The organism is Vibrio sp. CJQ_6 (assembly GCF_043106745.1).
GTDB lineage: Bacteria > Pseudomonadota > Gammaproteobacteria > Enterobacterales > Vibrionaceae > Vibrio > Vibrio furnissii.
The window spans coordinates 460,402-518,072 of the sequence record NZ_JBICMV010000012.1 but is presented as its reverse complement, the minus strand read 5'-3'; the positions used below and the strand labels follow the sequence as shown (position 1 = coordinate 518,072).

At 48.4% G+C, this 57,671-nt stretch carries 51 protein-coding genes and 1 pseudogene (2 of these 52 only partly in view); 19 read left to right on the top strand and 33 right to left on the bottom strand.

The window, feature by feature from the left end; all coding sequences use genetic code 11:
- Nucleotides 1-7, bottom strand: the beginning of a protein-coding gene (locus ACF8PK_RS09420; protein ID WP_029831919.1) for a YafY family protein. It extends 968 nt beyond the left edge of the window; only the first 7 of its 975 coding nucleotides appear in the window; it begins with the start codon at nt 5-7; its stop codon lies beyond the left edge, outside the window.
- Between the two features lie 334 nt (nt 8-341).
- Here ACF8PK_RS09420 and ACF8PK_RS09415 point away from each other — a divergent pair, with 334 nt between their 5' ends.
- A complete protein-coding gene (locus ACF8PK_RS09415; protein WP_108693875.1) occupies nt 342-974 on the top strand; it encodes a GGDEF domain-containing protein in 633 nt (210 codons plus the stop codon).
- A 262-nt stretch (nt 975-1,236) separates the two neighbouring features.
- On the opposite strand, the gene ACF8PK_RS09410 is transcribed toward ACF8PK_RS09415, so the two are convergent.
- The 6 genes from ACF8PK_RS09410 to ACF8PK_RS09385 form a co-directional block, all read right to left on the bottom strand.
- Nucleotides 1,237-1,623 carry a transcriptional regulator gene (locus tag ACF8PK_RS09410; RefSeq protein WP_108693876.1) on the bottom strand — a complete coding sequence of 129 codons (387 nt, stop codon included), beginning with the start codon at nt 1,621-1,623 and terminating at the stop codon, nt 1,237-1,239.
- A gap of 124 nt (nt 1,624-1,747) precedes the next feature.
- Nucleotides 1,748-1,945, bottom strand: coding sequence for a hypothetical protein (locus ACF8PK_RS09405; protein ID WP_108693877.1), 198 nt, complete (start codon nt 1,943-1,945; stop codon nt 1,748-1,750).
- Between the two features lie 156 nt (nt 1,946-2,101).
- Nucleotides 2,102-2,869, bottom strand: coding sequence for a hypothetical protein (locus ACF8PK_RS09400; protein WP_069535808.1), 768 nt, complete (start codon nt 2,867-2,869; stop codon nt 2,102-2,104).
- Between the two features lie 295 nt (nt 2,870-3,164).
- Nucleotides 3,165-4,568, bottom strand: a complete 1,404-nt coding sequence (locus ACF8PK_RS09395; RefSeq protein WP_108693878.1) for a relaxase/mobilization nuclease domain-containing protein — start codon at nt 4,566-4,568, stop codon at nt 3,165-3,167.
- Nucleotides 4,565-5,104: a chromosome partitioning protein ParA gene (locus ACF8PK_RS09390; protein WP_065861136.1), complete on the bottom strand. Its 540-nt coding sequence runs from the start codon at nt 5,102-5,104 to the stop codon at nt 4,565-4,567. Before ACF8PK_RS09390 ends, ACF8PK_RS09395 begins: the two co-directional genes overlap by 4 nt.
- Nucleotides 5,105-5,810: 706 nt before the next feature.
- Nucleotides 5,811-7,409, bottom strand: coding sequence for a recombinase family protein (locus tag ACF8PK_RS09385; RefSeq protein WP_108693879.1), 1,599 nt, complete (start codon nt 7,407-7,409; stop codon nt 5,811-5,813).
- 59 nt (nt 7,410-7,468) lie between these two features.
- On the opposite strand from ACF8PK_RS09385, the pseudogene ACF8PK_RS09380 reads away from it, so the two are divergent.
- Nucleotides 7,469-7,735 (top strand): annotated as a pseudogene (locus tag ACF8PK_RS09380) (carboxypeptidase M32); the annotation flags it as partial.
- Nucleotides 7,736-8,109: 374 nt separating this feature from the next.
- A complete protein-coding gene (locus tag ACF8PK_RS09375) occupies nt 8,110-8,679 on the top strand; it encodes an MSMEG_1061 family FMN-dependent PPOX-type flavoprotein (RefSeq protein WP_275138704.1) in 570 nt (189 codons plus the stop codon).
- Between the two features lie 244 nt (nt 8,680-8,923).
- Here ACF8PK_RS09375 and ACF8PK_RS09370 read toward each other — a convergent pair whose 3' ends face one another.
- The gene (locus tag ACF8PK_RS09370) at nt 8,924-9,304 is read right to left on the bottom strand and encodes a hypothetical protein (RefSeq protein ID WP_004726036.1); all 381 of its coding nucleotides are present in this window, start codon (nt 9,302-9,304) and stop codon (nt 8,924-8,926) included.
- Nucleotides 9,305-9,542: 238 nt separating this feature from the next.
- On the opposite strand from ACF8PK_RS09370, the gene ACF8PK_RS09365 reads away from it, so the two are divergent.
- Complete coding sequence (locus ACF8PK_RS09365) at nt 9,543-10,361, top strand: DNA-binding transcriptional regulator (RefSeq protein WP_004726037.1); 819 nt, start codon at nt 9,543-9,545, stop codon at nt 10,359-10,361.
- A 28-nt stretch (nt 10,362-10,389) separates the two neighbouring features.
- Here ACF8PK_RS09365 and hcaR read toward each other — a convergent pair whose 3' ends face one another.
- Nucleotides 10,390-11,274: a DNA-binding transcriptional regulator HcaR gene (gene hcaR / locus ACF8PK_RS09360; protein ID WP_392440939.1), complete on the bottom strand. Its 885-nt coding sequence runs from the start codon at nt 11,272-11,274 to the stop codon at nt 10,390-10,392.
- Nucleotides 11,275-11,410: 136 nt separating this feature from the next.
- On the opposite strand from hcaR, the gene hcaE reads away from it, so the two are divergent.
- Genes hcaE through hcaD form a run of 5 tightly spaced genes read left to right on the top strand, consistent with a single transcriptional unit; the run spans nt 11,411 to nt 15,622 of the window.
- The gene (hcaE, locus tag ACF8PK_RS09355; protein WP_055466680.1) at nt 11,411-12,772 is read left to right on the top strand and encodes a 3-phenylpropionate/cinnamic acid dioxygenase subunit alpha; all 1,362 of its coding nucleotides are present in this window, start codon (nt 11,411-11,413) and stop codon (nt 12,770-12,772) included.
- Entirely contained in the window at nt 12,769-13,287 is a 519-nt protein-coding gene (gene hcaF, locus ACF8PK_RS09350) for a 3-phenylpropionate/cinnamic acid dioxygenase subunit beta (RefSeq protein ID WP_232658729.1), read from the top strand. The genes hcaE and hcaF overlap by 4 nt, the downstream gene beginning before the upstream one ends.
- A complete protein-coding gene (gene hcaC, locus ACF8PK_RS09345; protein ID WP_004726041.1) occupies nt 13,287-13,604 on the top strand; it encodes a 3-phenylpropionate/cinnamic acid dioxygenase ferredoxin subunit in 318 nt (105 codons plus the stop codon). Before hcaF ends, hcaC begins: the two co-directional genes overlap by 1 nt.
- Entirely contained in the window at nt 13,601-14,413 is an 813-nt protein-coding gene (gene hcaB / locus ACF8PK_RS09340; RefSeq protein ID WP_154181134.1) for a 3-phenylpropionate-dihydrodiol/cinnamic acid-dihydrodiol dehydrogenase, read from the top strand. The genes hcaC and hcaB overlap by 4 nt, the downstream gene beginning before the upstream one ends.
- Before the next feature lie 9 nt (nt 14,414-14,422).
- Entirely contained in the window at nt 14,423-15,622 is a 1,200-nt protein-coding gene (hcaD, locus tag ACF8PK_RS09335; protein ID WP_392440934.1) for a 3-phenylpropionate/cinnamic acid dioxygenase ferredoxin--NAD(+) reductase subunit, read from the top strand.
- A gap of 93 nt (nt 15,623-15,715) precedes the next feature.
- On the opposite strand, the gene ACF8PK_RS09330 is transcribed toward hcaD, so the two are convergent.
- The 9 genes from ACF8PK_RS09330 to hrpA form a co-directional block, all read right to left on the bottom strand.
- Complete coding sequence (locus ACF8PK_RS09330; protein ID WP_392440931.1) at nt 15,716-17,071, bottom strand: MFS transporter; 1,356 nt, start codon at nt 17,069-17,071, stop codon at nt 15,716-15,718.
- A 77-nt stretch (nt 17,072-17,148) separates the two neighbouring features.
- On the bottom strand, nt 17,149-18,162 hold the full coding sequence (gene dmpG / locus ACF8PK_RS09325; protein WP_014205129.1) for a 4-hydroxy-2-oxovalerate aldolase: 1,014 nt from the start codon (nt 18,160-18,162) through the stop codon (nt 17,149-17,151).
- Nucleotides 18,163-18,174: 12 nt separating this feature from the next.
- Nucleotides 18,175-19,113 carry an acetaldehyde dehydrogenase (acetylating) gene (locus ACF8PK_RS09320; RefSeq protein WP_392440975.1) on the bottom strand — a complete coding sequence of 313 codons (939 nt, stop codon included), beginning with the start codon at nt 19,111-19,113 and terminating at the stop codon, nt 18,175-18,177.
- Complete coding sequence (gene mhpD, locus ACF8PK_RS09315) at nt 19,110-19,907, bottom strand: 2-keto-4-pentenoate hydratase (protein WP_004726047.1); 798 nt, start codon at nt 19,905-19,907, stop codon at nt 19,110-19,112. Before mhpD ends, ACF8PK_RS09320 begins: the two co-directional genes overlap by 4 nt.
- A 10-nt stretch (nt 19,908-19,917) precedes the next feature.
- Nucleotides 19,918-20,781 (bottom strand): alpha/beta fold hydrolase, encoded by an 864-nt coding sequence (locus tag ACF8PK_RS09310; protein WP_004726048.1) that lies wholly within the window; start codon nt 20,779-20,781, stop codon nt 19,918-19,920.
- Between the two features lie 32 nt (nt 20,782-20,813).
- Complete coding sequence (gene mhpB / locus ACF8PK_RS09305) at nt 20,814-21,764, bottom strand: 3-carboxyethylcatechol 2,3-dioxygenase (protein WP_014205132.1); 951 nt, start codon at nt 21,762-21,764, stop codon at nt 20,814-20,816.
- A 1-nt stretch (nt 21,765) separates the two neighbouring features.
- Nucleotides 21,766-23,451, bottom strand: a complete 1,686-nt coding sequence (locus ACF8PK_RS09300) for a bifunctional 3-(3-hydroxy-phenyl)propionate/3-hydroxycinnamic acid hydroxylase (protein WP_392440926.1) — start codon at nt 23,449-23,451, stop codon at nt 21,766-21,768.
- 451 nt (nt 23,452-23,902) lie between these two features.
- A complete protein-coding gene (locus ACF8PK_RS09295) occupies nt 23,903-24,379 on the bottom strand; it encodes a porin family protein (protein WP_004726051.1) in 477 nt (158 codons plus the stop codon).
- Between the two features lie 132 nt (nt 24,380-24,511).
- A complete protein-coding gene (hrpA, locus tag ACF8PK_RS09290; RefSeq protein WP_158140808.1) occupies nt 24,512-28,435 on the bottom strand; it encodes an ATP-dependent RNA helicase HrpA in 3,924 nt (1,307 codons plus the stop codon).
- A 184-nt stretch (nt 28,436-28,619) separates the two neighbouring features.
- Between hrpA and ACF8PK_RS09285 the strand changes: the two genes are divergently transcribed.
- Nucleotides 28,620-29,207: an FMN-dependent NADH-azoreductase gene (locus tag ACF8PK_RS09285; RefSeq protein WP_392440922.1), complete on the top strand. Its 588-nt coding sequence runs from the start codon at nt 28,620-28,622 to the stop codon at nt 29,205-29,207.
- Nucleotides 29,208-29,488: 281 nt separating this feature from the next.
- Here the strand turns inward: ACF8PK_RS09285 and ACF8PK_RS09280 are convergent, their stop codons facing one another.
- Nucleotides 29,489-30,802 carry a MipA/OmpV family protein gene (locus ACF8PK_RS09280; protein ID WP_392440919.1) on the bottom strand — a complete coding sequence of 438 codons (1,314 nt, stop codon included), beginning with the start codon at nt 30,800-30,802 and terminating at the stop codon, nt 29,489-29,491.
- A 122-nt stretch (nt 30,803-30,924) separates the two neighbouring features.
- On the opposite strand from ACF8PK_RS09280, the gene ACF8PK_RS09275 reads away from it, so the two are divergent.
- The 3 genes from ACF8PK_RS09275 (at nt 30,925) to ACF8PK_RS09265 (ending at nt 33,738) form a co-directional block, all read left to right on the top strand.
- The gene (locus tag ACF8PK_RS09275; RefSeq protein ID WP_004726055.1) at nt 30,925-31,278 is read left to right on the top strand and encodes a hypothetical protein; all 354 of its coding nucleotides are present in this window, start codon (nt 30,925-30,927) and stop codon (nt 31,276-31,278) included.
- A 9-nt stretch (nt 31,279-31,287) separates the two neighbouring features.
- The gene (locus ACF8PK_RS09270; protein WP_392440917.1) at nt 31,288-33,216 is read left to right on the top strand and encodes an alkaline phosphatase D family protein; all 1,929 of its coding nucleotides are present in this window, start codon (nt 31,288-31,290) and stop codon (nt 33,214-33,216) included.
- Nucleotides 33,217-33,291: 75 nt separating this feature from the next.
- Nucleotides 33,292-33,738, top strand: a complete 447-nt coding sequence (locus ACF8PK_RS09265) for a TerB family tellurite resistance protein (RefSeq protein WP_004726057.1) — start codon at nt 33,292-33,294, stop codon at nt 33,736-33,738.
- 297 nt (nt 33,739-34,035) lie between these two features.
- Here the strand turns inward: ACF8PK_RS09265 and ACF8PK_RS09260 are convergent, their stop codons facing one another.
- Nucleotides 34,036-34,566 (bottom strand): 3'-5' exonuclease, encoded by a 531-nt coding sequence (locus tag ACF8PK_RS09260; RefSeq protein ID WP_038151184.1) that lies wholly within the window; start codon nt 34,564-34,566, stop codon nt 34,036-34,038.
- A gap of 84 nt (nt 34,567-34,650) precedes the next feature.
- On the bottom strand, nt 34,651-36,168 hold the full coding sequence (locus ACF8PK_RS09255; RefSeq protein ID WP_392440912.1) for a diguanylate cyclase: 1,518 nt from the start codon (nt 36,166-36,168) through the stop codon (nt 34,651-34,653).
- Nucleotides 36,169-36,510: 342 nt separating this feature from the next.
- Here ACF8PK_RS09255 and ACF8PK_RS09250 point away from each other — a divergent pair, with 342 nt between their 5' ends.
- The 3 genes from ACF8PK_RS09250 to ACF8PK_RS09240 are packed head-to-tail and all read left to right on the top strand — an operon-like array spanning nt 36,511 to nt 41,939.
- Nucleotides 36,511-37,143 (top strand): DUF2760 domain-containing protein, encoded by a 633-nt coding sequence (locus ACF8PK_RS09250; RefSeq protein WP_004726060.1) that lies wholly within the window; start codon nt 36,511-36,513, stop codon nt 37,141-37,143.
- A gap of 11 nt (nt 37,144-37,154) precedes the next feature.
- Nucleotides 37,155-39,062: an Hsp70 family protein gene (locus ACF8PK_RS09245; RefSeq protein ID WP_392440910.1), complete on the top strand. Its 1,908-nt coding sequence runs from the start codon at nt 37,155-37,157 to the stop codon at nt 39,060-39,062.
- A gap of 54 nt (nt 39,063-39,116) precedes the next feature.
- Entirely contained in the window at nt 39,117-41,939 is a 2,823-nt protein-coding gene (locus tag ACF8PK_RS09240; protein WP_392440908.1) for an Hsp70 family protein, read from the top strand.
- Between the two features lie 75 nt (nt 41,940-42,014).
- Here ACF8PK_RS09240 and ACF8PK_RS09235 read toward each other — a convergent pair whose 3' ends face one another.
- Nucleotides 42,015-43,157 carry a GGDEF domain-containing protein gene (locus tag ACF8PK_RS09235; protein ID WP_055466690.1) on the bottom strand — a complete coding sequence of 381 codons (1,143 nt, stop codon included), beginning with the start codon at nt 43,155-43,157 and terminating at the stop codon, nt 42,015-42,017.
- Nucleotides 43,158-43,575: 418 nt separating this feature from the next.
- On the opposite strand from ACF8PK_RS09235, the gene ACF8PK_RS09230 reads away from it, so the two are divergent.
- A complete protein-coding gene (locus tag ACF8PK_RS09230) occupies nt 43,576-44,124 on the top strand; it encodes a hypothetical protein (RefSeq protein ID WP_392440905.1) in 549 nt (182 codons plus the stop codon).
- Here the strand turns inward: ACF8PK_RS09230 and ACF8PK_RS09225 are convergent, their stop codons facing one another.
- The 10 genes from ACF8PK_RS09225 to queE form a co-directional block, all read right to left on the bottom strand.
- On the bottom strand, nt 44,125-45,459 hold the full coding sequence (locus ACF8PK_RS09225; RefSeq protein WP_014205143.1) for a diguanylate cyclase domain-containing protein: 1,335 nt from the start codon (nt 45,457-45,459) through the stop codon (nt 44,125-44,127).
- Nucleotides 45,456-46,442: an ABC transporter substrate-binding protein gene (locus tag ACF8PK_RS09220; protein ID WP_004726066.1), complete on the bottom strand. Its 987-nt coding sequence runs from the start codon at nt 46,440-46,442 to the stop codon at nt 45,456-45,458. Before ACF8PK_RS09220 ends, ACF8PK_RS09225 begins: the two co-directional genes overlap by 4 nt.
- A gap of 224 nt (nt 46,443-46,666) precedes the next feature.
- The gene (locus ACF8PK_RS09215) at nt 46,667-46,891 is read right to left on the bottom strand and encodes a hypothetical protein (RefSeq protein WP_004726068.1); all 225 of its coding nucleotides are present in this window, start codon (nt 46,889-46,891) and stop codon (nt 46,667-46,669) included.
- A gap of 170 nt (nt 46,892-47,061) precedes the next feature.
- Nucleotides 47,062-47,712, bottom strand: a complete 651-nt coding sequence (gene grxB / locus ACF8PK_RS09210) for a glutaredoxin 2 (protein WP_238770818.1) — start codon at nt 47,710-47,712, stop codon at nt 47,062-47,064.
- A gap of 194 nt (nt 47,713-47,906) precedes the next feature.
- A complete protein-coding gene (locus ACF8PK_RS09205) occupies nt 47,907-48,827 on the bottom strand; it encodes an alpha/beta hydrolase (protein ID WP_392440900.1) in 921 nt (306 codons plus the stop codon).
- Nucleotides 48,828-49,019: 192 nt separating this feature from the next.
- Complete coding sequence (locus ACF8PK_RS09200) at nt 49,020-49,628, bottom strand: HAD family phosphatase (RefSeq protein WP_158140817.1); 609 nt, start codon at nt 49,626-49,628, stop codon at nt 49,020-49,022.
- A 129-nt stretch (nt 49,629-49,757) separates the two neighbouring features.
- Complete coding sequence (locus ACF8PK_RS09195) at nt 49,758-52,205, bottom strand: molybdopterin guanine dinucleotide-containing S/N-oxide reductase (RefSeq protein ID WP_004726073.1); 2,448 nt, start codon at nt 52,203-52,205, stop codon at nt 49,758-49,760.
- Nucleotides 52,206-52,224: 19 nt separating this feature from the next.
- The gene (locus tag ACF8PK_RS09190; RefSeq protein ID WP_055466697.1) at nt 52,225-53,316 is read right to left on the bottom strand and encodes a NapC/NirT family cytochrome c; all 1,092 of its coding nucleotides are present in this window, start codon (nt 53,314-53,316) and stop codon (nt 52,225-52,227) included.
- 368 nt (nt 53,317-53,684) lie between these two features.
- Nucleotides 53,685-54,374 carry a 7-cyano-7-deazaguanine synthase QueC gene (gene queC / locus ACF8PK_RS09185; RefSeq protein ID WP_143679042.1) on the bottom strand — a complete coding sequence of 230 codons (690 nt, stop codon included), beginning with the start codon at nt 54,372-54,374 and terminating at the stop codon, nt 53,685-53,687.
- A gap of 12 nt (nt 54,375-54,386) precedes the next feature.
- Entirely contained in the window at nt 54,387-55,037 is a 651-nt protein-coding gene (queE, locus tag ACF8PK_RS09180; protein ID WP_232658715.1) for a 7-carboxy-7-deazaguanine synthase QueE, read from the bottom strand.
- A 273-nt stretch (nt 55,038-55,310) separates the two neighbouring features.
- On the opposite strand from queE, the gene yidA reads away from it, so the two are divergent.
- Nucleotides 55,311-56,135 carry a sugar-phosphatase gene (gene yidA / locus ACF8PK_RS09175; RefSeq protein WP_392440894.1) on the top strand — a complete coding sequence of 275 codons (825 nt, stop codon included), beginning with the start codon at nt 55,311-55,313 and terminating at the stop codon, nt 56,133-56,135.
- 92 nt (nt 56,136-56,227) lie between these two features.
- On the opposite strand, the gene ACF8PK_RS09170 is transcribed toward yidA, so the two are convergent.
- A complete protein-coding gene (locus ACF8PK_RS09170; protein WP_392440891.1) occupies nt 56,228-57,166 on the bottom strand; it encodes an NAD(P)-dependent oxidoreductase in 939 nt (312 codons plus the stop codon).
- 460 nt (nt 57,167-57,626) lie between these two features.
- On the opposite strand from ACF8PK_RS09170, the gene ACF8PK_RS09165 reads away from it, so the two are divergent.
- A protein-coding gene (locus ACF8PK_RS09165) for an amino acid ABC transporter substrate-binding protein (RefSeq protein WP_004726079.1) crosses the window boundary here: on the top strand, nt 57,627-57,671 show its 5' end (the start). It continues 984 nt past the right edge of the window; 45 of the gene's 1,029 nt are visible here — the first part of the coding sequence; it begins with the start codon at nt 57,627-57,629; the stop codon falls past the right edge of the window.

Genomic DNA, 57,671 nt, shown 5'->3' with positions numbered 1-57,671 from the left:
TAGCCATACTTGTTTTTGCCCAACTGCTCAAAATTAATTGCTTATTTAAAACACAACAAAGGTTTTAGAAATACATTATTGCCGTGTCATTCTTTTTAATGAATTACTTATACATCAATATGCAACTTATGGGTAAGCACTAAGTAACACACATATCTAATAAGTTCACTATAACGTGCGATTAGTCAAATTGTGTCGCACCAAATCGTATACAAAACAACCACCTTGAGTAATAGAGCAAATTCAACGCACAGCAAATCTCTTGTCCTATGTGACACATAATGTCGTACTTGGGTTTAAGATCACCTCTATTAAGGACACTTTTAACATCGGAGTGCACAATGTCTGTTAACACGTATGATAAAAATCTCTCTGCTGAAACCGCTGATATCAGCCCAATTACTAAGGTGACATGGCAGGATCTCATCAACCAGATTCGTTTCTTAGAAGATGAGAATAAGAGCCTCAGAGAAAAGGTGTACTCCTTAGAAACTCAGGTTCGAATAGACAGCCTAACTAAAGTTGAAACTCGTGAATATGGGATGTCATACCTAGAAATGTCTTTAAAAAATGAACAATTGAACTCACTAGGGCTGGTCTTCATAGATGTCGATCATCTTAAAATAATCAACGATACAGAAGGACATGTGGTTGGGGATGATGTTTTGTCTTATGTGGGTAGTGCACTAAAAAAATTCAAGAAACCTTACGAATCTATCTCACGATATGGCGGCGACGAGTTCCTTGCAATATTGCCAAATGTATCACGTCAAGAATTAGATGATTGGTGTACACGAGTTCACGAAACCCTAGAACGACAACAGGGGACATATACACGCCCATCGCCTCCCATTACAGTCTCTACTGGATGTCATGTATACAACATGAAAGGGCCAGAGAAACTTACATCGAAACAACTACTCAATCTAGTGGACCTAGATATGTATCAAAAGAAAAATCTTCGTTTTCGTTAACGAACCACACAAAAACCAGGAACTCTTTAGGTAAACGTTGAATGTGGACCAGGAAGCAAACATTGGCAATGCACTGCGAGAGCTGTGCTGATTGGAAGTGGCTTTAGACCCTATGACTGCCCCTAGTTAAAAGTCGATACGCAACGCTCAATGTGAACAACGGAGAGTTCAGCGCAATCAAGTGGCAGGAATTTTTCTTAGAACTAACTTGCTATACCGATATCAATTGTTCGTTATAAGCAAAAAGCATTGACTACTTGTTTTAAAAATTAAAGGATCTGTGAAGTTGTGCTTCCAGCTCCTTGCCCATTAGGATCTCAAAAGAGGTATACATTGCAGTAAGACGCACTTCGTTTCTACATATCTCAATACGAGAAAAACCTTTAGATGTAAGTTTCTCAATAGAAACCTCAAGCTCTTCGACACTGCGACCTGTTATCTCAGATAACTTCCCTACACTATTTGGCCTCTCATAAGCCATCATATTCAAGAGCTTAATATTATCGTTAGTTAAAACCTGTGACAGCTCTGTTAAAGATGCAAACCAGAATTGAGGCATATATTCCACATGGTTTAATTTACCAGCTGCAACATCCAATATATACTTGCGAACGAGTTCTTCCGAGGCGATTCCGATTCTAGCTTTCATAAATTATCCATGTTAAAAAAATATAATAACTTCCTTTAACTGAGAGGAAAAACAGTGATAATTATGATAAATTACAGTAGATTTATCAAACCTCAATATCAAATTTCTTTAAACCACGCTCTCATCATTCGCTACTTTGATGAAGCGCAATAATCTTAAAAACATCAGCAGTAATATTAATTGCTTTAGTGCCTGATGGTATATCCATCTTATCTTGATATTGTACCCAAACTTCACCGTTTTTTGAAACTCGGATCATTGCAAATGTTTCAGCAAGAAAGGACTTATTGACGCCAAGCTGCTCATGAATATCATCCTTCATAATCATCCCTATTACATGTCGGTAGAAAATATGATTGAATACTAATCCATGATGTTCAGGAAAACAATAGTATTCATCCGTTAGATTACAAAATGTACACTTGCATATAATATGAAAAGCCAGATCGTTGATCTGGCAGATATCAATGAGGTTTTATTAAAGACTGGAACACAAAGACTCTAATATCTTTCTTTCAGTGCTTAATTTTTTAACTCTATTACCAGTTTCAAAACCGTCTATTTTACTCATGTGTTTAACAAAACGATCAGCATTTGCTTTACTTGAAATTTTAAAGTTAGATAAATTATTGTAGTTTTTAATTTTATCAGTCAATTTTTTATCATAGAAAAGCATATTCTGAAAAAGAATATCAGGCATAACGTATGCGTCTAATACTTGTTTAATTCTGTACATTGATTGATACAGATCTTGTGCTTCTACTGCAGTCAAAATACCATCTAAAGCAAGCTTTTCAACAATATCTGCTACGTCATGCACTGGCTTTGATATCTTTGCCGCCTCTTTCTTAATTCCCGCTCTGTCAATCTCGAAGTAACCACGGCATTCATTCACTTTTGCTTTTTGATATATTCCGTAATAGTATTTATGCTTAGCTAAAAATTTCTCATATGCACCTCGAGTAATCTCGAACTCCCCCGACTTCACACATTCAGAAGCATTGTTAGTTACAAATTCTTCAAATGTATACTTGGGGTACTCATCAATACGTTTTTGAGCAACATTAATCACCATTGTCATTGGAGGTCTATTTCTAGAATCTTCATTATTTATCTTTATATTTAATCGAAGATAAAGAGTCATACCTTTTCTATGTCGGTATGGCGTATAATACATACCATCATTATTTTTGTTATATCTTTCTTTATCGACTGCTACATTAATTGCATCTGCGTTGTTGGCCATAATTAAAACCTTATCATTTATTTTTATCTTTTAATATAAGATACCAGTTGAATTAATATAAGTAAAGAAACTAAAATTTGCCAAAAATATAATTTTAAAAGATTGATTTTCAATCTCTATCTAATACAAACTAACTGACATTCCATTATTATTGACAGAAAAATTTGATAAAAAATTTATTAACTAAGACGAATCATTGATTTTTAAAAATCACCGAGGCATTAAAAAATAATGACTAGGGAATTATATATAGAAAGTAATATCATTGCATTTAAATACAACTATAAATATTAGGTTACTTCTTTATACCTTTGTGATCCTGGCTAATGATACTTTCTAATAGTTTGTTCACCAAACTTTGTTGTGGTTTATCATTCTTGTGTAAGATCTCAACATGAGCGGTAGTAATAAAAGTCTTATAGTCACTCTCAGAAATCTGTTTTGTGCTTAAATTTTCAAATAAATTTTCCATTGCTTTTCGCTTAGTGATGCATCTAAATGCTTTATCAATAGTATCCAAAAATAGCGCTTCAATGACAGTTTCAAAACCCATTTCAACATCTTTAAGCGTAGAAATCATCTCAACGACATACACAACATCAGAAGCGCCTTTTAATCTTTTACGTGCTCTCAAGTTCCACTTCATATCATCTATTAATTGTTCCACTTCTCTGCGATATCTAACATTCACAGAAAGCATGACAAGATAAGTCCTCATATCTTGGTCTTGCTTATTCTCATAAACTCTAATCGCATTATCTGATTGTTCTTGAGCGTGCGCAGCCGCTCTTTCAAGTTCTTCTTCATAGTTACTAAGGTCTTTACAGGCGTCATGTAGAATACCGTTTCTAATTAGCTTTCCTAGTGTATATTTTCGATTTCCGCCCAGCTGAGAAGCAGACATTCGAACCCCGTCGAGATTAAATACGATACCCACCGCCATCCCCTTCTTTGTTTGTAGCTCTACTTTGAGCCTTGAATGTGTTGACTCAACAGCAGTGACAAACTCTGCAAGATTAGAGCCTGGCTTTAACTTATTAATACCTGTTTTTACCAGCCGAGCGATTTGAGCCTTTTTGTTAAATTTTTTAGCGTCATTAATATCAGCATAGGTATCGTAACCAATCTCATTACTACTTACTAATTGTCGCAGACCAAACTCTATCTCTAGCTCCCTCATTACTTCTTGTGCTCGTATCTTGCTATAAGAGTCTTTGATGCGCTTTCTTGTCACTATATCGATGGTAGACGTGACTACGTGTATATGTTCTTCGTCGGTATCATTATGTTTAAAGACAATATATCTACAATTTGCATAACCCAAGCGGCTCATCAAATTTTTAGCTGTTTTACACCATTGTGCATTAGTTAAGCTTTCATTTGTATCGAGGCTAACTATCATGTGCTTAAACTGATGTTTAGCACTTGGGTTAAGCCTTATAGATTCTTGCATCTCCCTTATCGCAAGTGACATATCTAACATATCCCCTGGTGCGTTTTTAGCATTTACAGGGATATTTATAATATTATTTGCATAAATAAATTCTGTTAATGCACCAGCGACTTTAGTGGCTCCTGCACCATAATTTACTAAATATTTAGCCACTCGTTCATCGTCACCAGCAACATACTTTATGAGAGCATCTGCGGTTTGCTCTGTGTGTTTACCGCCTTTTTGTTCAGGTTCCTTATAGATCATGACTTGAACCCATTAATTTCTTTCAGTAGCTGAAAAAGCTTGTCTTCATTTAAATGCTGTTTTGCTATTTCATAAGCCACTTCTTGAGTAAAGCTATTCACTAGCAAGTGACGAGTAGCTTGAAACTCTCTTAATAACCCTGCTAGTACAACAAGAGTACTTTCTATTTCATCTCTTGTGAGAGATTTACTATTATCAATATCGTTGGCAATTGTTTTAATGTGTTCAGTGAGTTCTGAAGTTTCTGTGAAGAACTCTTTAGATGCCTCTAGAATGATGGGTTTGACTTTTACAGCATTATTGATGATGTCACGAGTAAATGCTGAAAGCTTTGAATAACCAGCTATGCATTGCTTGTTAACTAGCTCTTGATATTCTTTTTCAGTGAGATTTGTCTTTACTGATTTAATCTGCAAATCAGCAGGTTCTTTACGAGCTTTGTATTTCTCTTTTTTTACTGTCTTTATGGCAGTTTCAATAGCTCTAAAATCCTCTGCCCCTACATCCCTTAGAAGATCTAATATATCGTTTTTCATAATTATTACCTTTTGTTGTATTTATACTCACCTCTCAAATAATTAGATATGGTTATTACGAACTAAGACTTACAGCATATGATAAACCAGCGCTAACACCGAAGGGGGTTAGTGCAACCAACCTGAATGGGCGGAGTATTTGTCGGAGTTTAATTTGGAACAAATAAACGCGCAGACACAGCTTGCTTAAAATTCATTTCTTATATTATATCTTTATAATAATATTAGTTTCAACTTATTTTCCACATATTAATATACGTAGGGTTAATAAAAAACACACAGCAATAGTACGAATAATTATCCAAAGAAAATAATCTATTAAAAATCAATGATATTGAAAGATCATGGTAATAACTTACTTAACGAGTAAGTAAAACAACAAATAAAATCCTTAAAATTAAGTAGCCATACAACAGATTATTCTTATGATATAATTAGTTAGTAATTATTAGAAGTTGAATATTAAGTACGCATTATTAACCATAAATTAATTGCTAATTTATGGTTAATTAAATACGATTTGATTTAATCTTTATATAATTAATGAATAATATCAATTTATTCACTATTAGATATGGACAATGCCAATCCAAAACTTGAATATGACATTGTCTCAAGGAGTGATTTACTTCAAATGAAGTTTAGATTATGCCTTAGACAAATATGTAGCTAAAATCTTTTAACACAAATATTAAAGAAAAATAATTTATTTTTTCCTTCTGATAATCTTAGATCGAAATAGAGACGTACAATATGATTTACTTTTTTCATCAAAATAGACATTCATTACGTTTCCATTAGTAAATTTTATAGATAATGACTTAGTCTCAAAATCAATCACAATCTTATCTAAAACTTGCATAATTATATTTTTTAGCTTTTTTCTTTCTACACTATTTTTTACGTCTAAACATTTCAATGCTAATGTTTTCAGCTCTTTTAAATCACCCTCATTCTTTGTGTCATTTGTTTGATTCAACTCATTACTAAGTTTTATCTTCTTCTCATTCAAATCACTAAGCTTTTCCTGAAAAACAGTCGTAAGATCAGCATTATTAAGCTCAATCATTGAACTCACTAATACTTTTATCTGACGGTCAATTTCAGATATTTCTGCTTTTAATCCTTCTTTATTAACTTTTTTACTTTTGTACTTCATTAAAAATTCAGGATCTAGTTCATGATAGATTGAATAAATAAAGTGTTTCTCTAATTCAGCACATTTAAAACTTTTACAACAGTCTCCAGACTCACTATGTTTCTTACAATGCAAACGCATTACGCTCTGCATGTATTTTCCTTTACGGTTTATTTGTTTCTGAGTTTGAGTCCCTGTTGCATATCCACATTTGGCGCAAACAGATTTTCCTTTTCCATAACTTGACAACAAGTAAGTAACTTCACCATATGATTCTCGACTATTTGACCTCGCATTCTTTTTTTCCTGAATGACGAGGTAATCAACTTTTGAAATTAAAGATGGATAAAAACTCTCTAATTCAAAGTTTTCTTTCACTTTTCTTCCATTAACTAAATAACTAATTTCGAACTCTTTGAATCCATAGAGTGCTTTGTTGTCAAGTATCGTACGTATCGTAGTGATACCCCATCGATCTTTGCCTGTTGGCGATTTTATACCTTTCTCTGCAAGCTTCCTTGAAATTGATTTTAATCCTTCATTATTTAGGTACATATCGATGATCAACTTAACATTTTCAGCTCTAGAATTTAAAACGTAACTACCATCTATATAATCCAGCCAATGTGGAACTGTACCTATTGACTTAACGTTCCCACTCTCGCGGAACTCCTTTACTTTTCCTTTGATGCTCTCAATAGCCCTTTTCTGCTTGGTCAAAGACTCTTCGTGTGCTCTGAGCATTGTACCAATCATCATAAACAGTCGAGATGGCTCTCTAGCTAGTGTTTCCTTGTTATATTCTAGTCCGTCATTCTCAGTAATTATTGTGATATCATTATCAATCAGCTTATCAAATAACTTATGAGCATCTCTCGGTGCGTCTCTACTCAGTCGGTCGAAAGACTCTACAATTAGTATAGAATCTTTTTCAATTTCGCCTTGCTCAACCGATTTGAGAAAACCTGCGAGATTACCCTTTTTGGCATTGTTGCCATAAAAAGCGGATACACCTCGATCCGTGATCACTGATTCTTCATCTATTTCCAACTTATATTTGTCTGCAACTCTCTGTGCACACTCTCGCTGTCTACGAATAGAGTCTCCGTTTTCTTGCTTCATGTCTGAGTATCGAAAATAGAGATAAATTTTTGCTCCTGCCTTCATAAGTTTCTCCCAATTCTTCAAATAGCCTAATGATAAACAATGCAGTTAAGATTGTAAATTGGTGTGACGGTAGTTTCGGCTATTTCCCAAGCTACACCTTGGGTGCGATGTACGCGGCGCAATTTATGGCCACCATGAAACAGAGTGTTGATGTGGATGCGGTGATTCGCAGCGGCGACTTATCTCCGATTTTTGCTTGGCTACACAGCAATATTTGGAGCAAAGGCAGCCTATTCACAACAGATGAACTCGTGAAACACGCGACGGGTGAAACACTCAACGCCAAGCATTTCAAAGTGCATCTAGAAGATCGTTATTTGAAATAAACGTGACATCATCACAACCGAAAAGAAAGAGCCGCGAATGCGGCTCTTTTTGTCAACGAGGATTACCACGAATACTGCAATGCGGCATTCAATGAACGCCCCGGGTTGTAGTAATTAGCCGTCCCAGAGCCAACGACCTATCGGGATAATCAGTCATCGATACAATCATCGTCAGTGCAAATATCAGGGTGGTGACGATCGCTTTAATCATAAACATCGGTTTGACTTCTATTTAATGAACTCAGGAATTGATTGCAGAAAAGGCTTTTCGCTCGGTATGATGACTTCGTTTATGATAATAGAAACCATTAACCGATAGAAGTAACTATCATTTACAAATAGTTCACGACCGATAACAAAAGAGAAAGCATGCGATGAGTCAAATCACGACACTGGAACAATTAAGAGCGTTATATCACCTACCGGCGCCTCTGGCTGTGGCCAAGGATCTGCACCACATCGATCAACACACGAAAACCTTTATTGAAAACAGCACGCTGTTTTTTCTGGCGACAAAAAGTGCCGATGGTTTGTTGGATGTATCACCGCGAGGTGGCGAAGCGGGATTCGTGAAAGTATTGGATGATCAAACACTTGGATTTCCGGACAGCCCCGGTAACAACCGGTTAGACACCCTCACCAACTTGCTAACCCATCCGGAAGTTGGCTTATTATTTGTGGTGCCCGGCATCGAAGATGTAGTGCGAATTAAAGGCACGGCTTCCATTCATGTGGATGACGCCATTCGCGAACATTGTTTAGATGGCAAAACCATCCCGAAATTAGTCATTAAAGTGGCCGTCGAGACCTTATTATTCCACTGCCCGAAAGCATTTATGAAATCGGCAATTTGGAAGGCTGAATCTCACCAAACCCGCGATCTATTACCGTCGCTGTTAAATATCATTAAAGATCAGCAAAAAGAAAAAGCGCAGCGAAGCTAACGATTATTTTGTGGCTTCATGTTGACCACTAAAAAAATGAAAAAATATAAATTCCACTGACCATGAATGGCTCATTTTCGTGTATTTGGGCGGCATTGAATACGCGATAAATATCGACCAACGTGAAGCTTCGGCTCCCCATACAAAAAAGAAAAGGCGTGGGTAGATTCGTTCTACTCACGCCTTCAATTGAACGGCGGTCATTCACAACAGCGCCACTGCAACTCAGTGTGCTGACTGCAGATTAGTCTTCGTCGACATCGCAACCCGTGCAGCTTTGCAGTGCGATTTCGTGTTCAAATACCACCGTGTCGTTGCCCTCTGCGGTCAGTTCAGCGATTTCGTCTGCCACTTCTTGTGCATCATCCGCTTCCACCTGGCCCGCCAACTCTTCTTCAGCGTAACCGTAGAAGTTCAGCAGCAAGTAATCGCGTGCTTCTTCTTTCGAACACGTCACGTTCACCGCGATATCTGGCTCAAGGTTGTCTTGCGCGACAATCGCAGCCACTTGTTCGAGCACCTCATCTTTCATCGCAGCAGTTAACCAACCCAAGTCGGTGCTGACTGTGGTCTTTTTGCAGTTAAAACAAGGCAGTTGATGAAAGTAATATTGAAAATCAGCCATAGGTCATTTCTTCTTTGAGTGTTGAATAGGTGGATTATGCGCGTTTTCTCGCAAAATACTATCTTATTAGTCGGCGCAGAGACAATTGCCATGCGGAATATAGCCAAGCGCCGCATACGCCGTATCACCCGCATCCTTTCGCAGCATTCAAGATCGATTAACGTAAGCCATCCCAAAGAATTACTCGCCCACTTCCTTTATGCTGGTCACGCATGATAAGAACAACATCTGGTATCCCATGACACAACCATCAGCCGACTACAAAACCGTGCGCGGTCTCACGCGTGGCCTTTATTTGCTCAACGTGCTCAATCGCCTAGACGGCGGCGCAACGGTGCGCCAACTGTCTGAATTAACTGGCATTCACCGTACCACGGTCAAACGATTATTAGAAACGCTGAAAGGCGAAGGCTACGTACGATACAGCCTGTCTGATGACAGCTTCCGTCTCACCATGAAAGTGCGTGAATTGAGTGAAGGATTTCGCGACGAACAGTGGATCTCCGCGCTGGCTGCACCTTTGCTTGGCGGCCTGTTGGAAAACGTGGTGTGGCCAACCGACATCACCACCTTGGACGTTGATGCCATGGTGGTTCGTGAAACCACCCACCGGTTCAGCCGATTGTCGTTTCACCGTGCCATGGTCGGACGCCGACTTCCCATTTTGCTGACCGCGTGCGGCCTCACCTATCTCGCCTTCTGCCCAGAAAATGAACGCGACAACATTATCGCGCTGCTCGCCCAGCGGGACGACGCGGCCTATCAACTGGCGCGCGAACCCGAAAAACTGGCCAAGCTATTACAAACGATTCGCGACAAAGGGTACGGCGAGAATAATCAGAGCTGGCAGCAAGAGAACAAAATTGCCGCCATTGCAGTGCCAATCAACGATGAAGACCGCATCATCGGTTGCCTCAATCTGGTGTACATCGCCAAAGCGATGACCATTGAACAAGCCGCAGAACGCTATTTGCCAGCTTTACAAAGTGTCGCCAAACAGATCGAATCGGGCGTGGCGGAAAACACCATTCGCTTTGGTCACCCGCATATTCACTGAAGCTTTGTCTACCAACACATCAGCGCAATCACGCTTCCTCTGTTTTGGCGCTGATGATGTCAATCAAATCGTGCAGCGCCGGGTTTTCGTTCTCTCGGCTCCACGCCATGATGAGGTCAAACGTCGGCGCCTCTCCCGCTAACGGACGAAATACCACATTACCCGAGTTAAACTTCTCCATGTAACTGGGAATAATGGATATGCCCAGCCCCATGCCGACCAAATTCATCGTCACCAAAATATTACTCGCCGCCTGAACGATGTTGGGTTGGCACGCAGCCGCCGTCAAATAGTCCTCGACAATCGCCGATAGCGACCCGGAGTATTGGGGGTCGGTTGACACAAAATCTTGACCGTTGAGCATCTGAGGCGCAATCACTCGTTCTTTGGCCAGCGGGTGCTGCGCAGGCAAAATCGCCACCAACGGTTCATGAAACAAAATCACATGATCAATGTTGGAACTCGTGACGGGGTAACGCATAAATCCCACATCCAATTGACCATCCAGAATCTTCGCTTCCTGCTCGGTCGTAATCACACTGCTGAGCTCAATTTGAGTATTGGGCTGCTTGATCCGCAGCAACGGTAACGCGCTCGGTAACACGTTCACTTCCGCCGATGGCACAAACCCAATCGTCAGCGAATTGTTGGCGATCATGGCCTGTCTTGCTTTGAACTTTGCTCTTTCGGCCATGTCGAGGATGGCAATCGCTTCATCAAGAAACAGCTCTCCAGCGGGCGTCATGGTCACTTTTCGGCGGTTACGGTTGAGCAACGGCACACCGACGCACTGCTCCAAATCTTTGATCTGGCTGCTCAGCGACGGCTGTGATGTATGGAGCTTTTCTGCGGCACGCGTAAAGTTTAACTCTTGGGCTACCGCAACAAAGTACCGTAAGTGCCTTAATTCCATGACAAATTTCCTGTTATTTGAAAAACCACTTAGCTGATAGAAAGTAAATATTTCACATTTCGCACACCAATTCGCAACATGATTATGAACGAGACATCGAAGGTCAATAACTCTGTTACCCGAGGATTTTAATAATATGACCACACACACAAAACTGGATATTTACAGCCTAATCGACAGCAAAAACGGTCGTGTCACGCCCAACATTTACACCGACAATGAAATCTATCAACTTGAATTAGAAAGAATTTTTGGTCGATGCTGGCTCTTTTTGGCCCACGAAAGCCAAATCCCCAAAGCCGGCGATTTCTTCAACACTTACATGGGCGAAGACGCCGTGGTGGTGGTACGCCAGAAAGACGGTTCAATCAAAGCATTCCTCAACCAATGTCGTCACCGCGCCATGCGCGTGAGCAACGGCGACTGCGGTAATACACGTGCGTTCACCTGCCCATATCACGGTTGGTCCTACGGCATTGACGGAAACTTGATTGATGTACCATTAGAACCGCGCGCTTACCCACAAGGCCTGTGCAAATCGCAATGGGGCCTGAATGAAGTGCCGTGCGTTGAAAGCTACAAAGGATTGATTTTTGGCAACTGGGACACCAGTGCGCCCACGCTAACCGATTATTTGGGCGACATTGCATGGTACCTTGATGGCGTGCTTGACCGCCGTGAAGGCGGCACCGAAATCGTCGGTGGCGTTCAAAAATGGGTCATCAATTGTAACTGGAAATTCCCGGCAGAGCAGTTTGCGAGCGACCAATACCACGCCCTCTTCTCTCATGCCTCTGCGGTTCAAGTGCTGGGCGCCAAAGACGGGGACGACGACAAAAAACTCGGCGCAGATCAAACCGCTCGCCCCGTGTGGGAAACCGCCAAAGATGCCTTGCAGTTTGGCCAAGAAGGCCACGGCAGCGGGTTCTTCTTCACCGAAAAACCGGATGCCAACGTATGGGTCGATGGCGAAGTCGCGCGTTACTATCGTGACACTTACGAAGAAGCCCATGAACGCTTGGGCGAAGTGCGCGCGCTGCGCCTCGCTGGACACAACAATATCTTCCCTACCTTGTCGTGGTTAAACGGCACGGCAACCCTGCGTGTTTGGCACCCCAAAGGCCCCGATCAAGTGGAAGTGTGGGCATTTTGCATCACCGACAAAGCCGCATCCGACGAAGTCAAAGCCGCATTTGAAAACAGCGCCACGCGCGCGTTTGGCCCGGCCGGATTCTTAGAACAAGACGACTCCGAAAACTGGTGTGAAATTCAAAAACTGCTCAAAGGGTATCGTGCCCGCAACAGCAAGCTGTGTTTGGAAATGGGTTTGGGCCAGGAGAAGCGACGCGAAGATGGAATCCCCGGCACCACCAATTACATTTTCTCCGAAACGGCTGCGCGCGGCATGTACCAACGTTGGGCGGATTTACTCACCAGCGACTCTTGGGACGACATCCATCGTAAAACCGCTGCGTACCAACAGGAGGTCCTGAAATGAAACTTGTCTCCCTGCAACTTCATCATGAGATCAGTCAGTTCCTCGCTCACGAGGCGGCATTGCTCGATGATTGGAAATTCCGCGATTGGCTTGATCTTCTCGACGAGACGTTGGCTTACACCATGCGCACCACCGTCAATGCGCAAACCCGCGACCGTCGAAAGGGCAAACAGCCGCCGACCACGTGGATATTTAACGACACCAAGTCTCAGCTTGAGCGCCGCATCGCTCGCTTAGAAACCGGCATGGCTTGGGCGGAAGAGCCCCCGTCGCGCACGCGCCATTTGATCACCAACTGTCAGGTGGAAGAGACCGAACAGGTCGGCGTGTTTGCCGTGCGTGTGAACTACCTTCTGTATCGCGCACAGAAAGAACGGGACGAGAGTTTCTACGTCGGCACGCGTTTTGACCTCGTCAAACAAGCCGACAACGCCACGGGCTGGCGCTTGCTCAAACGCGAAATCGTGCTCGACCAAGCGACCATTACGTCCCATAACCTGAGTGTGTTGTTCTGATGAATCGAATTAAAGCTTGCCTCGTAGATGATTTGCCGGAAGGTGAGGCACTCCGGATTGACGCCAACCCAGTCATTGCCCTGTTTCATGTTGGCGGCGAATTTTTTGCCATGAATGATCGTTGCAGCCATGGCAATGCATCCATGTCGGAAGGGTATGTCGAAGAGGATGCAACCGTCGAATGCCCACTGCATGCTGCCAGTTTTTGCCTGAAAACCGGCAAAGCGTTGTGTTTACCCGCCACCGATGCCATCGCAACCTACCCGGTCAGCGTCGAAGGTGACACCGTCTACGTTGATCTACCGGAGGCCTCATGAGCGATCTTCAGCAAGAAGTCATTCTGATCACTGGCGGCGGCTCCGGGTTGGGGTTGGCACTCGTCCATCGCTTTCTGGAAGAGGGCGCGCACGTCGCGGTACTCGACATCTCACAGACCAAAGTGGATGCGCTGAACCACCGATACGGCGAACGCGTGCTCGCCGTTCAGGGGGACGTCACCAGTGTGGCGGATAACGAACGAGCGGTTGCCGACACGTTGGCGCGCTTTGGAAAGTTGGACTGCTTTATTGGCAATGCAGGCATTTGGGATCACAACGCTTCGCTGGTCAATACGCCAGCCGAACAGCTCAAACAAGGGTTTGACGAACTGCTTAAAATCAACGTGCTCGGCTACCTGCTGGGGGCCAAAGCCGCCACCCCTGCACTGCTGGCCAGCCAAGGCAGCATGATCTTTACGTTGTCCAATGCCGCGTGGTATCCGGGCGGCGGCGGCCCGTTGTACACAGCCAGCAAACACGCGGCGGTGGGTTTGATTCGCCAACTCGCGTATGAGCTGGCACCTAAAATTCGCGTCAATGGCGTTGGCCCCTGTGGCATGGCGACCGATCTGCGCGGCCCGCAATCGCTGAATCAGCATGATCGCACCATTACGGCCTCGCTCAGCCCAGAAAAAATCGCCGCGATTTTGCCGTTGCAATACATGCCCGAAACCGAAGAGTTTACCGGCCCTTACGTCATGCTCGCCTCGCGCCGCAACAATCGCACGCTGACCGGCGTGATGATCAATGCAGACGCCGGATTAGGCATTCGCGGCATTCGTCATGTCGCGGCAGGCCTCGATTTATAAGGAGTGGAGATGGACAACCGATTTGTGATTTTAGGCGGCGGTCAGGCGGGAGCGACCGCAGCTGCCCTGCTGCGCCAAAAAGGATTTACGGGGCAGATCACCCTGCTGTGTGATGAAGCCGATTTTCCCTACGAACGCCCGCCGCTGTCGAAAGCGATGCTGCTTGATGAGCATCCGGCGCTGCAACCCATCTTGCCCCCATCATGGTGGCAGGAGCAACGCGTCGAGGTGCAATTCAACAGCCAGATCGTCGCATTGAAACCCGACACGCGGCAACTTGAACGCCACGATGGTAGCGTTATTGCGTTTGATAAACTGCTGATCGCCACCGGTGCACGAGCGCGAAAACTACCGCTGTTGGATGCCTTAGGCGCTCGCGCCACCACGCTGCGTCATGCAGGCGATGCGCGCCAGTTGCGGACGCAACTGCGCAGTGGGCAACGTTTGATCGTAGTTGGCGCAGGCACGATCGGGCTGGAAGTGGCTGCCACCGCGCGTCAATGCGGCTGTGAAGTCACGGTAATCGAAGCGGCGCCCGTGTTGATGGGGCGAAATACGCCGCCCCCGATTCAATCGTATTTGCTCGATTACCATCGCCAACGCGGCGTCACGTTCCATTTCAATAGCCAAATTGAATGCGCAAGCGCCGACGATGGCGTGACCCTCACTCTCCAACAGGGCGAGCAAATTCACGGCGATCACGTCGTTTATGGCATCGGTATTGAACCCAACGATCAACTGGCACAAGCAGCGGGGTTGGCCACGCACAATGGCATTATCATTGATGCATTGTGCCGAACATCGCACCCTGACATTTTTGCGGCGGGTGATGTGTGCTTGCAACGCCACCCAGATGGCAATTTGGTTCGATTGGAAACCTGGGAGAACGCCAATCGGCAGGCGGACATCGTCACGGCAGCGATGCTCAATCAAGCGCCACCTGTGCATGGCGCGCCGTGGTTTTGGACCGATCAATACGATCTTAACCTGCAATTTATCGGCAACACGCGCAGTGACCATTGGCTCTGCCGTGGCGACGCAAATCAACGGATCTGGTTGAGTTTGAACGGCGATCAACTAAACGGGGCAATCACCCTCAACCAAGGCCGCGAAGTGCGTGTGCTGCGCAAATTAATCGACAGTGGCAAAGCGCTCGATGCGGCGCAACTCACCGATACCAGCGTGGCATTAAAATCGTTGTTGAAGTAGCGCGGGAGACCTCGCGCGGAAATAACGCAAAAGCCAGTCCGAAGACTGGCTTTTCATTGTAAGTACATCATGAACCGTTTGATATGTGGCTAATTATTTACCCATCACCGGCGCCGTGTTGGCTTTTTCTTCCGCCTTCACCAGAGCCGTTTCTTTCGATTTATAGACCCCAAATGCCGTGACAGCACACAGCACACAGAACAGCGCGGCGATGTACTGAGTGTTGGTGCCGCCCCCTGCCTGATTCAACAACGCTTGCGCGATAATGGGCGTAAAGCCCGCGCCAATTAATGAGGTAAGCTGGTAGGTCAATGACAAACCGGTGTATCGGGTTCGTGTGGTGAACTTTTCACTGATAAACGCGCCCATCGGGCCATACATCACCGCCTGAATAATGGGGTTTCCGATAATAAAGCCGAGTAACATCATCCATGGGCTGCCGTGGCTGATTAAGCCAAACATTGGCCAAATCAGAATCATGCCCACCACCGTGCCCGTCAACATCACCGGGCGACGTCCATATCGATCTGACACGGCCGCCATCAATGGAATGGTAAAAATGTGCAACGTATTGGCGATAGTCAGCATCAATAAGGCATCACTGCGGCTGTGGCCAATCGACACCGCGTACGTCAGTGCAAATGTCGCCAACAGCGATTGAATGAACAGCGGTGCGATCCCCGACAACGTGCCCAAGCCAATCTCTTTGGACGAGGTACGAAACAGTTCCACCAGCGGCACGCCTGTATGCGCCTCTTCTTGCTCCTGCTTGGCTTTGGCCGCTTCGAAATCAGGAGATTCGGTGACGCGATGACGCATGTACAAACCGATGATCACCAACAGCGCCGAAAGCAAAAATGGCACCCGCCAGCCCCAATCCATAAACGCTTCTTCCGGCATGAGGGAGAATCCTCCCAGCACCAAGGTAGCCAATACCGCGCCAGAAGGCCCGCCGGAAACCGCAATGCTGGCGCCAAGCCCTTTCGATTTTTTGCTCGAATGTTCCATCGCCATCAAGGTGGCACCCGCCCATTCACCGCCAACGGCCAAGCCCTGCAACACACGCAGCACCAACAAGGCAATCGGTGCCGCAATGCCGATACTTTCATAGGTTGGCAACATGCCGATCAGAATCGACACCAAGCCCATCACCATCAAGGTGACGAATAGAATCTGCTTACGGCCATATTTGTCACCAAAGTGACCAAACAACAAACCGCCGATCGGACGGGCGATGTAACCGGTCGCCAGAGTCAGAAACGACAGGATGATCCCAAGCCCCGGGTCCAGATCGCTAAAAAACAGCGCAGGAAACACAAGGCTCGCTGCACTGCCATAGAGAAGAAAGTCATAATATTCGACCGTCGATCCCAGATAACTGGAAATCACGGCACGGCGACTCTCGCGCTTTTTTTGCTTCTGTTCAGCTTCACGTATTGGATTAGACATATTCCTCACTCCATATCGGAATGACCGGCTTCTCGAAAGAATGCCGGTCTTTTTATTATTATTTAATGAGTTCCAGTTTATCGGCGCTGCAGCAGGTCGAGTGCCACGTCGACGATCATATCTTCCTGACCGCCAACCATGCCGCGTTTACCCAGTTCCACCAAGATATCCACGGCTTTCAGGTTGTAGCGTTCTGCTGCGCGTTCTGCATGGCGAAGGAAGCTGGAGTAAACCCCGGCATAACCCAGCGCCAATGTTTCTCGGTCCACACGAACCGGACGATCTTGCAATGGACGAACGATTTCGTCGGCTGCATCCATCAGCGCATACAAATCGGTGCCGTGGTTCCAGCCCAGTTTGTCTGCCGCCGCGATGAAGACTTCTAACGGCGCGTTACCCGCACCCGCGCCCATGCCGGAGAGGCTGGCGTCAATGCGGTTACACCCTTCTTCTACCGCCACGATGCTGTTTGCCACGCCCAAGCTCAGGTTGTGGTGTGCGTGAATCCCCGTTTGTGTTTCAGGATTCAGCACGTCTTTCAGCGCGCGGAAACGGTCGCGAATATCGTTCATGGTCATGGCACCGCCAGAATCCACCACGTAGATACAGGTCGCGCCGTAGCTCTCCATCTTCTTCGCTTCCAGCGCAAGGTTTTGTGGCGTGGTCATGTGGCTCATCATCAAAAAGCCTACGGTATCCATGCCCAGATGACGTGCGTGTTCAATGTGCTGTTTCGACACATCCGCCTCAGTACAATGCGTGGCCACACGAACGATACGTGCGCCCGCTTGATACGCGTTTTCCAAATCATGCACGCTGCCGATCCCCGGCAACAAAAGCGTCGCTACTTTGGCATGATTCAACTCTTCGGCCACCGCCGCGATCCACGCTAAATCGGTGTGCGCGCCGAACCCATAGTTGAAGCTTGACCCTTGCAGGCCATCACCGTGAGCAACTTCGATGGAATCGACTTTGGCGTTATCCAGCGCGCGAGCGATCTGCTTGACTTGTTCGATCGAATATTGATGACGCACAGCGTGCATACCATCGCGCAATGTCACGTCTGAGATATAAAGTTTTTGTCCATTCATGAGTGACGCTCCTTATTGATTGAGTCGCGATTGAGCCATACGCTCAGCCGTCGCCATGGCAGCACAAGTCATAATATCGAGGTTGCCCGCGTACGCTGGCAGGTAATGAGCTGCGCCTTCTACTTCAATAAATACCGACACTTTCAGGCCGCTGAATTTGCCGTAACCTGGCAACGTGAGCGGCGCATCTTTCTCGATCACTTCAAACTGCACGTCTTGCTTCATGCGATAACCCGGCACGTAGCTTTGTACCGCGCTCACCATCTCTTTAATTGAGGCTCTCACCTTGGCTTGATCGTTTGAATCACACAGCACATGCACGGTATCGCGCATCATGAGCGGTGGCTCTGCCGGGTTAAGAATGATGATCGCTTTCCCTTTTTTCGCCCCACCAACCGTTTCAATCGCTTGCGATGTGGTTTCGGTAAACTCATCAATGTTGGCGCGTGTGCCTGGGCCTGCTGATTTACTGCTGATCGACGCAATGATCTCGGCATAATGGACGGTGGCCACTTGCGAAACCGCCGCGACGACCGGAATTGTCGCCTGCCCACCACACGTCACCATGTTGACGTTGTTTTGCGCGAGGTTCTGCTCTAGGTTCACCACAGGGACACAATAGGGGCCGATGGCGGCTGGCGTCAGGTCGATGAGTTTGATGCCGGGCTTCACATGGCGAAGCGCTGCATCATTTTTGATGTGCGCGTTCGCAGATGTTGCATCAAATACAATGTCGATGTGCTCAAATTCAGCCATCGCAATCAGACCGTCCACACCTTCGTGTGTGGTTGCTACGCCCATGCGGCGTGCGCGTGCCAGGCCATCGGATTCTGGGTCAATCCCGACCATGACGCTCATGTTCAGGAATTGGCTATTTCGAAGGACTTTGATCATCAGATCCGTCCCGATGTTACCGGAACCAATGATCGCTACATTCAGCTTGTTCATTATTCGCTCTCCTTACCTAAATCAAAGGACACAGCCACGCGGCCCACGCCTGAGATTTCGGCTTCAAATACATCGCCCGGTTGAACCACGGCCATGGGGCCAAGTGCGCCCGTCAGCACAACGTCGCCAGCGCGCAAAGGTTCACCAAACTGACTCATGATGCGAGCCAGCCAAACCGCGGCATTGAGGGGGTTCCCCAAGCATTCTGCGCCATCACCAGACGAGACCACTTCGTTGTTGCGCGTCATCGTCATCTTGGCGCCACGAAAATCGACGCCGTCCGCACGTAATGCGGGGCCACCCAATACAAACAGGCCGCTAGAGGCGTTGTCGGCGACGGTATCGGCGAACTGAATGTTCCAATCGGCAATGCGGCTGCCAACGATTTCCAATGAAGGCACAACCCAGCCGATGGCGTCCATCACGTCTGCAATTGTGGTGTCAGTATTGGGAAGGTCTTTGTTGAGGATCAGCGCGATTTCCGCTTCAATTTTTGGTTGCATCACAGCATCAAACGGCACCACTTCGTTGTCGCCGTAACACATGTCGGCAAATAGGGTTCCGAAATCCGGTTGATCCACGCCCAGCTGCGCTTGTACTTTCGGGTTGGTCAGGCCGATTTTACGACCAACAATACGGCGGCCATTGGCGACCCCCACAGCGACGTTGAGGCGCTGAATGGCGTAGGCTTCTTGCGGGTTGTCGTTACCGATGATTTCACGCAATGGTTTGATGGCTTTGCCGCTGGCTTCCGCGTGACGAAGCTGCTCCGCCAATTGTTCTACGATTTCTGACATCTTCAATTCCTCAGTGCTTTAGGAAGTCCACAACCAAACGGTTGAACGTTTCAGCATGTTCCCACTGCGCCCAGTGACCACATTGGTTAAACACATGCAGCTGAGCTTGAGGAATACCGGCCATCAAACGCAGGCTGGTATCAAATGGCACAAAGCGGTCTTGACGCCCCCAGACGATCAAGGTGTCGGCTTTGATTTCGCCCAAACGCGGCGAGAAATCAGGGAACTGTTTTGGGTTGGCTTCCAAACTCTTCACGAAGTTATCGAGGTGATCTTGGCGCGCAAGAATGTTGTTCAGGCGTGTTTGGAACAACTCTTCCGTTAAATCGCTGGTGTCGTAGACGAAGATGTCCATCATCGCTTTCAAGTTGTCGATGTTGGGTTGACGGTAGAGTTGGTTCAAACGCTTGATGCCTTCAGCCGGCATTGGCGTAAACAGGCTTGCACCGCCCGTGCCGCCGCCCATCAGCACCAGTTTGCCCACGCGCTCAGGGTAACGCAGTGTAAATGCAACCGACGTATGGCCGCCCATGGAGTTACCCAGCAGATGCACGCGTTCGATATCCAGCGCATCAAGCGCGCCTTTCAGCGCTGTGGCGTTGAGATCTGAGCGCGAAACAGTCGAAACAATAGAGTCACTTTTACCCCATCCAGGACAATCGAGCAGAATCACGCGATAGCCAGCCTCAACCAGCGGCTCGATATTGCGGTTAAAGTTTGCCCAGCCCGTCGCACCCGGGCCAGAGCCGTGCAGCATGACAACGACTTCATCACCTTCACCACAATCGTTGTAATGCAGGTTCAGATCCAATTCGCCTTCTTGAATATGAACGAATTGACTCGTCTCTTGCTCACTATGGATGTAATTAGACATTCCGTTACTCCTTGTTATAAAGCTTTATGGTTTTAATGCTTGGCAGCGGTTGCGCTGATCGAGCCGAAACCGGCGATCCATTCGGGAATTTCCCGGTAATAGCGCCCTTCTGTTTGATAAGGTCCAAAGGCTGACATGGCGGCAAAAGCTGCCACCCAAGTTTTCACTTCGTGGGTCGATTTGCCCGCAATGTCAGACAGATCTTGGTTATTCATGGCATCGAGTTTCTGAATGTCGCCATTGGCTAGATCGGTCATGAAAGACTGATCCCATTCAGGATTGAGTGGATGCAGCGTGGTTTGGTCTTGCACGAAATCCACCGCGGCATCGACCACGCGTTGAGTACGCGCATGACGTTCGTTGTCTGGCAGCTCACGGCCACTGCCTTTTAAGCGATCCGCCATGTGCTCGTTGGCCGTCGCCAATTCAGGCACTGGCGGCTGATGCGACAAACCGCCGGATGCGAGGATCAACACGCGTTTGTTGAGGTTGGCAGCAAATTCGCCGATGGCTTCACCCAGCAGACGCGCCCGTTGAAAGCTGGGCAACGGCTTGGCAACGCCATTCACAAACACAGGAATGACGGGAATGCTGTCTAAGTCGCCAATCAGAAACTCCAGCGGCTGCGCAAAACCGTGGTCTACTTGCATGGTGTAAGACACTGCAGCGTCTACACCTTTCGAAAGCACATAAGTGGCGCACTCTTCGGCAAGCGCTTTTGGCACATTGAGTGGCCCGGCCAGCGTTCCGAAATCACCGATGGCATGCGCCGCCATGCCGATACAAAATGAAGGCATGATGTCGTAGAAGAAGCCGTTGTAATGGTCGGGAGAGAATAAAATGATCAACTCCGGATCAAACGCTTCGATTCGCTGGCGCGCTTGTTGAATCACGCCGTTCACTTCATCCAAGACACTCTGTTCTGGGTCGACATAGCCCACCAAGGGGCTATGTGACAAACAATGCATATATACTGAGGCCATATCACGCTACCTTTTTGCTAGACGAGGTCGAAGACACCGGCTCCAAGACGGTAAGTGCGAACAACTTATGACGGACCTGCTGACACAAGTTCTGCAAGGTTTGCGGAATCGCGATGCCTGCGACGAAACGGTCTGGTCGAAGCAACGCAACCGATGCAGGATAACGGCCAAACCACTCTTTCAGTGCGCCCGTCTCATCACCAATGCACACCACATCCGGGTGGCATTTCAGATCGCCTTTCAATTGCACCGAAGGAACCACCTGAATAAACTGCGTGCCGAGATGTTGCCAATGCTTGATTTCGCTCTCGCTGAGGCCTTGCATTGGGTCTGTGCCCCAACTCACGATGGCAAAACGTTGACCAATCACATCATCCAATTTGACGATGTCGTCACCCACGCGCACCGACGGTTGAATGAACAATTTGCCAACCGGCGACGATTTCAGCGCAGGCGTGGCTTCCACCACCACACCGTGGTCATATTTCGGCATCGGTTTGAAACGCATTTCAAGGAAATAACGTTTGATTGGCGGCAAGTAATTCAGCAGCCAAGACACGCCATCGCGCAGCGTCGCTTGCCATTTTTTAGGTGGCGCGAGCACATGACCAGCAGTCACTGACAAATCAATCATCGCTTTTGCGTGGTCACGACGCTCTTGTTGGTACGTGTCCAGCAGTTGCGGATCCGCCAAACCTTGCACAACCAACGCCAGTTTCCATGCCAGGTTGTTAGCATCACGCATGCCCGAGTTATAGCCTTGACCTTGCCAAACCGGCATGATGTGCGCGGCATCACCGGCAAGCAGGATGCGATGTTCGCGGAACTTGCCCGCCAGACGTGCGTTGTGTGTGTAAACGCGCTGGCGAATGAACTCGACGTTCTCCGTAGAAGGCAACACTTTGCGCAGCAGGCGCTCCATGTTCTCTGGTTTGCTCAGCTCTTCTTCGGTTTCACCCGGCATCACCATAAATTCAAATCGGCGAATGCCTTGTGGTAGTGCAGCCGACACGTAAGGACGTTCTGCATCGCAGCACATGTAGATGTTTGGGGTGCCTAATGGATCATTTTTCAGGTCCATCACGATCCATTGGTTTGGCGCAGTTTCGCCATCAAATGAGATGTTGAGCGAGCGGCGAACCAAACTGTTCCCGCCATCACACGCCACCATGTAACGTGCCATGATCTGCTCAGTTTCTCCCTGCTCATTGGTGAGGGTTGCCCATACTTTTTCTGAGTCCTGACCAAATTCCGTCATTTCGCGTGAGAACAGCACTTGCACATTCGAAAAACGGTCGAGGCCGTCATACAGGGCTTTGTCCGCCATCGGCTGGATAAACGCGTTACGACGCGGCCAACCAAACTCGTCGGTCATGGGCTGAATATCGGCAAAACAGCGACCTTTCGGAGTCAGGAAACGCATGGCGTGTAGGGGTGTGGTATACGGCAAGACCTCGTTTGCGAGATCAATCGCTTGGAAAGCGCGCAGGCTTTCATCGTCAAGGCCAATCGCACGGGGGTAATCGATCAGGGTCGGCAGTTTTTCAACAACCGTAACGTTGACGCCTTGCCCACCCAGATAGTTAGCAATCATCAAACCGACCGGACCAGCGCCCACGATCATGACATCAGTGTCTATGTTCGTACGAGCGTCCGTCGTTTTAGTAATGGATACAGTCACTTTCATTACTCCAAGTTCGTTCACGTAGGGACACCCTTGTGTGCAAAGTATTCGGTGTTGCCACAAGGGAAAGTTTTTAATAACCACACAATTAATGTGAATATTTATTTTTAAACTTGTTATAGATGTTTTTATTTTGTTACTAGCGAGTATATGAAGGGCTAAGTTTTCCTCAATCAGAAACGACTCAAATGTGCACATAGTGCACTTGGTTGTTTTAATTGATGTTTATTACAAAATGGCACGACACCAACGCTATTGAGGAAATACGTTTTAGCGAGAGAAGTGAGACTTAGATCGAACAATTCAGGCCGATAAAATCGCGAAATTTCGAAGGATGTGAGTAGAAAGTTGCAAAATGAGGCGTAAAAACCACGGCCACAGACCGTGTGTTTAAGAGTAGAAAACAAAAAAACCAGCCGTTCGGCTGGTTTTTCAATGGCGGTTTAACGTCGACTTAGAGGAAGTGGAACGTTGCGTTCAGGCTGAACGTGTCGATGCTGTCTTTATCCAGATCGTATTTGTGGTAGCTTGCGCCCACAGAGAATGGACCCATGATGAAGTATTCTGCGCCGATACCGTACATGATATCGATGTCGTCATCTTTGTTGCCATTCACTTCTGTTTTCCATGAATGCAGACCGCCGCGTGCATACACATGCAGTGGGCCAAAATCGATGCTTGGTTTCAACGCAAAGTAAACGGTGGATGCAGAGATGTCTGTACCATTGTCGCTGAAATCACCAAAATCGGTGTAACCCGCTTCCACACCGATGAATGGCAGAATGCCAGTCCCTGCGTGAACTGTGTAAGACGTGCTGGTGTCACCTTTGTAGTCCGCTTGACCAATCGAGGCACCACCGTAGATCCAAGAATCAGCCAGCGCTGTTGAAGATACACCGATCAAAGCCAGTGCCAGTAAAGTCTTTTTCATGTTTAACCTTCTCATCGTTATGAGGCAATGCTCCCTGCGGCCATTCATTGCCATGTTGCGCCAAATTATAGTGATATTGATAAGCTATGCAATTCCTGTACCCGGCTTGGTGTCAAAAACCCGGGTCAGTGGTTAACAGGCATCAATCGCGTTCTTCACGCGCTTATCGGATACCGGATACGGTGTGCCCAACTGCTGCGCGAAAAAGCTGACGCGCAACTCTTCCAGCATCCAGCGGATCTCTTTCACGTTCTCCGGTACAACCATGCCTTTCGGAATCTTGTTCAGCAGCTCTTGATAATCTTTCGCGACCGATTCAATCTTCAACATGTGTAAACGGTCTTTATTCGGGTCAATCGGCAGTTTTTCCATGCGGCGTTCAATGGCCTTCATGTAACGCAGAATGTCCGGCAGACGTTTCCAACCACACTCCGTGGCGAATCCTTTAAAGATAAGCCCTTCGATTTGCGCTTTAATGTCGGAAAGCGCAAACGCCATGGTGAAGTCGATTTTCCCTTTTAAGCGTTTGTTAATGTTATAGGCGGTCGTGAGGATGGTTTCCACTTGCTTGGCAATATCCACCACCGTATCTCCCAATTCTGCGCGCACGAACTCTTTTAGCGCTTCAAACGCTTCTGGTTCCCACGCCATACCGCCATGCTGCTCAATCAGCTTATCGATGCCACACGCAATGCAGTCATCAATCAGATCCATCACTTTGCCGTACGGGTTGAAATACAATCCTAGTTTCGACTTATTCGGCAAATTGCTGTGCAAGTACTTAATAGGCGACGGCACATTGAGCAGAATTAAGCGGCGCTGACCTTCACGCATCGCATTGTTTTGCTCTTGCTCAGTCTCAAACAGTTTGATTTCCACACTATCTTTGTTATCCACCAACGCCGGGAACGCTTTGACTTCAAAGCCACCCCGTTTTTGCTGGTAAACACGCGGCAGTTCGCCAAACGACCATGTGTGCAAATCTTTCTGTTCGATGTCGTCATCGGCCACTTTTGACAACGTTTCCTGAACTTTCTCTTTCAGGCTCTCTTTGAGCGCGTGCAGATCTTTGTTTTCGTTCAGCTTGCGGTTGCGATGATCCACCGCACGGAACGTCACTTTCAAATGATCTGGTACTTGTTCCCATTTCCAATCATCACGCAGCACTTCCACGCCCGTCATGCGGCGCAGCTCTTTTTCCAGTGCATCCAACAGCGGCGCTTCCATCGGCTTCACTCGAGCAAGGAAGGCATCGGCATAGTTCGGCGCTGGGACAAAGTTTTTGCGCAGCGTTTTGGGCAATGACTTGATCAGGCTGACCACCAGCTCATGGCGCAGACCGGGGATCTGCCAATCAAAACCTTGCGGTTCAATCTGGTTGAGAATCGGCAGCGGCAGATGAACTGTGACACCGTCACTATCATCCCCCGGTTCAAACTGATAACTCAGCTTGAGCTTAATGCCATTTTGATACCAAAAGTTCGGGTAATCCAAATCCGTGATGTGGCTGGCATCGCCCTTAAACAGCATCTCTTTTTCAAAGTTCAGCAGTTCTGGATTGGCTTTGCTTGCCCCTTTCCACCAGCTGTCAAAATGACGGCCTGAAACCACGTCGGTGCCGACTCGTTGATCGTAGAAGTGGAATAGCTCGTCGTCGTCCACCAGAATATCGCGGCGACGAGATTTGTGTTCCAGCTCTTCCACTTCTTGCAACAGTGCGCGGTTTTGTTTGAAGAATGCGTGTTTGGTTTCCCATTCCCCTTCCACCAGCGCGCTGCGAATGAAAATCTCGCGGCTGAGCGTCGCATCAATGTTGCCGTAGTTCACCAAACGTTTCGGCACAATTGGCACGCCGTACAACATCACTTTTTCGTACGCCATCACCGCCGCACGTTTTTTCGACCAATGCGGCTCACTGTAACTGCGTTTGATTAGGTGTTTGGCAAGCGGCTCAATCCATTCCGGTTGAATCTTCGCCACCATACGCGCCCACAACTTCGAGGTTTCTACCAGTTCTGCGGCCATCACCCACTTCGGCTGTTTCTTAAACAAACCAGACGCAGGGAAGATGTTAAAGCGCGCATTGCGAGCGCCGTGATAGTCGTTTTTCTCCTGATCCTTCGCCCCAATATGCGACAGCAGACCAACCAAAATCGCACTGTGTACGGCTTGGTAACTGCCCGGTTCATCGTTCAGCTTGTATTCCATCTCTCGCATCGACTGATGCAATTGGAAATACACATCTTGCCACTCACGAATGCGCAGATAGTTGAGGTAATCTTGTTTACACTGGCGGCGGAACTGGTTGCTGCTCAGTGCTTTTTGCTGCTCTTTGACGTAATTCCACACGTTCACCAACGTGAGGAAATCGGACTCTTCATCGAAGAAACGGCGATGTTTGTCATCCGACGATTGTTGTTTGTCGCTCGGGCGCTCACGCGGATCCTGAATCGACAACCCTGCGGCAATCACCATCACTTCTTTTAAACAGCCATAACGCGGCGCTTCCAACACCATTCGCGCCAAACGTGGGTCAATCGGCAAACGAGCCAACTTGCGGCCCACTTCGGTTAAGCGTTTCTTCGGATCGCTGGCATCGGCATTAATGGCACCCAACTCTTCCAGCAAGCGCACACCATCTTGAATGTTGCGTTTGTCCGGTGCTTCCACAAACGGGAACGCTTCAATGTCACCTAAACCCAACGCGGTCATTTGCAAAATAACCGAGGCCAAGTTGGTGCGCAGAATTTCAGGATCGGTAAACTCTGGGCGCGAGAGGAAATCGTCCTCAGAGTACAAACGAATACAGATCCCCTCTTCCACACGGCCACAGCGACCTTTACGCTGGTTGGCACTTGCTTGTGAAATCGGTTCAATCGGCAGACGTTGCACCTTGGTGCGGTAGCTGTAACGGCTAATCCGCGCTGTACCCGGGTCAATCACGTATTTAATGCCCGGCACGGTCAGCGACGTTTCCGCCACGTTGGTAGCCAGAACAATGCGTCGGCCCGCGTGGGGTTGGAAAATCTTATTCTGCTCTCCGGCCGACAAACGGGCGTACAGCGGCACAATTTCCGTGTCACGCAACTTGCGCTTAGCCAGCGCGTCCGCCGTGTCACGAATTTCACGTTCACCGTTCATGAAGATCAGAATGTCGCCCAATCCTTCATCACACAGTTCATCCACCGCCTCGAAGATACCTTCGAGCTGGTCGTGATCGCTCTCATCTTCACCTGCCAGCGGGCGATAACGCGTTTCCACGGGGTAAGTCCGGCCCGACACTTCAATGATCGGCGCGCCATTAAAATGATTTGAAAAGCGCTCAGGGTCGATGGTCGCGGAGGTGATGATAATTTTCAGATCCGGACGACGCGGCAACAGCTCTTTCAGATAACCCAAAATGAAATCGATGTTAAGGCTGCGCTCGTGTGCTTCATCGATAATGATGGTGTCGTATTGATTGAGATAACGGTCGTGTTGAATCTCCGCCAGCAAAATACCGTCGGTCATCAGTTTGATTTGAGTTTGATCTGAAATTTGGTCGTTAAAACGCACCTTATAACCGACAAAGCCGCCGAGTTCAGTTTCCATCTCATCCGCAATGCGGTTGGCGACCGAACGAGCCGCCAGACGACGGGGCTGAGTATGACCAATCAAGCCAAACTTACCGCGCCCAAGCTCGGCACAAATTTTAGGGAGCTGCGTGGTTTTACCCGACCCCGTTTCCCCCGCCACAATCACCACTTGGTGCGCTTGAATCGCTTTAGCGATGTCGTCACGCTTTTGGCTAACGGGCAGCAGATCGGGATAGTCGATTTTGATTTTCTGAGCCATGCGCTGCTCCACGGTCATCATAGACTGCGCAATCTCAAGGGCGATTTCGTCAAACACAGCATGGCGCGCTTGTTCATTTTTGATTTTGCTAGCGCCACTGATTCGCTTGTTAAAACGAAAACGGTCTTTAATCAGACACTGTTTCAGTGCCTTCTTCAGCGATTCCGCGCTGTTTGCTTTCGCAACCGCTGACTTTTCTTTTTGGGGCTGTGACTGAGTCAAAGCATTTCCTATTCTTTTTAATCAACAAAACTGCGCGGATTGTATCACAGTCTTGACGCTGCGGAGGAATTTGCACTTGTTCGATTTTTTTGAATGAGTTCAGCAAATCTGCCTACTTATCTTGTGCGCTGGCTCTCACTAATATGACCCCATCGACGTGATAACCACAGTAAAGGAACATTATATGTCTCGTGTACTCGCTCTTAAATCAAGCATCCTGGGTGACTATTCTCAATCAAGCAAACTGCTTGATGCCTATCTGACTAAGTTCAACCAAGACGAACTGAACGTGCGCGATTTGGCGGCTGATCCCCTGCCAGTTCTGGACTTTTCTGTCGCGACTGCGCTGCGTGCCACTGAAGATCTTTCTGAAGATCAACAAAAAGTTGTCGCACTGTCTGACACCCTGATTACTGAAATCAAAGCAGCAGATACGCTGGTTATCGCAGCACCTATGTACAACTTCACCATTCCAACGCAGTTGAAAAACTGGTTCGATTTGATTGCACGTGCGGGCGTCACCTTCAAATACACTGAAGCGGGCGTAAAAGGCCTGATCGAAGGGAAAAAAGCAGTGGTGATCACCACGCGTGGTGGTATCCACAAAGATGCTGCAACAGATAACGTGGCGCCTTACCTCAAAACCATTCTGGGTTTCGTGGGCATCACAGATGTTGAATTTGTTTACGCTGAAGCGCTGAACATGGGTGAAGAGCCTGCCGCAAAAGGCATCGAGTCTGCCAAATCGCAACTAGAAGCCATTGCGCTGTAATTCTTAAGGGTGCGAAGCGCCCTTTTGAACCGGGGAAGCGAACGGAATGACTTCTCCTATTTGTCCTAAATAAAAGTCCTAAGCCTTTGCAGCTCCTTAAAAGAGCTGCTTTTTTTTATCTTGCGTTGGCGGCTCCAAAAGCGCGTCGTCGTTCCATGCACCCGACCTGAAGACGAAATGCTCGCCAGTCTGGCCGCCGAAAACAGCGCATTGCGTTGATATTCAATCGGCTCAAAGTGCATATCACTGCACGAAAAACGCCACCCGAAGGTGGCGCTGCGCTAGAAAGTAAACTGCACGTAGACGGTGTTGTAGTTGCTGCCGCCTTTAATGCGTCCATATTGTGACGATTTCTCGAAAATTGCCGAACGGTGATGTAGCGAATACCCCAACCACACTTGCTTCCACGTCGGTTGATTGAACAGGTCACCCACGTTGACATCAAACGAGAAGTCGAGGTAGTTAAGCAAGTGACTGGCGGTGTAGCCCTTGCGATCCATTTCTGTCTTTTCGATGTAGGTGATGTGGTCGATGTACGACATCCCTTCCGCCACACCAAAACGCCACTGTGTCGGCCAATCAAAGGTGTAATACGCTTTGATGGCGGCAACATATTCCGTGCTGCTGGTTTGCACATCCGAGTGCCAGTGGTGCACCAAACCCGGCGTAAAGTAAATGTCCAGCGGTAATCCAAACAACTCATCCGTTAATGGATGGCCGTAGAACACCGATGTCATCTGGTTATTATTGGGATCGTTTTCGCGGTTGAAACTGAAAATCTCACCAATGTTTGAGGTGGTGCCCCAGCCGTGCGCGATGCGCAGATAGCGTTTGTTATTAAGTGACGAACGCAGCGGCTTGGATTTGTCGTTAAAGAAGCCAAAACCAAAATACACTTCACCTTGATAACGCTCATTCACCGCATCGCTGTGGTAGGCGTTGTCATCCAGACGCGTCGCGCTGATTTCGCCCAGCAAGTACAAATTCGACACCACGTGATAACGCGTTCCGATCCCCAATTTGGCATCAACACCAGCGCCAATATTCTCACTCGACGACTCAGCAAACGCGAAATAGGCACTGTTAAAATCAGCATCTTTGTAGCGCAGCGTCAGTGACGGGCGGAATTCCCAATCATCAAGTTCATAATAACCATTCAGGCGCAAGTTGGCGTGAAAACGTAACTCCGAATCGGTCATCAGTTCAGTATCGACCGACCAGCGATCATCAATGTGGTACTTCAACTGACCACCAAAGTCCGCGGTGTCGCCTTCCATTGCATTTTGATAACTGGCTGGCACATCGATAAAGCGCATGCGCGATAGCGCGTTGAGTTCAAGACGATCATCATCAAAACGATGCAGAAACACGCCGCCTTCCAACCCGCGAACAAACACATGTTCATTTTCAAAAAACATCATCGGCACAAATGTGGAGACCGACTGATCGTTCGATGGCGTATCAAACGGGATCGAAGCCACACGATACACGGCTGCAATTCCCCACTGCTGCTCGCTTTCAGCCGCGACGTGGCAAGAGGTGAATAAAGTGAGGGCCGCGCCACCAAAACGTATCCAAAACCTGTTTTTGTTCATACTTTCTGCTTATGGTCCGGATTGATCACTCATTTATTGAGCAATCAACCAAAAGAACTCTTAGTTTTCAATCGAATTGGCCGCTAAAATAACACACATACACCTCTTTAATTGACAGAACTGTGAAAGCATCCGAACTCAAAGCACTTTTAAATTCATTGCCTGATGATTGCGACCCCGATGTCGTGATGGGCGAAGCGTGGTTGCCTGAACAATTGGTCGCTGCGCAGCTCGACGACAAGCTGCTGTTTCTCGAGTTCGACAATGCGCCAGAAGAAGACGCCGGCGACGAAGAAGGTCGCGGTTTTGTAGAGCATGAAATCGACCTGATTCGTCAACAGGTGACGCAGATTTTACAAGATGATTGCGCAACGCGAGCCAAAGCTGAGGCATTATTAACCTTGTTAGTGGTTGCGCACGAACGCACCAGCTCGGAATTCATTGAAATGCTGGGCACGCTGGAAGAGGACAACTAGGGAGCCATTTTGACGCACTATCAAACCACCTCACTGCCATTTTTGCTGGCCGGGCCCATCGTCAGAAAGAGCTCTGCCAAAGCGTTGGTGATTTGGTTTGCCACGTCCGAAGCACCGCAAGGTCAGTTGGAACTGTTTGCCTCCGATGCCGCGTCCCCTTTGCTGAGTTATCCCTTGTCTGAGGCGCAGAGTTACCCCATTGGCGAGCGCGCTTGGGTGACGCTCGTTCACATAAAACACGATTTCCCCTTAGAAACGCTTTACCAGTACGAACTGGTGACGCAATACGGCGCGCTCAGTGAACGCCATCCTGAGTTGCGGTACAAGGATGAAACTCGTTTCTCGTTGTGGCTGACCGGCAAGGCTGATCACGTGTTGCATGGCTCATGTCGGAATCCACACCATGTTGCGCAAGATGCGTTGGTGACAGCCGATGAACACATCGCACGTTTGCCGGCCACCGAGCGCCCCGACCTATTGATGATGAGCGGCGATCAAATTTACGCCGACCATGTGGCTGGGCCAACATTGTTCGCCATTCATAGCGTGATTGAACGTTTGGGGCTTTATGGCGAAACGTTTGAGCAATCGCCCGTCGCCAACAGCGAGGCTTTGTCTCAGCATGCATACTGTTTTTATGGCCGTGACCAACTGCTGCCCCACACCATTGGTGAACAGCGCATGTTTGATCGCCTGTTGCCACGCAAACCCACACCGATATTTAGTTCTACCGACAATGACAATCATCTGATTTCATTGGCTGAATTCTTTGCCATGTATCTGCTGATGTGGTCACCCGCATTGTGGCAAGACATCCACTTTGATGACAGCGATACACTGCAACTGGCCAACACAACCCATCGCATTCCGCCCGAAAAACGCTCGGAATGGCAAAGCGAGCTGCAAAACATTCGCGTGTTTGCTCAAGGACTCAGCCAAGTACAGCGCCTGCTGGCTCACTTACCCACGTACATGATCTTTGACGATCACGATGTCACCGACGATTGGAACCTCACGGTGGGATGGGAACAAGCCGCCTATAGCAATGCGTTTTCCAAACGCATTATTGGGAATGCGCTGATCAGCTATTGGCTGTTTCAAGGCTGGGGCAACGAACCCAACAGCTTCGACGATACATTTCATCAACTCGCCAAAGATTATTGCCACGCGCCCGATGCCGCCACACAGGATGCGTGGATATCGCATTTATATCCGTTTGAACAATGGCACTACACCACCGACACGTCCCCCAAGATGGTGGTGCTAGACACACGCACGCGGCGCTGGCGCTCAGAGTCGCGCATGAACAAACCGTCAGGCTTGATGGATTGGGAAGCGATGATGGAATTTCAGCACGCGTTGATGAACGAAGACAAAGTGATCATTGTGTCTGCCGCGCCAATGTTTGGGGTCAAATTCATCGAAGCGTTGCAACGCATGATGACTTGGCTGGGTAAACCTTTGGTGATTGATGCCGAAAACTGGATGGCACATCCCGGCAGTGCCAACACGCTGGTGAGTATTTTTACGCACACCAAAACGCCATCCAACTACGTCATTTTGTCGGGCGATGTGCACTATTCGTTTGCCTACGACATTCAACTGCGCTCCAGAAAATCGAGCCCCAATATTTTTCAGATCACGTGCAGCGGCATCAAAAATCAGTTTCCTGAGCCCCTGCTCTCTTTTTGCGACACCATGGACCGCCTGCTCTACAGCCCTGGCTCGCCCTTAAACTGGCTCACCAAACGCAAGCGGTTAAAGATCCGTAAACGCGCGCCCAGCTCAGAAAAATTGAAACGATTAGTGAACTGTGCGGCGATTGGTGAACTCAAACTAGATAAGAGTGGCAAACCGAGCACGGTGGCGATCCTCACCAGTGACGGGCGGCGCATTACATTTGCGCCGACGCAACAACGTGCCCACGGGGCCGATTAGTCCGTTTGGGTTGTGAAATACCTCGCGCGTCGCCATCTATACTTAAACCAACGATTTTTTTGAAAAGGCATCACTATGTTCAATGCGATTACCTCACTGTTTAAACAATTGCTCGACGGGCAAGATCTGAGTCAACAGAAGCAGAGCCCGAATCTCGCGATCGCATGCTTGCTCAGTGAAGTCGCAGGCGCGGATCATCAAATTGATGACAAAGAGCAGCAGGCCAAACTGACGCTACTGCAACGCTTGTTAGGTTTAGAAGCGCAAGAAGCCAATGCCCTGATCGACAGCGCGGATGAACAGATTCGCCGTTCGGCGTCACTGTATGATTTCACCTCCCAACTGCGTGAACTCACTCAGGAAACGCGCTTTGAACTGATCAAAGCGATGTGGGAGGTGGCGCATGCCGATGGTGAAATCGACCCATTGGAAGATGCGGTGATTCGCAAAGCCGCTGAACTCTTGTATGTGGATCACAGCCAGTTTATTCGTGCCAAATTGATGGTGACCAACGGCAAATAATGCCGCACGGCTCTCTTCGCCTACCCGCTAAAAGATAGCCCCAATTTCAGTTTCAAGCCCCCCCTGAATAAAGTCAACTGAATAAAGTCAGCTGAATGAAGTCAGTTGAATACAATCACGACGCGGTTGAGGTTACAAATTTGAGGCAAAGAAAAAGCGCAGTGATCACTGCGCTTTTTTTGATGGGTTATTTTTATGACTGTTTGCCGCGACGTTGTTAGCATCATTTCCCGATTTGCTGAAGGAAAGCATACATGCCGAGTATGACGGCGAGATGACCGCAGTTTGACCACGCGGTTACAGCATCGTCAGCGCCAATTTCGCGAGGTTGTAAGCATCCACATAACCGGAGTGCTGACGACCTTCCCACTCGATGCCTTTGGCTTCTTGCGCCGCTCGGTGACCAATCCGTTTATCTTTCAGACGATGCTGAATGCGATACAAAGTCGCCAAGTTAATAAACTCTTTAAAAGGCATGTCGATGCCTTTGGCCTGACACTCTTTCATCAGGATCTGATCATCGCGTCCCCACGACGCATAAATCTTTTGCGAACCACCGAAGTTTTTCACCATCGATTGAATCACGGCAGCCAATGGGCGACCCTGTTTTTCAATCTTCCGCGGTGTGATCCCCGTCAGTTCGACGCAGAACAGCGACACTTCATCGTGTTCCGGTTTCACGTAATACTGAGCGCGCTTGACGATTTCGCCCGCCGTCAGATCGATTTCAGCCAGACCGACTTCAATGATCTCACCGATGGTGCCCACTCCGTTTTCATTCCAACAGCACATTTCCAAATCGAAGCACACGACCCGGTTATAGTTCATTGCCAAATCCAGTCCTCTGTCGAAAAACTCAAAGCGCGCTATGTTACCCAACTCTTTGGCAAAACTCGACGTCCAATCGGTACTTTAGTCAGCAATTGAGACCTGATTTCGTCCTTTTGCTTTACTTTCGTACAGCATGGTATCCGCGCGCTGCAGTAATTCTTGCTCAGAATAGCCATGATTCACCGCCGCACCGATACTGAGCGAGACCGAAATCAGTTGGTAACCTGTATCGAACTGACTCTGCTCAACGGTGCGTCGAATCTTCTCCAAATAGCGCATCAAGGGTTCACGTTCGGTGACATGACACAGTATAGAAAATTCATCCCCGCCCGTGCGCACAAAAATATCATTGCCTTCGAGCACTTTTTCGATGGTTTTGGTCACCGCAACCAAGATTTGATCACCCGCAAGGTGGCTGTAGCGATCGTTGATCGACTTAAAATTATCAATATCAAAACTGACCAGCGTGAAAACCTTATCATCACGCATGTAGACATCCAAAATGCGATTAAATGCGCGGCGGTTGAAAATACCGGTCAAGCTGTCGTGCTCGACCATAAAGCGCAGCTCTTTGGTGCGCTCTTCCAATTTGAGATTCAATGTCTCTTTCTCGCGCATCAGCAGGTAGCTCACAAAGCCCAGCAGCAACGAGATAATGGTGCCACCAGCGCCCAAGCCGATGAGCACCCACTGATCGTTTTGCGTCAACGGTACCGATAAGCGAAAATCCACCAGCCATTCACGATTGGGTAATTCCACTTTGCGGCTCACTTCCAGCCCTTGTGCAGCGTCCCAACGATCGCTTTGATACAGCACCGGATCATCTTCCGAGTCAAACCCCGTATCGACAACACGCATCGCCATTTGGTGCTCCACCGCCGTTTTCAACATCATGTCATCAAAATAGGCCGAGAGGCGAATCACACCGACCATCACGCCCAGCAAATGGTGACGATATTGGTTAAACACTGGGTGGTAGATCAGCAATCCATCTTTACTGATGGAATCATCGCGGCCATCTTGCAACAAACGGATTTTGTCCGACACGTAGGGATGGGTGGAACTCGAAAAGTAGTCTAAGACGTGGGCAAAACGGTCACGCGATGAATAAAATCCCAACAGCTGAATGTTGGTTGGCGTGCGCGGAACAATGTCAGAAACCGCAAAAATCGGCTGACCGTTGAGTTGATACCCCTTTTCGATTTGGCCGCCCTCCCGCACGGTATAAATCGAAAAACCGGGGTAGCGCCTGGCCATTTTGTATTCATAAGTGGGGATATTTTTGACGTCGATGCGCTGCAACCATTGCAGGCCAATCAAGCTGTTTGAACCTTTAAGCAAATCACTGGCGTAGATACGAAACCGGCTCCAGTTCATCGGGCTGATGCTGTGAAAGAAATTCGCTCCGGAACCAATGAAATGAATATCACTGTTGAGATACTGCTGTAACGACTGAACCTGTCGGTCAGCCAAATTTTCAAACAGGGTTCGCGTGTAGCGTTGCTGAACAATGTGCGCGGCAGAAACAATCGCGATGGTGAACATTAACGCAATGCAAGTAATGCTCACTGGCACAAAGCTTTTGAAACGTTTCGGCATAAAAATCTAAACTTGTCGGGATATAGTGTGTGTTTACCCTTTACAATCTGGCACGTCAATCACCCTTTATACAAAGAATTGATATGACTCAAAATACATAAAAATTATCACGCCCGTCTGACACCCTACACCCCTTAAATCAGTAGGACTTTTCCTACATTTGTATTTTCTGCTTAAAAGTTCGACTATCAGACCCATAACAAAGTGAGAATCTGCCATTTCTACAAGCCTTATCCCTTGAATATGGTAATATTCGCCCTTATTTTTTGCTAAATTCTGACTATTCGGTGCAGCGGATTTTACATCCATTCGTTGCCTTCCTACATCTACAGAGATTTCATCATGAACTTCGATTTACAAATGATTCCAACGACCTTCGATATGCTTCATGCCGGTTTAGCTGCATCCAGCGTCCTTTTGCTGATCCTTGCGGTCTCACGCAAATCAAAAGTCATCGAAAAAGTTATCGAAAAGCCGGTTGAAAAAATCGTCGAAGTCGAAAAGCCGGTCGAGAAAATCGTCGAAGTGGAAAAAGTGGTTGAAGTAGAAAAAGTCATCGAGAAAGTGGTGGAAGTTGAATCGAAACTGGCGACTGCTTCTACCGATTCGGCGATGCAACTGCTTTCCCTATTCCAACAAGAAGCTCGCCTGATCGACTTCCTGAAAGAAGACGTCACCAGTTTCTCCGATGAAGAAGTGGGCGCCGCGGCACGTGTCATTCACTCTGGCGGCCAAAAAGTGCTGAAAGAGTACGTGGCGCTAACACCAGTTCGTAGCGAAGACGAAGAATCTCGCATTACCATCGCCGAAGGGTTTAACCCTCAAGAAGTTCGCCTGACAGGCAACGTGACGGGCCATGCGCCGTTTACGGGCACGCTGATCCACAAAGGTTGGAAAGCTGAATCCATGACGCTGCCTAAACTGGCTGAAAACTACGATGCTTCTATTATCGCCCCTGCTGAGGTCGAGCTGTAATGGACCAAAATATGTCTCACACTGAACACTCAGATACTGCCGCGAAATACAGCGTTGGTATCGACTTAGGTACCACCCACTGCGTGCTGTCATTCGTTGACACGCAAACCGAAGACGCCCGCGTTGAAGTGATGGCCATTCCACAAATGACTGCGCCCGGTACGGTTGAAGACCGTATGCAATTGGGCTCATTTTTGTATCAGCCCCACGAACATGAAATGTCTGCAGGCTCTCGTCGCCTGCCTTGGACCGACGAGCCTAAAGCGCTGGTTGGTGCTATTGCACGTAACTTAGGCGCCAAAACACCCATTCGTTTGGTAGCGAGTGCAAAATCTTGGCTGTGCCACGGTGGTGTCAACCGCCGCGATGCATTCTTGCCACAAGGCAGCCCGGAAGATGTCGCGAAGGTTTCACCCCTGCGCGCGACGGAATTGTATCTGGACCATTTGAAAGATGCGTGGAATCACGCCCATCCGCAGCACCCGCTGGCGGATCAAGAGGTGACGATTACCGTTCCGGCATCGTTTGACCCTGCTGCGCGCGATCTCACCGCAGAAGCCGCCCGTAACGTAGGCTTTACCCACCTAACGCTGCTCGAAGAGCCGCAAGCCGCGCTGTATAGCTGGATCGACAACAGCAACGACGAATGGCGAAACGAAGTCAACGTGGGTGATGTTGTACTGGTCGTCGATATCGGCGGCGGCACCACCGATTTATCGCTGGTGGAAGTCACTGAAGACGACGGCAATCTCACGCTCAATCGTATTGCGGTGGGCGAACACATCCTGCTGGGCGGCGACAACATGGATTTGGCACTGGCGTACCGTTTGAAGATGAAACTGGCGCAAGAAGGCAAAGAGCTGCAACCTTGGCAAGTTCAAGCCATGACGCACGCCTGTCGTGATGCCAAAGAAGCGCTGCTCAGTGATGCTGAACTGCAATCCGTGCCGATCGTGGTGCCAAGCCGCGGTTCTAAACTGCTGGGCGCCACACTGAAAACAGAGCTGACCAAGCAAGAAGTGCAGCAAACTTTGGTTGACGGTTTCTTCCCACAAGTGGCCATCACAGAACACCCCGTTCAAAAACCACGCGGCGCCCTGACACAAATGGGCCTGCCTTATGCACAAGATGCAGGCATCACCCGCCACATTGCTGCCTTCTTGGCTAAACAAGCCAACGCGCAAGGTCAAGCGGATGCCGCACCATTTAACATGGCTGGAATTCCGGGCATGCCGGCACCAAGTATTGAATTTATCAAGCCAACTGCGATTTTGTTTAACGGTGGCGTGCTGAAATCTGATCTGCTGGCGAATCGCCTGTTTAGCACCATTAACCAATGGCTGACCAGCGCAGACAGCCCGGTGGCAAAACGCCTGACCGGTTTGGATTTAGATCTCGCAGTGGCCAGCGGCGCGGCCTATTACGGCTCCGTTCGTCGTGGTCAAGGCGTGCGCATTCGCGGCGGGATTGCCTCGGCGTACTACGTGGGCATCGAGAGCGCGATGCCTGCCATTCCGGGCATGGCACCGCCAATGGAAGCCTTGTGTGTGGCACCGTTTGGGATGGAAGAAGGTTCTAGCGTGAATGTTCCTAGCCAAGAATTTGGGTTGGTCATTGGCCAGCCGGTGCACTTCCAGTTCTTTGGATCAACCGTTCGCCGCGATGATGTTGCGGGAACGCACCTTGATTACTGGGCACCAGACGAATTGGAAGAGCTGCCAGAAATTCAGGTCACGCTCCCAGTTTCCGAAGGTCGCCGCGAAGGTGAGGTGGTGCCGGTCACGCTGGCGTCGCGCGTCACTGAATTAGGCACCTTGTATCTTGAAGCCATCGCCTCGGATAACGGCCAAAAATGGCACGTGGAGTTCGATGTGCGAGAAGGCAATCAAGAGCAGCCGGCTCAAGAACACCATCACTAAGTAAAACGGCACCTTTCGGGGTGCCGTTCCTCTATCTTGAAATCGAGGTTACCTATGACAACACCGCGCTTTCTGGTCGGGATCGATTTAGGAACGACCAACACCGTCGTTGCATTCTGTGAACTGAGCGATGATCTCGAAAACGCTCCGGTTGAGCTGTTTCCCATCGACCAATTGATTGGTCCGGGTGAAGTGGTTCGCAAACCACTCCTGCCCTCTTTCCGTTACCATCCTGCAGTTGGCCAAATTGCCGACAGCGATCTCACATTACCTTGGGAACCTCAACCCGTTGCAGGCGATCTGCCCCAAGTGATCGTCGGCCAATGGGCACGCGATTTAGGCGCAAAAGTCGAAGGTCGCCAAGTCTCCAGTGCCAAAAGCTGGCTCTCCCATCAAGGCGTGGATCGCGAACAGCCGATTTTGCCTTGGGCCGGTGCTGCTGATGTCGAGAAAGTCTCGCCAGTGATTGCCAGCGCCAGCTATCTCAATCACATTCGCCAGGCATGGAACTATCGCCATCCGGGCAACCGACTGGAAGATCAAGACGTGGTGGTCACCGTACCGGCTTCGTTTGATGAAACCGCGCGTAAGCTCACCTTAGAAGCCGCACGTCTCGCGGGCTTGAGCCGCATTGTGCTGCTCGAAGAGCCGCAAGCGGTGTGTTACGACTGGTACGCTCGCCACAAAGCAACCGCCGCCGAACAACTGGCTAACTTGCCACTGATTTTGGTGTGCGATGTTGGCGGCGGAACCACCGACCTGAGCTTAATTGAAGCCAAATTCGAACACGATCAATTGGCGTTGAATCGTATCGGGGTTGGCGAACACTTAATGCTCGGTGGTGATAACCTCGATCTCGCCTTAGCGCATTTAGCCGAATCACGTTTCAATCAGGGCAAGAAGCTGACAGCGTCCGGCTTAACCAAGCTGATTCAGCAAACGCGCCAAGCCAAAGAGAATTTGTTGTCGGCTCATGCCCCAGAGACGGTGAAAATCACCATGCTGGGCAGTGGCTCTAAACTGCTGGGCAGTACGAAAAGCATTCACCTCAGTAAAGAAGAAGTCCACCAAATCGCCTTGGATGGCTTTTTCCCGATTTCCGATTTCGATCAATTGCCCGATCAACGCCGCAGCGCAGTGGTAGAATTTGGCCTGCCCTATGTCGCCGATCCTGCCGTCAGTAAACACGTGGCGGAGTTTTTGACTCAGCACCAACAGGTCTCGCACGCCGCACTGCAATTGGAAGATTCAAGCCAGCCTGCGATCCCGGTCGGCATCTTGCTCAACGGTGGCGTATTCAACAGCGACCTCATCACCGATCGCATGTTGTCGCTACTCGAACATTGGCGCGGTGACGCGGTCACTCAGCTCGATAACCCACATCCAGATTGGTCGGTCGCACTTGGCGCCGTGGCCTTTGGTAAAGCGCGCCGAGGCGCGCAACTTAAAATTGGCGGTGGCGCTGCCCGTTCCTACTTCCTGCATCTGCAAGAAAAGAATCGCATGGGCAAAGCCCTATGTCTGCTAGCGAAAGGCACGGAAGAAGGCCAAGAAATTCGCCTCACCAGTCGCCGCTTTTCGCTCACATTGGGCGAGCCGGTTCGCTTTAACTTACTAACCTCGACCCACGATTCGCTTACCGATCATATCGCGGTGCAAAATGGGGTGTTGGTTGACATCGATGCTGACAAATTTCAGCCGCTGCCGCCATACATCACCACACTGCAAGGCGATGATTCGGTGCAGTTGCACGCCAACCAAAAGCAACGCGTCGAAGTGCAGCTGGCTTGCCAGTTAACCGAAGTGGGCACGCTAAAAATCGAATGTGTCTCCGTAGACGACGAACGCAAACGCTGGCTGATGGAATTTGAAGTTCGCCACGATGCCCGCTCATCAAGCGACGACAATGCAGCGGAACACAAAACCGATCCGCGTTTAGAGCAGGCGAAAGAGCTCATCATCAAAACCTACAGTGGCAACAAAGCGAGCGCGGAAGCCGGCGCGGTCAAAACGCTGAGCAAAGATCTCGACAAATTGTTGGGTAAACGCGACGAATGGGACTTTTTAACGCTACGCAGCCTATTTGATTGCTTTGCTCAAGGACGCAAACGTCGTCGCCGCTCAGAACAACACGAGAAAAACTGGCTGCGCCTCGCGGGCTATACACTGCGCCCGGGCTTTGGTGATGCCACCGACAGTTGGCGCATTGAGCAAATATGGCCCCTTTACCAACAAGGGATTCAGTTCCAAAATCATCAAGGTTGGACGGACTGGTGGGTTTTCTGGCGCCGTGTGGCGGGCGGATTGAACCAAGAGCAGCAAGAAGCCATTCTGGCAGACATCGCCAAGTACCTGCACCCGGGCGCATCACGGAACCCGAAATCGGTGAAAGAAGCGCAAGACAAAGGGTACGAAGCCATGGTGCGTTTGGCCGCATCATTGGAACATCTGGATGTGGAAGATAAAGTGTTGCTGACCAGTTGGTTCATCAGCAAAGCGATTCACCAAAACCAGTTTGAGCAAGCGCACTGGTGGGCCGTTGGTCGCCTTGCCGCTCGCACGCCGCTCTATGGCAGCGCGCACAACGTGATCCCTCGCGAACAAGTTCAACAATGGCTGCCAAAACTGATGACTGAGAATTGGGCGAAAGAGCCGATGATCGCGTTTGCCGCAGTGATGATTTGCCGTAAAACGGGTGACCGCGCGTTGGATATTTCGGACGATTTGCGTACTCAAGTTCTCGATAAACTTAAGCAGAGTAAAGTGCCGGATTCTTGGGTCACTTTGGTGGCAGAAGTCGCCGAATTAACGGAAAGCGAATCGAAGCGCGTATTTGGTGATGCCCTGCCAAGCGGCCTGATGCTGCTGCCGCATTAAACGCAAAAGAGCCAGCAACGCTGGCTCTTATTTTTTCAATGGCAACACAACACGAAAGGTCTGAGACAAAGTCCATCACACCAGCGAGACCAAGCGATTTCGCCCTTTGCCTTTCGCATCGTATAACGCGATGTCGGCCTGCTTGAGAGCCTGATGCAAATGCTGTTCGGACGCCACCGACGCCATGCCAATACTTACCGTCAGATCGACATGATGACCGTAGATTTCCATCGCATGATTCGCAACCTCGTGGTTAAAGCGTTCCAGTTTAAATCGGGTTTCTTCAATACTGCCTGCCAACAACACCACGAACTCTTCGCCGCCATACCGAGCCACCAAATCGTGACGAAACTGGCGATGCATGAGCTGTGCAATCGCTTCAAGCGCGCGATCGCCCACATCATGTCCAAAGCTGTCGTTCACCTGTTTGAAATGGTCCACATCAATAATCGCGATCGTGTAGTGCGCTTTGGCCTGCTTAAGTCGTCGTTCGGCCTGTTCCATAAAGTAACGACGATTAAAAATCCCCGTTAACTCATCGTGAATTGCGCGATGATAGTGCCATTCGATTTCATCGTAGAAGAATAGAGACAACATCGCCCCTAAGCTCACGATAGTCAGCAGGTTTTGCCCCACCACCACACCACTTAAGAAGTAGACTTTTGAGTGAAACTGGTGAAAAAGAAACATTGGTAAGAAGACAAACAGGCTCGACAACAGCAAGCAGGTCGCGAGTAATTTTTCGCCGCTACTGGTTTTTTTCATGAAGCGGAATGTTGACCACACGCTGGTCAGGTGCACCGCAGAATAACTGACGGCTGCAAGATTAATCCGCCAATCAAAATGCTCAGGGAACTGTTGCAGCAACCAAAGTTGCACGCAGGTATAAGCAATAATATGCGTTGCTGCGAAGCTCATGAGTCGTGGCGTAATTGGCCGTTTAAACCAACTCATCACACCAAAAAGCAGCATATAGGTGACGGTTTGGTAGAGGAAGTTGTTACTCACAACGACCAGCTCAATCGGTACCCATCCGCGCATCGTTGTGGTCGCAAACGCTAACGAAAACAACAAAAAATAGGCGGCAAACCAACCCGCCGCAGAGACTTTATGGTGCGTCAGTTTGCGTCTGAGCAACCAGAGGAAGATGCAAGCAATGATACTGCAGATAACGTTATTGAGTATCGTTGCAAACTTTAGAACATCAATATCAAGCAAAATAGTTTACTTCCAATCAATCTTTCGAGACGCATCTCGTTATTATCGTTTTTTGTGGATTTTAATGCGCTTTGACCACGTCCGTCAGCACTGATCACAAGAAAGTACCAACGAACTATTGATGTCACCAATAGTAGCGCTGAACGACCTGTTTTTACCAAGACTTTTCTCATTACGACGAAAAAATGTTCGATTTATGCTCGCAATGTTGCGTGGAAGCAGGATAGAATACGCGCCCTCGCTCAATTATTGACAATAATGACTACAATAACGTCAGAGCGGCGGTATATTGCATACCGATCACAACGTCTTCGCTGGAAAAATAATCAACGGCTTTGTCTTAGCTCAAGTCACTTGAGCAAAAAACGTTTTAATTTCGTATTCGATTTTCGAATCACTCGTTGGGTTATTGCAGTCAATGAATCAAGACAAATTTATGCACATCTATCGTTTGCCGGGTTCAATCCAGATTCGCATTGGAAAATGGCAAGCGACATTTCGTGGCACCTCTGATTTGGTGTTGCATGATGCATTGGTGCTGCGCAATCAGCAGTATCAAAAAGCCGACTTTCTGCCACGTGGATGGTGTCTAACACCGTTTTCGGAGGATGACATTTCGATCACGCATCATGGCAGCTATCTTCAAACGACAATCTTAACTATGCTCGATCGAAAAGTTGCCTATAAACGAGTTTACCTGTCGCGTATCCCGCTGGAACAAGCGGAGCCAGCACTCCGCGCGTTTAAGGTGGAATGGATGCGCAAATACAATCGCGTGGCGAAAAAGTACAACCAGATCAAGAAAAAAGAGCTGTTGCGTTTTGCGCGCGAAGAAGAGGAAACGCTCTATCCGTCGATTCCTAAAGGGGAATTTGATAAAGCCTTGTGGAATCGCTTAGTCGTCTGTGAGTTAGGGCCTGCCAAGAAATTCAACAATCCTTACTTCGTGGGTAAAGCGGATTTCTGATCATCCCAACTTCGAGCTGTCTTCATCACAGCCCTGATGAAGAAGTGGACAAAAAAAACGGTTGCCCTCCGCACTTTTGGCCTTGTACATCGCTTCATCGGCCAAGCGTAACAAGGCCACCATATCCTGACTCTGGTCGGGATACAGGCTGATACCAATACTGACACCGACGCTCACCGGCTCTCCGCACACCTCCATCGGCTGGCTTAATTGCTCAATCAACCGTTCTGTTTTCGCCGTTATCCCTTCAAAGTCTTTGATCAGATTCAGACACACCACAAACTCGTCACCGCCAAAGCGACCACAAAAGTCCGATTCACGAATGTTCTGCTCTAACCTTGCCCCAATCTGCATCAGCACTTCGTCCCCAACATCATGGCCTTTGCTATCATTGATCGCTTTAAATTTGTCTAAGTCGATAAACAACAACGCGAGCTTCACACCGGTGCGGTTGGCATGCACGATGGCGTCGTGCAAGTGTTCTTTGAACGCGCGGCGATTGAGCATGCCCGTCAACGGATCTTTTTCCGACAGGAATCTTAACTGTTCTTTTTGCTGCTCTAGTTTGGCCGTCTGCCTAGCGACCTCGTGTTGCAACTCTTCGCGCGTCACAATCGAGCTTTGCAGTGACTCTTTCATGCGATTGAAGAACTGCGCCAAGGTAACAAACTCAGAATCTTGTTGATGAATCGACAAACGACTACTTAAGTCCCCCTGCGCCAGCTCAGCAATCCCCTGCTTTAACGTCGCAAACCCATGACGCACGCGTTTTAAAATCATAAATGCAATCACGGACACAATGACCGAAAAGACCAGAAGGTGCAGCGCACTGGTCATCAATGCCGAACGTTGGCTTTCCGCGCTCTTTTCTAACACCACTTTTTGCAGATACAACAACTCTTCCGTCATGTTCTGCACCAACATGTTGTAGCGTGAATGCAGCAGTTCGCTGGCGCCGACAAAGTCACTTGATGAGGCGCGACGGTCATAATCAAGTTCTCGTTCCTGACGCAGTAACGCCGCCAAGCTGCCATTCATTCGCGCGAGGTTTTGAATGTTGTTTTCAAACTCTGGATTCTTCGACAGCTTGGCCGAGAGATTTTGCTGCGCGATATACACCTGATCGAGGCTGTTGGCATCGTCATACTGCAGGAAGATCCACAATTGACTGCGCAGCATGTCGACACTGCGTTGAATCTGCATGATTTGCGTCAGTTCGCTCTGAGTACGCTTTTGTTCTTGCGATAAATCCCACAACGAATACGCAATCAAAATGGCCAACATTGATGTCGCAACAAATAGCAGCGTCAATTTACGTGAAACAGAGTGAATCATTTGAATGACACCTCCGTTTGCAACACTTGCTCCAGCGGCTCGGAGACAAAATAACGCCGATAATCCGGTAATGAGCCATCAACAAGGTTATTCTCAATCGCCCAACGCGCTTGAAGTTGAATGTTCGACAGCAGCGCGTTCCCCAGCGACAAACGAAAGGCGTAATCTTGCCACGACCATTCCAATTGATGTTCACGAATGTTGAGTGAATTGGCCACCCAGTAGCGCGCTTGATCCGGGTTGTCGTTCATCCAAGCAATCGCCTGTTTAAGCGCTTCAAGCAGCCGAATCGATTCATCATCACTTTGTTCAACGCGGTCTTTCATCGTCATTAAGTTAAACGACAGATTGTAAATGCCAACCAAGCCCAGATTGATCACCTTGGAGGACGACGTCATCTCGGTACGGTAACCCCAAGGCTCCCACACCGAAATCGCATCCACCTTAAACCCATACAATGCCTGATTGAGCTGATCCGGTGTCAGATAGACCTTTTCCAAATCCAGGTGCTTCAAGTTATTGGCGATCAACACGGAGTCAAAATAAAACTCACTGGAACTGGCTTTAATCACGCCAACTTTCTTACCTTTCAAATCTTGAATGCCATTGATGTCTCGGTTTTCTAACGTCAACAGTTTGAGATCGTTATCTGAGCTGACAAAGCTGGCGAGCAATACGAAGTCTTGGCGTTCAAAACTCTTGAACATCGCCACCGATTCCGATGCCGTAGCGTAATCAACATCCGCACGGAATAAAGATTCCGCGCACGCCACGCCGCCGCTACATGGGACTAGCTCAACATGAAGCCCTTGGCGTTGGAACAATTTCAGTTGTGAGGCAATAAAGAAAGGCGATGACAGCGGGGTTTGTGAAACGGCAATGCGAATATGAGGTTGATTGGTTGAAGGTTTCGCAGCTTCACCTCGCCAGTAGAAATAAGCAGATGCAATCACCGAGAGCGCAACGCATGCACCCACGACCATATATCGTCTCAAGCCTTTAGACTTGCTCTCCATTCGAGCCCCTGACGGTTGTGTCCACTGTAGTATTACTTAGCAGTTTAGTCGGTTATTTGTGCCCTGCATGCAACAATAAGCATCCATTCACTTAAGTGTTTAAAACCATTGATCTTAAATTAGACAAAATTATTCATCGTCTTGAAGTGCAACCGAAAAAAGCCCCATTTACAGAATGGGGCTCCTTAACGTTAATGTTGAGTATCTGAAGGATTGTGTCCGAAATCCGCTTGTTTGTAGATGTCTGCTAACGATTTCGGTTTGGATGAATGAGATTTACGATGGCGTTTAGGTTCGAACTCTTGTTCGACGTGTTTCAATGTTTCTTCATGCTCTCTAGCAGATTGAATGAACTCCGGGTTAGACATCGCCTCTTGGCGCAGGCGGTTAACGCGTTCTAGTGTATCCCACAACATAGAAGACCTCCTTTACCACTGTTTATGTATACAGCATAGTAAAGTGGCATAGGAAGTCAAGAAAAACACTGTGTACTTAAACAGTACTTCTTCGGTTTATGAGAAGGATCAACGATAGAAGAAAAAGAACAAGCGAAGTAAATTATCTTCTGCTACAGTTAGTTAGATCACTACACTGCAACATCGTCGTATAACGGGATGTGCGTCAGCGCAGTGACTTCATCGATGTACTGTCGCACTCGTGCTGGAAACTCGATGCCTTTCACGACCGTTAAATTGCGCAGCGTCGGATACATGTTCACATCATCATAGCTCAGTGTGTGGTCTCGCTCTGAAGGCAGAACTAGCCAATCCAGTTGCGCCAATAACGCGTTCATGGGCGCTAGAAATTCCGCACTCTTTGCATACGCATCGTCGAAACTCATGCCAATCATGGCCGATTTATTTTTGGTGTACCACGCTTTCGCTTCGGGTTGTTGAAACTCAGGCAACTCAATCATCATCCAACGCGGGTGAACCAATGGGCCATTAAACGGCGCAATTTGACGTTGCCACTCTGCAATCTTTTCCCCCTGCTGTGCAACAGCCAATCTCGGCTGGCCATCAAACGCATCCAAATACGCCGCGATATCTAAACTCTCGGCCATGTAGCTGCCATCCGGCTTTTGTAGAATCGGAACCATGTTGGCGCCCACTTTTTCAATGCGAGCATCAACATCATGGTTTTGTAGATAGACCCACTCGACATCAACGTTCTTATAAGCCGCCACCATCATGGCTTTAATGCAGTACGGGCAATGTTGAAAAACAAACAGTTTCATAATCGATCCTTAGCCAGTTGAATTGCTTTCAGTCTAACGACTCAAGGGGAAAACTCAACATAACATGATGATTGATAAATCAATTCGCCATGTTAGTAAAGCAATCCACCCAGCATCGGCGGAAGCAGAACTCCGCCGCACCGATGCCGTTGGCTCGTCGCAGTTTACCGAGAAATCATTCACAGAGAATTAATTCACAACGAAATGAGCGATGCGACGTGACGCAAGCATTGTCTCGCCGCCGGGCTGATGCCTGCGAGTTGGAAAAATCCGTGGATCACCCCCAAATAGCGCTGACAATGAACCTCGACACCTTTACGACTCAGTAAACCGTAGAGCTGCTCGCCTTCGTCGCGCAGCGGATCGCATTCCGCGGTCAAGATGTGCGTGGTCGGCAGGCCAGCCAGATCATCACATTTCAGCAGATTGAGCTCATCTCGGTTCATCTGCTGACCTGCGTAAAGCTCAAAGCCCGACATAAGCATAGCTTTGGTGATGACATAGTCTTCGCCAAAGGTTTGATAACTGCCTGAACTGCCCGTCGGATCCAGCATCGGATAAATCAAGATTTGCTGCTTTGGCAGCCACTGCCCTTGTCGTTTTAAACGCAGGCTCGTCGCCAAAGCCAAATATCCGCCAGCACTGTCGCCCAAAAGCGTGATGCGTTGCGCGTCCCCACCCAACAGCGCCGCGTTGTGATAAACCCACTGAGCAGCTTCATACGCATCATCGTGCGCGGCAGGATAAGGATGGTCAGGCGCCAAACGATAACTCACCGCCACCACAACCGACCCGCTGAGCATCGCCAACGTTGCCAATTGTTGGTGATGCGTCGCAAAGCCACCACTGACAAAGCAGCCCCCATGATAATAAAGCGCAATATCAGAATTTAACTGCGTTGCGCGACGATAAATCCGCAGTGTGAGGTCACCAACTTGGCGCTCTTCCACACGGATGTCGGCAGGCACATCGCCAGCCAACACCGCACTGGCTTCATACCCTGCTCGACGCTCAGCAACCGACGGTAAAGGTGCATGTTTCACTCTGTTGGCGAGAAATTCCTCAACCAATGTGGCGATGCCACGCTCTAAATTTGGTGTTGACGTTGATGTCATCCTTCGTGTTCTCTGTCGCAAAATTTTGGTTATTGTACGCAAAGATAAACAACTGTATAAATATACAGATCACAGTTTTTCAGCACGAATTGGCAAAACCAAGAAAAGAAATCGTCTAGAAACAAAAAAGGCTGACAAGCGGCCATGCATTGTCAGCCCGAATTTCATCGTTGAACACCGCCACAAGCGAGACTAGAACGCTAATCCTAACGCATGCAAACGCGCACGCGCATCTTGAGCGGTCGCAAACTGGAAAGCGTGAAATCCCTGCTCAATCGCGCCTTGCACATTGGCGGGCATGTCATCCATAAATACCGACTCATGCGGAATAATGTTTTGGCTTTGCGCTAAATGTTGATAGATGCGCGGATCTGGCTTGAGCAATCCACATTCGCTGGAGACCACTGCACCGGTAAATTTCGGCCAAAAGTCATATGTGGCTTTCAGGTGTGCCACAATCTCATTCACATTATCTGTCAGCGCATACAAGGTGTAACCCGCACTCAGTAAGTCATCCATCAAAACCTGGGTGCCGTCAATCAGCTGTTGTGTCGCTTTAATGTAGTGAAACAGGGTCTCGAGCTCCGTAGGCTCAATGCCAAGCGTGTGGTGAAACTTCACCTGCGCTTGTTGCTCGGTGTAATGACCTTTATTGAGGTCTCGCCAAATTTCGCTATGGAACAATAATTTAGCTCGTTCTTTCGCCTGCTCTGTTTCGCCAAAAGTTAACGCAGAAATTTCTGCAGGTGCCCATTTCACAATGACGTTTCCAATATCAAACACCACATTTTTTATCGCCATATACACCTCCTGATTTAGCGTCGAGTCTAGCGCAGGTTGATGACCAGATGTTGAAGACTCGCTCGCATTTGGGGATTTGACACAAGAAAAAACCGCTCCGAAGAGCGGTTTGATGACCGTAAAGAAAAACTACGCGCCTTGTGGCGGTGTGAATGCTGTCAGCGGTAGCGCTTCACCTTGCCATTTTTCGATTTTAACCAGTGACGAGTTACCCGCACAGCCATTCGCCAAACGAGAAGACGGAATGTCTGCCGTCAACACGTTACAACCGCCGTTCTTACAGATACCGTGTGGTTTATCAAAATCAGGCCATGCACCTTCGTGGATACACACCGAACCTTGCTTGATGCCGTCTGTAATGAGCGCGCCCACCAAGACTTGGCCACGATCGTTAAACGCTCGCACTAAATCGCCATCAGCAATGCCACGTGCTTTCGCGTCGTCTGGATGGATCCAAATCGGCTCGCGGTTGGCAACGGCATACAGTTCCCGCAGCTTAGCGTAGTTGAGCTGGCTATGAAGACGGTGCGCTGCGTGTGAGGTCATCAGTTGCAGCTCGCCATCTTTGGCATTCCCCACCCACTCGGTTGGCGGTAGCCACGTTGGATGAGGAGGACAATCTTTGTAGCCAAAGCTTTCAATGGTTTTCGAGAAGATTTCGATCTTACCGCTTGGCGTACCCAGCGGATTGAGGATCGGATTTTCGCGGAAGTCTTTATAACGCACGAACTTCGCGTTCTCTTCGTTCCATTTCATTTCAATCAGTTGGTTCTGTTTCCAGAAGTAGCTGAAGTTAGGCATTGCCACACGGTTTGCTCGACCAATTTTCTGTGCGTCTTTGTAGAAACCGGCCAACCATTCCATCTCCGATTTGCCTTCCATGTACACATCTCGACCGCCTGGTTTGAGCAGCTCGGCCATATCAGCAAACACATCCAAATCGCTTCGCGCTTCGAATTGCGGCTCAATCACCTGCTTCATTGGCACCAAGTGTTGGTTACTGTAGTCGCCGGTCATAGTGAGGTCGTTGCGCTCAAATGACGTCGTGATTGGCAATACGATGTCGGCATGTTTTGCTGCCGCAGTCCAATACGGTTCAGAGATAACAATCAGCTCCGGCTTTTGCCACGCTTTGATCAAACGGTTAGTGTCTTGGTGGTGAGTAAAGTTGGCACCGCCCGCCCACCAGATCATTTTCACTTCAGGGAACGTGCGTTCATGACCGTTGTGTTGATATTTCCCGCCTGGGTTTTCCAGTGCTTCCACGATACGTGCAACCGGGAACGCATTGACTGCGCCCGAAACGGCCCAATCGTTCCCCGCCGAAGATGACCCTGAAATTTCAGCAGAAATCGCCGGCAACACACCAGCGTTACGTGTTGGGTTACCGCCGTTGGAATAATGGTAAGAGAAACCAAAACCACCACCCGGCAAGCCAATTTGACCCAACATCGCCGCCAATGTGACCAGCATCCAGTGTTTCTGTTCACCGTATTGCTGGCGTTGAATGCCCCAACCAGACATGATCATAGTGCGGTTTTGACTGAAAATATCCCCCAACAGCTCAAGCTGTTTCGCGGGCACGCCACAAATGCTTTCAGCCCACTGCGGTGTTTTCTCAACGCCATCGGATTGACCCAGCAGGTACGCTTCAAACTTGTCGTAACCTGAGGTGTATTTGCTCAAAAACTCCACATCATGTTGTTTTTTCGCCACCAATGAATGTGCCACACCCAACAGCATCGCCACGTCCGTGCCCGGATGTGGTGCCAACCATTGCACTTTGTCGCCAAAGAATTCAATGGTTTCAGAGCGCATTGGATCAATCGCAATAATCGTTTTGTTGGATTTTTGCAGTTGATGGAAGAACTCAAGGCCAGCACCATCGGTACTCAGCCAAGAGATTTTAAGTGTGTTGATTGGGTTGAGGCCCCAAAGCACGACGACATCCGAATGTTCCATGATCATCGGGTACGTGGTTTGTTGCTCATAAACTTCAATCGAACCCACAACATGCGGCATAATGACTTGCGCGGCGCCCGTTGAGTAGTCACCCAAGTGACCCGAATAACCGCCCGCCATACTCATGTAACGTTGCAGCAAAGTTTGCGCTTTGTGCAAAATGCCACTCGAACGCCAACCGTAAGAGCCTGCAAACACTGACTCCGCACCATACTGCTTACGAATGCGCATTTGCTGCTTATGGATCAATTGATACACTTGCTCCCAAGTTACGCGGACAAACTCATCGTCGCCACGAGTGCCTTGCGGTTTAGATGGGTTTGCGAGGTATCCTTTACGAACCATTGGGTATTTGACGCGAGCCTGCGTGTGCGCTTGATCCGGCGCAGACGATTGCAGGCTGTTTTCCACGGTTTGTGGCAGTGCGTTGGTCGATGACACGATTTTGCCATCTTTCACTTCAACCAACATGGCGCCCCAGCGACCCGCTGTTAATACAGCCGAACCACTGCGCTCGTTCGCGAAAACAGGCATCGGTGCAACAGAAGAGATGGCAAAAGCGCCCGCTGTCATACCTGCACCTTTCAGAAAACTTCGACGTGTGATAGTAGTCATCACTGAATCCTTATACTGGTTATTGAGCGGCATCTTTTGCGTTGTATTGGAAGTACTTAGTCAGAATCTCTAAGTCTTCTTTGCTGATCGATGTGCGATCACCCATGCTCTTCGCAACCGCAGGCCATGCGTTGACAGTAAAGTGTTCACTTGGGATTTTGGCGTGACACGTTGAACAGTACACATTGTCTAACTGTTCTGCGTAAGACCATAGAGAATCCACTTTCGCCAACACAGGCGTTTCGATGTCGCCTTGCAGTTCAACTTGGCGCCATTGATTGCCGTAATCGTCTTCTGTGTACTCACCTGTCTTCAACGCCTTTTGACCCGCATCTGTCAAGATCGCGACCACAGCACGTTTGCCTTGGCCCATATACAGAACCTGCTCAGCCCCTTGCATTTGGTACGCCTGCATCGTTACGGTACGTTTGCCATCGTGATCGCTCACCACCGCCAGTTTGGTCGCCGGATTGATGGTGCCCAAATCGCCAATTGGCGTGGCTTGAAGGGTGAAGACTTCTTTTGCCGTGGTTGGCGTAAGTTTGGCTTCATCCACCAAATGCGCCAGCGCTTGGCTGTCCATTTTCACTTCAGGAAGAATGTGCGCGACCCCTTTGTGACAATCAATACAGGTTTGATTATTTTCAATCCCATATTGGTGCATTTTCTGCGCTTCAGGTGACTGGTCGTAAGTTTCCATCGCGTCTTCAGTGTGACAAGAACGGCACGTCACAGAGTCATTCGCTTTTAACTGCGCCCAGACCATCTCCGCCATTTCTGCGCGATGTGCCTCGTATTTTTCATCGGTACTGATCTTTTTGGTGATGAATTCGTGGTAGATATCTTTGGATGCGCGAATTTTGGTGATTAAGTAATCGATGGTATCGGTCGGAATATGACAGTCTGCACATTCAGCGCGAATACCCTTCGCATTGGTGAAATGAACCGAACCTTGATATTCCTTATAAGGTGTATCCATAGTGTGACAAGAAACACAAAACTCGGTACTCGACGTTTTTTCTAAGATGGCATGCGTTACGCCAAGTGATAGCCAACCAATGACAACACCAATGACGAGAACAAGCACTATAGCGCCTTTTTTTATACTCATTTTTCCTCACAAATCTGTGGTGGGGATGATTTCCAGTGAAGCCTAATTCGATGATCTGAACAGAGTTGCGAGTGCGACCCTACCCCTTAGGGTTAGGCTTTCTAATAGTAGTCAATCGATAGCATAGGTGAATGTGATTCACATCACTTTTTGTACCAGAATCAAATTATCGCAAAACAATTTGCGCTGATTTCTCAGTTCTTATACGAATAAATCGGGTTACAAGAGAGAATTCGAGAGAAATAGGTAGAGAAATGAAAGGTATAACGGTAATCGAAATGAAGAAAATCACGATGAAAAAATGCAGCGATAGTGCGCGATAACAATCGTCACTTTCACTGCATCAAGTCAATCTGTCTTAGCAAAAATTATTGGTTTTGTTTTGCAACCAATGCGGCCATCACGGCTTCACGATGTTCCAAATAATCATTTAAGCCGACTTTGCGTAGATGACACGATGGGCAATCGCCACAGCCATCCCCCATGATGCCGTTGTAACACGTCAGTGTTTCATGACGCACCAGCTCCAGCGCGCCATTTTGATCCGCCATAGCCCAGGTTTCAGCTTTATTTAACCACATCAACGGCGTGCGAATCTCCAGTTCACGATCCATCCCCAAGACCAACGCACTGTTCATCGCTTTGACAAAGTCATTGCGGCAATCGGGATAGCCCGAAAAATCTGTTTCACACACCCCCGTGATCACGGTTTGCGCGCCAATTTGGTAAGCATAAATACCCGCCAGCGTCAGAAACAGAATGTTGCGGCCTGGGACAAATGAGTTAGGCAGGCCATTTTCTTGCAGTTCGTTGGACACCGGAATGTCATCGCGCGTCAGTGAGCTGATCGCCAATTCGTTCAACAGCCCCACATCCATCACCTTATGCGCTTTCACACCGAGCTTTTTCGCCAGCGTTTGAGCCACTTCGATTTCTAATTTATGACGCTGCCCGTAATCGAACGTAATCGCATGCACTTCATCAAACTCTTTCAACGCTTGAACCAGACAGGTGGTTGAGTCCTGACCGCCGCTAAAGACGACAACTGCTTTTTTCATTCTACGATTCCTTTACGCAATGCTGAGATATTTGTGGGTTTGGATCGACAAGCGCCAGTTACGCGCGATGCAGGTATCAATACACAATTGTGTTGCACGTGGCTTTTGGCTAATCGGTTGAAGCGCGATCACCGTCGTTTCCGGCACACCCGCGCGCGCTAAAAGTTGGTCTAAGTTATCGATGTCTTTCTCTGTTGCCACAGGGTGCTTAATCTCGTTGGCGCGTTGCAGCGCCACATCCACCACAGGCAGTTTGCCTTTCATGGCCACTTTTGGTGACACTGTCACCCAAGTGTTTTCCGTTGCTTGTACCGCAAATGTGCCGCTGGTTTCGATCTGACAACGGCAACCGATCGCTTCAAACGCTTGGGTCAATGGCACGAGATCATAGATACAAGGTTCGCCACCTGTGATCACGATATGTTTGGCCGTATAACCTTGAGCGCGATATCGTTCGATGATCTGCTGCGCAGATGCCGAACACCAGTTCGGATTGTCTTCTGTCTTGACCAGAATTTCATCAAATGAACGCTCATCAGCGGGCGCCGCATCCCACGTTTGTTTGGTATCGCACCACGCACAACCGACAGGACATTCTTGCAGACGAACAAAAACCGCAGGCACGCCGGTAAACACGCCCTCGCCCTGAATCGTCTCAAACATTTCGTTTACTTTATACAAGGTAAAATTGCCTAACTTGTTATCCAAAAATTGCAGGTCGCTGACCTTAAAGGATGCGTTCGTGAAGGTCAATTTAAAACCGACGTGACTCGCATAAAAAGCGCCGATAGATCCGTCAAACCTGACTCAAACATGGCGTTACTCAACGCATAGTTATGCCCGTTCATTGAACATCACTTTCATCAAAAACGCGCATCCTGTCATATTTTAGGTATAATCTCGACTTCCGTTTCGCGCAGACTTTTTAGGTAAGACATGTACAAACTGATCGCTCTTGATATGGATGGCACCCTTTTAAACAGCCAAAAGCAGATTTCACCACGGACTAAACTGGCGATTGCTGAGGCTCGTGAACAAGGCATTCAAGTGGTGTTGGCCTCCGGCCGCCCGATTGATGGCATGCGCAGTAAGCTTGAAGAACTGAACATCCAATCCAACGACGATTACGTGCTTTACTACAATGGGTCAATGGTCGCCAATGTCGGCACCGGCGAAATCATCTATCAACAGATTTTGGATGGTCGCAGTGCAAAAATGGTGGCGCGTTTGGCAAACGAGATGGGCGTCAATACCCATGCATTTAGCCAAATTCACGGCTTGATCACACCAAAGATCAGCCAATTTACCGAAGTCGAAGCGCAGATTAACGGCCTGACGATCACGGAAATGGACTTCGAACTGCTCGAAGACGATCACCCGATTATCAAAGCCATGATTGTTGCCGAACCCAAGCTGCTCACTCGCACGATTGAAAGCCTGCCCGCGGAACTGCATGAGCAATACACCATTGTGCAAAGTGCCCCATTCTTCCTTGAATTCCTCAACACGAAAAGTAATAAAGGCGTCGGTGTCAAAGCGATTGCTGACCACCTCAACATTCCGGCCAGTCAGGTGATATGTATGGGCGATGCTGAAAACGATCACCACATGCTGAACTATGCAGGCCTAGGCATTGCGATGGCAAATGCGATGGAAGAAACCAAGCGTATTGCTGATTACATTACGCTGAGCAACGATGAAGATGGTGTTGCTGTAGCCATCGAAAAATTTGCACTCAACAAAACACCCTGTGACGCGTAAACACATAGACTTCAGATCAAAAAGGCGGCCCATGGCCGCCTTTTTACTTGGGTTCATTTCTGACTTGATTGGATGTCGAAAGCGCGACGCTGCTATTTCTCGTAGCCTTGCCCCAGCACACGTTGTTGCGCTTGCAGCAACGCGTACTCTTGGGTGCCTTGAGGGATCAAAACGCACACGCGAAGCTGCGCTTGACTCGCTTGCTGTAGGCGTTCACTCAATTCGGCGGCACTGGAAAAGTGTTCACGTTCTGCGTCGCGACGGCACAAATCAATAAATTCAAACGGGCATGAACGCGCATGCAAGACCAGTTCGGCTTGTTGCATGTAACGCAGTGCTTTCAGCGGCAGAAGCTCAACATCCTGACCAAATTCAACCCACGTCACTTCACCACGTTCGTCCAACGGTTTATCGAGCGCCTTAATATAAATCTTCTCGAGGCTTTCACGATCTTTGGCATTTTTAACTTCGGTTTCTGCGAAAAACAGCTCCCAAAATTTGCGACGTAGATCGACTGTCGGCAAAAACTCTTTAATTGAGTTGCGTTTTGACGCTCCGAAATCAGCCAATAATCCTAGGTTTTGTGGCAAGACCGCTTCCAAGGTTTCGCGGACGTTGCGAATCAGTACCGGAGACGCGCCACCACTGGAGATCGCCAGTTGAATTCGACCTCGTTCAATCATCGAAGGCGTGATGAAATCACAGTAAGGTTGGTCGTCCACCACATTGACTAGAATGTCAAGTTTTTTTGCATCCTTATGCACTTGATGGTTGAGTTCAGGATTGTCGGTTGTCGCCCAGACTTGCAAGTACTCCTTTGTGAGCAATTGCGAGGAGTAAAAGTTCTGTATCCATTGGCATTTGCGGTCATCCACATAGGATTGAAGAGTCGAGGCAATTTGTGGTGATACAATGGTCACTTTCGCACCAGCACGCAGCAGCGCATCAATCTTGCGGCACGCTACCTCTCCTCCGCCAACAACGAGCACAGGTTTATTTGTTAAATCCAGAAACAGAGGAAAGTATCGCATTTTATTTTGTTCACAATCTAAATAACTATGCGTTTCATGCTACCAAAAAAGGTGCAATGAAATCACTAGCTAAGGTGGATGAAATAATTAATCACCGAATTTAAGCGGCTGATCAGCATTTTATATTGAATTACCATACCAACACCAAGTGTTAATATTAAGTTAACAGTCAATAATACTTCGACCGTTCTGTTGCACTATTCGTGTGCCTAGTTGCACTATTTACAATCGCGTAACATTTGGCCATTCTAACAACAGCTTAGGTTTGGCTTCTCAAACGAAAATCTTTTTAAATTATATATTTGAGAAAACTTTAATCCTTTCCTACGCTTATAAACGGTTGATTTGTAAACGTGCGATTGAGCCCAAATACAACCGAAACTAATAATAAAACACAACATTTTCTGAACCTTGGATCAGGCATCACTGATCAAATATGGATCATACAGGAAGGATACAAATGGCAAATAAACTAACACTTCTTGCTTCCGTCGTAGCGGCATCG

Excerpts from the sequence above, each read along its gene's own strand:
- ACF8PK_RS09415 (WP_108693875.1), top strand. The coding sequence starts at position 342 with ATGTCTGTTAACACGTATGATAAAAATCTCTCTGCTGAAACCGCTGAT.
- ACF8PK_RS09410 (WP_108693876.1), bottom strand. The coding sequence starts at position 1,623 with ATGAAAGCTAGAATCGGAATCGCCTCGGAAGAACTCGTTCGCAAGTAT.
- ACF8PK_RS09405 (WP_108693877.1), bottom strand. The coding sequence starts at position 1,945 with ATGAAGGATGATATTCATGAGCAGCTTGGCGTCAATAAGTCCTTTCTT.
- ACF8PK_RS09400 (WP_069535808.1), bottom strand. The coding sequence starts at position 2,869 with ATGGCCAACAACGCAGATGCAATTAATGTAGCAGTCGATAAAGAAAGA.
- ACF8PK_RS09395 (WP_108693878.1), bottom strand. The coding sequence starts at position 4,568 with ATGATCTATAAGGAACCTGAACAAAAAGGCGGTAAACACACAGAGCAA.
- ACF8PK_RS09390 (WP_065861136.1), bottom strand. The coding sequence starts at position 5,104 with ATGAAAAACGATATATTAGATCTTCTAAGGGATGTAGGGGCAGAGGAT.
- ACF8PK_RS09385 (WP_108693879.1), bottom strand. The coding sequence starts at position 7,409 with ATGAAGGCAGGAGCAAAAATTTATCTCTATTTTCGATACTCAGACATG.
- ACF8PK_RS09375 (WP_275138704.1), top strand. The coding sequence starts at position 8,110 with ATGAGTCAAATCACGACACTGGAACAATTAAGAGCGTTATATCACCTA.
- ACF8PK_RS09370 (WP_004726036.1), bottom strand. The coding sequence starts at position 9,304 with ATGGCTGATTTTCAATATTACTTTCATCAACTGCCTTGTTTTAACTGC.
- ACF8PK_RS09365 (WP_004726037.1), top strand. The coding sequence starts at position 9,543 with ATGACACAACCATCAGCCGACTACAAAACCGTGCGCGGTCTCACGCGT.
- hcaR (WP_392440939.1), bottom strand. The coding sequence starts at position 11,274 with ATGGAATTAAGGCACTTACGGTACTTTGTTGCGGTAGCCCAAGAGTTA.
- hcaE (WP_055466680.1), top strand. The coding sequence starts at position 11,411 with ATGACCACACACACAAAACTGGATATTTACAGCCTAATCGACAGCAAA.
- hcaF (WP_232658729.1), top strand. The coding sequence starts at position 12,769 with ATGAAACTTGTCTCCCTGCAACTTCATCATGAGATCAGTCAGTTCCTC.
- hcaC (WP_004726041.1), top strand. The coding sequence starts at position 13,287 with ATGAATCGAATTAAAGCTTGCCTCGTAGATGATTTGCCGGAAGGTGAG.
- hcaB (WP_154181134.1), top strand. The coding sequence starts at position 13,601 with ATGAGCGATCTTCAGCAAGAAGTCATTCTGATCACTGGCGGCGGCTCC.
- hcaD (WP_392440934.1), top strand. The coding sequence starts at position 14,423 with ATGGACAACCGATTTGTGATTTTAGGCGGCGGTCAGGCGGGAGCGACC.
- ACF8PK_RS09330 (WP_392440931.1), bottom strand. The coding sequence starts at position 17,071 with ATGTCTAATCCAATACGTGAAGCTGAACAGAAGCAAAAAAAGCGCGAG.
- dmpG (WP_014205129.1), bottom strand. The coding sequence starts at position 18,162 with ATGAATGGACAAAAACTTTATATCTCAGACGTGACATTGCGCGATGGT.
- mhpD (WP_004726047.1), bottom strand. The coding sequence starts at position 19,907 with ATGTCAGAAATCGTAGAACAATTGGCGGAGCAGCTTCGTCACGCGGAA.
- ACF8PK_RS09310 (WP_004726048.1), bottom strand. The coding sequence starts at position 20,781 with ATGTCTAATTACATCCATAGTGAGCAAGAGACGAGTCAATTCGTTCAT.
- mhpB (WP_014205132.1), bottom strand. The coding sequence starts at position 21,764 with ATGGCCTCAGTATATATGCATTGTTTGTCACATAGCCCCTTGGTGGGC.
- ACF8PK_RS09300 (WP_392440926.1), bottom strand. The coding sequence starts at position 23,451 with ATGAAAGTGACTGTATCCATTACTAAAACGACGGACGCTCGTACGAAC.
- ACF8PK_RS09295 (WP_004726051.1), bottom strand. The coding sequence starts at position 24,379 with ATGAAAAAGACTTTACTGGCACTGGCTTTGATCGGTGTATCTTCAACA.
- ACF8PK_RS09285 (WP_392440922.1), top strand. The coding sequence starts at position 28,620 with ATGTCTCGTGTACTCGCTCTTAAATCAAGCATCCTGGGTGACTATTCT.
- ACF8PK_RS09280 (WP_392440919.1), bottom strand. The coding sequence starts at position 30,802 with ATGAACAAAAACAGGTTTTGGATACGTTTTGGTGGCGCGGCCCTCACT.
- ACF8PK_RS09265 (WP_004726057.1), top strand. The coding sequence starts at position 33,292 with ATGTTCAATGCGATTACCTCACTGTTTAAACAATTGCTCGACGGGCAA.
- ACF8PK_RS09260 (WP_038151184.1), bottom strand. The coding sequence starts at position 34,566 with ATGAACTATAACCGGGTCGTGTGCTTCGATTTGGAAATGTGCTGTTGG.
- ACF8PK_RS09255 (WP_392440912.1), bottom strand. The coding sequence starts at position 36,168 with ATGCCGAAACGTTTCAAAAGCTTTGTGCCAGTGAGCATTACTTGCATT.
- ACF8PK_RS09250 (WP_004726060.1), top strand. The coding sequence starts at position 36,511 with ATGAACTTCGATTTACAAATGATTCCAACGACCTTCGATATGCTTCAT.
- ACF8PK_RS09245 (WP_392440910.1), top strand. The coding sequence starts at position 37,155 with ATGTCTCACACTGAACACTCAGATACTGCCGCGAAATACAGCGTTGGT.
- ACF8PK_RS09240 (WP_392440908.1), top strand. The coding sequence starts at position 39,117 with ATGACAACACCGCGCTTTCTGGTCGGGATCGATTTAGGAACGACCAAC.
- ACF8PK_RS09230 (WP_392440905.1), top strand. The coding sequence starts at position 43,576 with ATGAATCAAGACAAATTTATGCACATCTATCGTTTGCCGGGTTCAATC.
- ACF8PK_RS09225 (WP_014205143.1), bottom strand. The coding sequence starts at position 45,459 with ATGATTCACTCTGTTTCACGTAAATTGACGCTGCTATTTGTTGCGACA.
- ACF8PK_RS09220 (WP_004726066.1), bottom strand. The coding sequence starts at position 46,442 with ATGGTCGTGGGTGCATGCGTTGCGCTCTCGGTGATTGCATCTGCTTAT.
- ACF8PK_RS09215 (WP_004726068.1), bottom strand. The coding sequence starts at position 46,891 with ATGTTGTGGGATACACTAGAACGCGTTAACCGCCTGCGCCAAGAGGCG.
- grxB (WP_238770818.1), bottom strand. The coding sequence starts at position 47,712 with ATGAAACTGTTTGTTTTTCAACATTGCCCGTACTGCATTAAAGCCATG.
- ACF8PK_RS09205 (WP_392440900.1), bottom strand. The coding sequence starts at position 48,827 with ATGACATCAACGTCAACACCAAATTTAGAGCGTGGCATCGCCACATTG.
- ACF8PK_RS09200 (WP_158140817.1), bottom strand. The coding sequence starts at position 49,628 with ATGGCGATAAAAAATGTGGTGTTTGATATTGGAAACGTCATTGTGAAA.
- ACF8PK_RS09195 (WP_004726073.1), bottom strand. The coding sequence starts at position 52,205 with ATGACTACTATCACACGTCGAAGTTTTCTGAAAGGTGCAGGTATGACA.
- ACF8PK_RS09190 (WP_055466697.1), bottom strand. The coding sequence starts at position 53,316 with ATGAGTATAAAAAAAGGCGCTATAGTGCTTGTTCTCGTCATTGGTGTT.
- queC (WP_143679042.1), bottom strand. The coding sequence starts at position 54,374 with ATGAAAAAAGCAGTTGTCGTCTTTAGCGGCGGTCAGGACTCAACCACC.
- queE (WP_232658715.1), bottom strand. The coding sequence starts at position 55,037 with ATGTTTGAGACGATTCAGGGCGAGGGCGTGTTTACCGGCGTGCCTGCG.
- yidA (WP_392440894.1), top strand. The coding sequence starts at position 55,311 with ATGTACAAACTGATCGCTCTTGATATGGATGGCACCCTTTTAAACAGC.
- ACF8PK_RS09170 (WP_392440891.1), bottom strand. The coding sequence starts at position 57,166 with ATGCGATACTTTCCTCTGTTTCTGGATTTAACAAATAAACCTGTGCTC.